51 protein-coding genes, 6 tRNA genes and 1 pseudogene (1 of these 58 running past the window's edge) are annotated in these 57,671 nt (G+C 40.5%); 45 read left to right on the forward strand and 13 right to left on the reverse strand.

Translation table 11 applies throughout. The annotated features are described in order from the left end of the window. The first annotated feature begins 5 nt into the window (after positions 1-5). The 12 genes from tuf to AC5YD2_RS07500 all read left to right on the forward strand — a co-directional run bounded on the left by tuf (position 6) and on the right by AC5YD2_RS07500 (position 14,823). Positions 6-1,196, forward strand: a complete 1,191-nt coding sequence (gene tuf, locus AC5YD2_RS07445) for an elongation factor Tu (RefSeq protein ID WP_496125792.1) — start codon at positions 6-8, stop codon at positions 1,194-1,196. A gap of 46 nt (positions 1,197-1,242) precedes the next feature. Beyond that, positions 1,243-1,318: transfer RNA gene (locus tag AC5YD2_RS07450), tRNA-Trp, on the forward strand. 76 nt (positions 1,319-1,394) lie between these two features. Next, positions 1,395-1,835: a preprotein translocase subunit SecE gene (gene secE / locus AC5YD2_RS07455; RefSeq protein ID WP_496125725.1), complete on the forward strand. Its 441-nt coding sequence runs from the start codon at positions 1,395-1,397 to the stop codon at positions 1,833-1,835. Between the two features lie 7 nt (positions 1,836-1,842). Then, positions 1,843-2,376 carry a transcription termination/antitermination protein NusG gene (nusG, locus tag AC5YD2_RS07460; RefSeq protein ID WP_496125726.1) on the forward strand — a complete coding sequence of 178 codons (534 nt, stop codon included), beginning with the start codon at positions 1,843-1,845 and terminating at the stop codon, positions 2,374-2,376. A 118-nt stretch (positions 2,377-2,494) separates the two neighbouring features. After that, positions 2,495-2,923, forward strand: a complete 429-nt coding sequence (gene rplK, locus AC5YD2_RS07465) for a 50S ribosomal protein L11 (RefSeq protein WP_004868049.1) — start codon at positions 2,495-2,497, stop codon at positions 2,921-2,923. A 3-nt stretch (positions 2,924-2,926) separates the two neighbouring features. After that, positions 2,927-3,622 carry a 50S ribosomal protein L1 gene (gene rplA, locus AC5YD2_RS07470; RefSeq protein ID WP_496125727.1) on the forward strand — a complete coding sequence of 232 codons (696 nt, stop codon included), beginning with the start codon at positions 2,927-2,929 and terminating at the stop codon, positions 3,620-3,622. Between the two features lie 305 nt (positions 3,623-3,927). Further along, positions 3,928-4,434, forward strand: coding sequence for a 50S ribosomal protein L10 (gene rplJ, locus AC5YD2_RS07475; protein ID WP_496125728.1), 507 nt, complete (start codon positions 3,928-3,930; stop codon positions 4,432-4,434). A 48-nt stretch (positions 4,435-4,482) separates the two neighbouring features. Continuing rightward, positions 4,483-4,848, forward strand: a complete 366-nt coding sequence (gene rplL, locus AC5YD2_RS07480) for a 50S ribosomal protein L7/L12 (protein WP_496125729.1) — start codon at positions 4,483-4,485, stop codon at positions 4,846-4,848. A 305-nt stretch (positions 4,849-5,153) separates the two neighbouring features. Then, on the forward strand, positions 5,154-9,242 hold the full coding sequence (gene rpoB, locus AC5YD2_RS07485; protein ID WP_496125730.1) for a DNA-directed RNA polymerase subunit beta: 4,089 nt from the start codon (positions 5,154-5,156) through the stop codon (positions 9,240-9,242). Positions 9,243-9,395: 153 nt separating this feature from the next. Further along, positions 9,396-13,589 (forward strand): DNA-directed RNA polymerase subunit beta', encoded by a 4,194-nt coding sequence (rpoC, locus tag AC5YD2_RS07490; RefSeq protein WP_496125731.1) that lies wholly within the window; start codon positions 9,396-9,398, stop codon positions 13,587-13,589. Positions 13,590-13,777: 188 nt separating this feature from the next. Then, complete coding sequence (locus tag AC5YD2_RS07495; RefSeq protein WP_496125732.1) at positions 13,778-14,344, forward strand: hypothetical protein; 567 nt, start codon at positions 13,778-13,780, stop codon at positions 14,342-14,344. Positions 14,345-14,466: 122 nt separating this feature from the next. Then, positions 14,467-14,823 carry a YMGG-like glycine zipper-containing protein gene (locus AC5YD2_RS07500; protein ID WP_496125733.1) on the forward strand — a complete coding sequence of 119 codons (357 nt, stop codon included), beginning with the start codon at positions 14,467-14,469 and terminating at the stop codon, positions 14,821-14,823. Between the two features lie 59 nt (positions 14,824-14,882). Here the strand turns inward: AC5YD2_RS07500 and AC5YD2_RS07505 are convergent, their stop codons facing one another. Next, positions 14,883-15,371 carry a PaaI family thioesterase gene (locus AC5YD2_RS07505; protein WP_496125734.1) on the reverse strand — a complete coding sequence of 163 codons (489 nt, stop codon included), beginning with the start codon at positions 15,369-15,371 and terminating at the stop codon, positions 14,883-14,885. Positions 15,372-15,495: 124 nt separating this feature from the next. On the opposite strand from AC5YD2_RS07505, the gene AC5YD2_RS07510 reads away from it, so the two are divergent. The 6 genes from AC5YD2_RS07510 to AC5YD2_RS07535 all read left to right on the forward strand — a co-directional run bounded on the left by AC5YD2_RS07510 (position 15,496) and on the right by AC5YD2_RS07535 (position 21,588). After that, positions 15,496-16,368, forward strand: a complete 873-nt coding sequence (locus tag AC5YD2_RS07510) for an alpha/beta fold hydrolase (RefSeq protein WP_496125735.1) — start codon at positions 15,496-15,498, stop codon at positions 16,366-16,368. Between the two features lie 99 nt (positions 16,369-16,467). Then, a complete protein-coding gene (locus AC5YD2_RS07515; protein ID WP_496125736.1) occupies positions 16,468-17,838 on the forward strand; it encodes a Na+/H+ antiporter family protein in 1,371 nt (456 codons plus the stop codon). Positions 17,839-18,137: 299 nt separating this feature from the next. Then, positions 18,138-18,755: an OmpW/AlkL family protein gene (locus tag AC5YD2_RS07520; RefSeq protein ID WP_496125737.1), complete on the forward strand. Its 618-nt coding sequence runs from the start codon at positions 18,138-18,140 to the stop codon at positions 18,753-18,755. 172 nt (positions 18,756-18,927) lie between these two features. Further along, on the forward strand, positions 18,928-19,275 hold the full coding sequence (locus tag AC5YD2_RS07525; protein ID WP_496125738.1) for a lysozyme inhibitor LprI family protein: 348 nt from the start codon (positions 18,928-18,930) through the stop codon (positions 19,273-19,275). Positions 19,276-19,402: 127 nt separating this feature from the next. Then, positions 19,403-21,322 (forward strand): molecular chaperone HtpG, encoded by a 1,920-nt coding sequence (gene htpG, locus AC5YD2_RS07530; protein WP_496125739.1) that lies wholly within the window; start codon positions 19,403-19,405, stop codon positions 21,320-21,322. Positions 21,323-21,417: 95 nt separating this feature from the next. Beyond that, positions 21,418-21,588, forward strand: coding sequence for a hypothetical protein (locus tag AC5YD2_RS07535; RefSeq protein ID WP_496125740.1), 171 nt, complete (start codon positions 21,418-21,420; stop codon positions 21,586-21,588). A 104-nt stretch (positions 21,589-21,692) separates the two neighbouring features. Here AC5YD2_RS07535 and AC5YD2_RS07540 read toward each other — a convergent pair whose 3' ends face one another. After that, on the reverse strand, positions 21,693-22,913 hold the full coding sequence (locus AC5YD2_RS07540) for a hypothetical protein (protein ID WP_496125741.1): 1,221 nt from the start codon (positions 22,911-22,913) through the stop codon (positions 21,693-21,695). Between the two features lie 553 nt (positions 22,914-23,466). Here AC5YD2_RS07540 and AC5YD2_RS07545 point away from each other — a divergent pair. Continuing rightward, positions 23,467-23,667, forward strand: a complete 201-nt coding sequence (locus AC5YD2_RS07545; protein ID WP_496125742.1) for a dodecin family protein — start codon at positions 23,467-23,469, stop codon at positions 23,665-23,667. 284 nt (positions 23,668-23,951) lie between these two features. On the opposite strand, the gene AC5YD2_RS07550 is transcribed toward AC5YD2_RS07545, so the two are convergent. Continuing rightward, a complete protein-coding gene (locus AC5YD2_RS07550; protein ID WP_496125743.1) occupies positions 23,952-24,683 on the reverse strand; it encodes a DsbA family oxidoreductase in 732 nt (243 codons plus the stop codon). 420 nt (positions 24,684-25,103) lie between these two features. Here AC5YD2_RS07550 and AC5YD2_RS07555 point away from each other — a divergent pair, with 420 nt between their 5' ends. The 5 genes from AC5YD2_RS07555 (at position 25,104) to AC5YD2_RS07575 (ending at position 29,959) form a co-directional block, all read left to right on the forward strand. Continuing rightward, a complete protein-coding gene (locus AC5YD2_RS07555) occupies positions 25,104-25,892 on the forward strand; it encodes a hypothetical protein (protein WP_496125744.1) in 789 nt (262 codons plus the stop codon). Between the two features lie 395 nt (positions 25,893-26,287). Then, entirely contained in the window at positions 26,288-27,619 is a 1,332-nt protein-coding gene (locus AC5YD2_RS07560) for a GGDEF domain-containing protein (protein WP_496125745.1), read from the forward strand. 310 nt (positions 27,620-27,929) lie between these two features. Then, positions 27,930-28,439: a hypothetical protein gene (locus tag AC5YD2_RS07565; RefSeq protein WP_496125746.1), complete on the forward strand. Its 510-nt coding sequence runs from the start codon at positions 27,930-27,932 to the stop codon at positions 28,437-28,439. A gap of 115 nt (positions 28,440-28,554) precedes the next feature. Beyond that, positions 28,555-29,610: an N-acetyltransferase gene (locus AC5YD2_RS07570; RefSeq protein WP_496125747.1), complete on the forward strand. Its 1,056-nt coding sequence runs from the start codon at positions 28,555-28,557 to the stop codon at positions 29,608-29,610. Next, a complete protein-coding gene (locus AC5YD2_RS07575; protein ID WP_496125748.1) occupies positions 29,588-29,959 on the forward strand; it encodes an ASCH domain-containing protein in 372 nt (123 codons plus the stop codon). Before AC5YD2_RS07570 ends, AC5YD2_RS07575 begins: the two co-directional genes overlap by 23 nt. Positions 29,960-30,007: 48 nt before the next feature. Here AC5YD2_RS07575 and fadA read toward each other — a convergent pair whose 3' ends face one another. Continuing rightward, a complete protein-coding gene (fadA, locus tag AC5YD2_RS07580; RefSeq protein WP_496125749.1) occupies positions 30,008-31,180 on the reverse strand; it encodes an acetyl-CoA C-acyltransferase FadA in 1,173 nt (390 codons plus the stop codon). 12 nt (positions 31,181-31,192) lie between these two features. Further along, positions 31,193-33,346 carry a fatty acid oxidation complex subunit alpha FadB gene (fadB, locus tag AC5YD2_RS07585; RefSeq protein WP_496125750.1) on the reverse strand — a complete coding sequence of 718 codons (2,154 nt, stop codon included), beginning with the start codon at positions 33,344-33,346 and terminating at the stop codon, positions 31,193-31,195. 615 nt (positions 33,347-33,961) lie between these two features. Between fadB and AC5YD2_RS07590 the strand changes: the two genes are divergently transcribed. The 6 genes and pseudogenes from AC5YD2_RS07590 (at position 33,962) to AC5YD2_RS07615 (ending at position 38,917) form a co-directional block, all read left to right on the forward strand. Continuing rightward, positions 33,962-34,378 (forward strand): PH domain-containing protein, encoded by a 417-nt coding sequence (locus AC5YD2_RS07590; RefSeq protein WP_496125751.1) that lies wholly within the window; start codon positions 33,962-33,964, stop codon positions 34,376-34,378. Between the two features lie 229 nt (positions 34,379-34,607). Further along, positions 34,608-36,407, forward strand: a complete 1,800-nt coding sequence (gene uvrC, locus AC5YD2_RS07595) for an excinuclease ABC subunit UvrC (RefSeq protein ID WP_496125752.1) — start codon at positions 34,608-34,610, stop codon at positions 36,405-36,407. A 70-nt stretch (positions 36,408-36,477) separates the two neighbouring features. Beyond that, a pseudogene (locus AC5YD2_RS07600) lies at positions 36,478-36,800 on the forward strand (DOPA 4,5-dioxygenase family protein). 177 nt (positions 36,801-36,977) lie between these two features. Beyond that, positions 36,978-37,772, forward strand: a complete 795-nt coding sequence (locus AC5YD2_RS07605; RefSeq protein WP_496125753.1) for a thioesterase family protein — start codon at positions 36,978-36,980, stop codon at positions 37,770-37,772. A 100-nt stretch (positions 37,773-37,872) separates the two neighbouring features. Next, positions 37,873-38,457, forward strand: coding sequence for a CDP-diacylglycerol--glycerol-3-phosphate 3-phosphatidyltransferase (gene pgsA / locus AC5YD2_RS07610; protein WP_496125793.1), 585 nt, complete (start codon positions 37,873-37,875; stop codon positions 38,455-38,457). Positions 38,458-38,506: 49 nt separating this feature from the next. Beyond that, a complete protein-coding gene (locus tag AC5YD2_RS07615; RefSeq protein ID WP_496125754.1) occupies positions 38,507-38,917 on the forward strand; it encodes a T6SS amidase immunity protein Tai4 family protein in 411 nt (136 codons plus the stop codon). A gap of 23 nt (positions 38,918-38,940) precedes the next feature. Here AC5YD2_RS07615 and AC5YD2_RS07620 read toward each other — a convergent pair whose 3' ends face one another. Continuing rightward, positions 38,941-40,743 (reverse strand): ABC transporter ATP-binding protein, encoded by a 1,803-nt coding sequence (locus AC5YD2_RS07620; protein ID WP_496125755.1) that lies wholly within the window; start codon positions 40,741-40,743, stop codon positions 38,941-38,943. A gap of 132 nt (positions 40,744-40,875) precedes the next feature. On the opposite strand from AC5YD2_RS07620, the gene AC5YD2_RS07625 reads away from it, so the two are divergent. Continuing rightward, positions 40,876-41,499: an alpha-ketoglutarate-dependent dioxygenase AlkB family protein gene (locus AC5YD2_RS07625; protein WP_496125756.1), complete on the forward strand. Its 624-nt coding sequence runs from the start codon at positions 40,876-40,878 to the stop codon at positions 41,497-41,499. Positions 41,500-41,628: 129 nt separating this feature from the next. Here the strand turns inward: AC5YD2_RS07625 and ruvX are convergent, their stop codons facing one another. The 3 genes from ruvX to recN all read right to left on the reverse strand — a co-directional run bounded on the left by ruvX (position 41,629) and on the right by recN (position 44,526). Beyond that, the gene (ruvX, locus tag AC5YD2_RS07630) at positions 41,629-42,072 is read right to left on the reverse strand and encodes a Holliday junction resolvase RuvX (RefSeq protein WP_496125757.1); all 444 of its coding nucleotides are present in this window, start codon (positions 42,070-42,072) and stop codon (positions 41,629-41,631) included. Next, on the reverse strand, positions 42,065-42,619 hold the full coding sequence (locus AC5YD2_RS07635) for a YqgE/AlgH family protein (protein ID WP_496125758.1): 555 nt from the start codon (positions 42,617-42,619) through the stop codon (positions 42,065-42,067). Before AC5YD2_RS07635 ends, ruvX begins: the two co-directional genes overlap by 8 nt. 245 nt (positions 42,620-42,864) lie before the next feature. Further along, a complete protein-coding gene (gene recN, locus AC5YD2_RS07640; protein WP_496125759.1) occupies positions 42,865-44,526 on the reverse strand; it encodes a DNA repair protein RecN in 1,662 nt (553 codons plus the stop codon). A gap of 115 nt (positions 44,527-44,641) precedes the next feature. On the opposite strand from recN, the gene AC5YD2_RS07645 reads away from it, so the two are divergent. The 4 genes from AC5YD2_RS07645 to AC5YD2_RS07660 all read left to right on the forward strand — a co-directional run bounded on the left by AC5YD2_RS07645 (position 44,642) and on the right by AC5YD2_RS07660 (position 48,329). Beyond that, positions 44,642-45,955, forward strand: coding sequence for a tetratricopeptide repeat protein (locus AC5YD2_RS07645; RefSeq protein WP_496125760.1), 1,314 nt, complete (start codon positions 44,642-44,644; stop codon positions 45,953-45,955). 70 nt (positions 45,956-46,025) lie between these two features. Further along, positions 46,026-46,349, forward strand: a complete 324-nt coding sequence (gene ppnP, locus AC5YD2_RS07650) for a pyrimidine/purine nucleoside phosphorylase (protein ID WP_496125761.1) — start codon at positions 46,026-46,028, stop codon at positions 46,347-46,349. 169 nt (positions 46,350-46,518) lie between these two features. Next, entirely contained in the window at positions 46,519-47,268 is a 750-nt protein-coding gene (gene rlmB, locus AC5YD2_RS07655; protein ID WP_496125762.1) for a 23S rRNA (guanosine(2251)-2'-O)-methyltransferase RlmB, read from the forward strand. Positions 47,269-47,408: 140 nt separating this feature from the next. Further along, on the forward strand, positions 47,409-48,329 hold the full coding sequence (locus tag AC5YD2_RS07660; RefSeq protein WP_496125794.1) for a DMT family transporter: 921 nt from the start codon (positions 47,409-47,411) through the stop codon (positions 48,327-48,329). 33 nt (positions 48,330-48,362) lie between these two features. Here AC5YD2_RS07660 and coaE read toward each other — a convergent pair whose 3' ends face one another. The 4 genes from coaE to pilB are packed head-to-tail and all read right to left on the reverse strand — an operon-like array spanning position 48,363 to position 52,827. Further along, positions 48,363-48,968, reverse strand: coding sequence for a dephospho-CoA kinase (coaE, locus tag AC5YD2_RS07665; RefSeq protein ID WP_496125763.1), 606 nt, complete (start codon positions 48,966-48,968; stop codon positions 48,363-48,365). A 31-nt stretch (positions 48,969-48,999) separates the two neighbouring features. Further along, positions 49,000-49,860, reverse strand: a complete 861-nt coding sequence (locus tag AC5YD2_RS07670; protein WP_496125764.1) for a prepilin peptidase — start codon at positions 49,858-49,860, stop codon at positions 49,000-49,002. Next, positions 49,860-51,086: a type II secretion system F family protein gene (locus tag AC5YD2_RS07675; RefSeq protein WP_496125765.1), complete on the reverse strand. Its 1,227-nt coding sequence runs from the start codon at positions 51,084-51,086 to the stop codon at positions 49,860-49,862. The genes AC5YD2_RS07670 and AC5YD2_RS07675 overlap by 1 nt, the downstream gene beginning before the upstream one ends. Positions 51,087-51,114: 28 nt before the next feature. Next, positions 51,115-52,827 (reverse strand): type IV-A pilus assembly ATPase PilB, encoded by a 1,713-nt coding sequence (gene pilB, locus AC5YD2_RS07680; RefSeq protein ID WP_496125766.1) that lies wholly within the window; start codon positions 52,825-52,827, stop codon positions 51,115-51,117. A 266-nt stretch (positions 52,828-53,093) separates the two neighbouring features. Here pilB and tpiA point away from each other — a divergent pair, with 266 nt between their 5' ends. The 10 genes from tpiA to infB all read left to right on the forward strand — a co-directional run. Continuing rightward, positions 53,094-53,885 (forward strand): triose-phosphate isomerase, encoded by a 792-nt coding sequence (gene tpiA, locus AC5YD2_RS07685; protein ID WP_496125767.1) that lies wholly within the window; start codon positions 53,094-53,096, stop codon positions 53,883-53,885. 13 nt (positions 53,886-53,898) lie between these two features. Further along, a complete protein-coding gene (secG, locus tag AC5YD2_RS07690; RefSeq protein WP_496125768.1) occupies positions 53,899-54,228 on the forward strand; it encodes a preprotein translocase subunit SecG in 330 nt (109 codons plus the stop codon). Between the two features lie 53 nt (positions 54,229-54,281). Next, positions 54,282-54,366 (forward strand) — tRNA-Leu (locus AC5YD2_RS07695). A 50-nt stretch (positions 54,367-54,416) separates the two neighbouring features. After that, positions 54,417-54,493, forward strand: a tRNA-Met gene (locus tag AC5YD2_RS07700). Between the two features lie 70 nt (positions 54,494-54,563). After that, positions 54,564-54,640, forward strand: a tRNA-Met gene (locus tag AC5YD2_RS07705). A gap of 164 nt (positions 54,641-54,804) precedes the next feature. After that, a tRNA-Met gene (locus tag AC5YD2_RS07710) sits at positions 54,805-54,881 on the forward strand. A 303-nt stretch (positions 54,882-55,184) separates the two neighbouring features. Further along, positions 55,185-55,261, forward strand: a tRNA-Met gene (locus AC5YD2_RS07715). A 204-nt stretch (positions 55,262-55,465) separates the two neighbouring features. After that, positions 55,466-55,999, forward strand: coding sequence for a ribosome maturation factor RimP (gene rimP / locus AC5YD2_RS07720; RefSeq protein ID WP_496125769.1), 534 nt, complete (start codon positions 55,466-55,468; stop codon positions 55,997-55,999). A 41-nt stretch (positions 56,000-56,040) separates the two neighbouring features. Continuing rightward, the gene (gene nusA / locus AC5YD2_RS07725) at positions 56,041-57,525 is read left to right on the forward strand and encodes a transcription termination factor NusA (RefSeq protein WP_496125770.1); all 1,485 of its coding nucleotides are present in this window, start codon (positions 56,041-56,043) and stop codon (positions 57,523-57,525) included. 10 nt (positions 57,526-57,535) lie between these two features. Beyond that, positions 57,536-57,671: the beginning of a translation initiation factor IF-2 gene (gene infB, locus AC5YD2_RS07730; RefSeq protein WP_496125771.1), read on the forward strand. The gene runs 2,567 nt beyond the window's last position; the window shows 136 of its 2,703 coding nt (coding positions 1-136); the start codon lies at positions 57,536-57,538; the stop codon falls past the right edge of the window.

Raw genomic sequence — 57,671 nt, forward strand, 5'->3', positions numbered from 1 at the left:
ATCTCATGGCTAAGGCTAAGTTTGAACGTAATAAGCCACACGTTAACGTGGGCACAATTGGTCACGTCGACCATGGTAAAACAACTTTAACAGCTGCAATTGCAACTGTTTGTGCAAAAACTTTTGGTGGTGAAGCGAAAGACTACGCTGCAATTGACTCTGCACCTGAAGAAAAAGCACGTGGTATTACGATTAATACTTCACACGTTGAGTATGACTCAGTTATTCGTCACTACGCACACGTAGACTGCCCAGGTCACGCCGATTATGTTAAGAACATGATTACTGGTGCTGCTCAGATGGATGGTGCGATCCTTGTGTGTGCTGCGACTGATGGTCCAATGCCACAAACTCGTGAACACATCCTTCTTTCTCGTCAGGTAGGTGTACCTTACATCGTTGTATTCTTAAACAAATGCGACCTTGTTGATGACGAAGAGCTTCTTGAACTCGTTGAAATGGAAGTTCGTGAACTTCTTTCTACTTATGACTTCCCTGGTGATGATACTCCAATCATCCGTGGTTCTGCTCTTCTTGCACTTAACGGTGACCAAGGTCAATACGGCGAGCCAGCTGTTGTTGCTCTTGTTGAAGCGCTTGACTCTTACATTCCAGAGCCAGAACGTGCAATCGATAAAGCATTCCTTATGCCAATCGAAGACGTATTCTCAATCTCAGGTCGTGGTACAGTAGTGACTGGCCGTGTTGAGTCTGGTATCGTTAAAGTAGGCGAGTCTGTTGAAATCGTTGGTATCCGTGATACACAAGTAACGACAGTTACTGGTGTTGAAATGTTCCGTAAATTGCTTGACGAAGGTCGTGCTGGCGAGAACTGTGGTGTACTTCTACGTGGTACTAAACGTGAAGACGTTCAACGTGGTCAAGTATTGACTAAACCAGGTGCGATCAAACCGCACACTAAATTCGATGCAGAAGTATACGTACTTTCTAAAGAAGAAGGTGGTCGTCATACTCCATTCCTTAACGGTTACCGTCCACAGTTCTACTTCCGTACAACTGACGTAACTGGCGCGATCTCTCTTCAAGAAGGCGTTGAAATGGTTATGCCTGGTGACAACGTAGAAATGTCAGTAGAATTAATCCACCCAATCGCAATGGACCCAGGTCTACGTTTTGCGATCCGTGAAGGTGGTCGTACTGTTGGTGCTGGTGTTGTTGCTAAAGTAACTGCATAATCGTTATGATATTAAAACCGAGGGTTTCGATTCTCGGTTTTGTTATAGGTCAGTAGTTCAATTGGTAGAGCGTCGGTCTCCAAAACCGAATGTTGGGGGTTCGAGTCCCTCCTGGCCTGCCAGATATTTTTAAAAAAAAGCTTGATGCTGGCTCAACTGGTCATATAATAAGTCGCGAATCCTACGACGAGTACAAAAATGTCGAATGATAAATCGCGTGACGCATTAAGCGAAGCGCCAATACCTCAAAGAAACAATTCCGCTGAAGTCGTTCAATCTGGTTCGCCAATTGACGTGGTTTTATGGATTATTGCATTAGTATTATTTGCTGCTGCACTCATGGTAAATCAACAACTTCCAGCATATTGGGCACCGGCGAATAATGTCTGGGTGCGCGTTGGGGTAATTTTGGCTTGTATCGTTGGGGCTTTAGGTTTATTATACGCCACCCATCAAGGCAAAGGCTTTGTTCGTTTGTTGAAAGATGCGCGTATCGAATTACGTCGTGTTATTTGGCCAACAAAGCAAGAAACAGTGACCGCCTCTTGGCAAGTTTTACTTGTTGTAGTTATAACAGCCGTAGGTTTATGGTGTTTTGATTACATTATAGGCTGGTTGATGAAGTTAATTATCGGGTAAATAAGCTATGAAACGTTGGTACATTATTCATGCCTATTCAGGCTATGAAAAACAAGTGATGCGTTCGCTTAATGATCGAATCCAGCGTAGCGCTGTTGCTGATAGCTTTGGTGAAGTCCTTGTCCCTACTGAAGAAGTAGTGGAAATGAAGGATGGTAAGAAACGTAAGTCAGAGCGTAAATTCTTTCCAGGCTATGTGTTAGTCGAAATGGAAATGAATGATGATACTTGGCACATCGTTAAAGAGTGTCCAAAAGTCCTCGGTTTTATTGGTGGTACTGCTGAAAAGCCTGCTCCAATTACGCAAAAAGAAGCTGATGCGATTCTTGCGCGTGTACGCAATACGGGTGAAGCACCACGTCCTAAGACGATGTTTGAACCAGGCGAAGAATTATTGGTTACAGATGGTCCTTTCACAGACTTTAAGGGTGTTGTGGAAGAAGTTCTGTACGAAAAGTCACGTTTAACGTTGACGATTAATGTATTTAATCGTCCAACGCAAGTTGAATTGGAATTTCGTCAAGTCGAAAAATCAATCTAATTTGCATTGGATCGAGAACGCCCGATTTGTGATGAGTCGGGCATTGTTGTTGTAACGGTATCGTTACTTAATATATTGGGGAGCCTTCATCGGCGTTTGCACCCAGAGGTAATTTGAAATGGCTAAGAAGATTGACGGCTATATCAAGCTGCAAGTTCCAGCTGGTAAAGCGAATCCATCTCCACCGATTGGTCCTGCACTAGGTCAACGTGGTGTTAACATCATGGCGTTCTGTAAAGAATTCAATGCTGCTACACAAAAAGTTGAAGCTGGTCTTCCAATTCCAGTCGTGATCACTGTGTACAACGACAAGTCGTTCACATTCATCATGAAAACGCCTCCTGCTGCTATTCTTCTTAAGAAAGCTGCTGGTATCCAAAAGGGTTCAGCTGTACCTAACAAAACTAAAGTTGGTAAGTTAACTCGTGCTCAACTAGAAGAAATTGCGACTACTAAAGAACCAGATTTAACTGGTGCTGATTTAGACGCACGTGTACGTACCATTGCTGGTTCTGCGCGTTCTATGGGCTTGGAAGTGGAGCTTTAAGACATGGCTAAATTAACTAAACGTCAAAAAGCGATTGTTGCTGCTGTAGAAGCGCACAAAGTTTACACGCTAGAAGAAGCAGTTGCAGTTTTAGAGAGCCTTCCAGCTCCTAAATTCAAAGAATCTTTGGATATCGCTGTAAACCTTGGTGTTGATCCACGTAAATCTGATCAGGTTGTTCGTGGCGCGACTACACTTCCTGCAGGTACTGGTAAAACTGTACGTGTAGCTGTATTTGCTCAAGGTGCTGCTGCTGAAGCTGCTAAAGCTGAAGGCGCAGATGTTGTTGGTTTTGATGATCTTGCTGAGAGCATCCAAGCTGGTAACCTTGACTTCGACGTTGTGATTGCTGCTCCAGATGCAATGCGCGTTGTTGGTAAATTAGGTACAATCCTTGGTCCACGTGGCTTAATGCCAAACCCGAAAGTGGGTACTGTAACTCCTGACGTTGCGACTGCAGTTAAAAATGCAAAAGCTGGTCAAGCTCGTTACCGCGTAGACAAAGCTGGTATCATCCATGCTGCGATTGGTCAAGTAGGTTTCACTGCTGAAGCTGTTCGTTCAAACGTTGAAGCGTTGGTTGCTGATTTGAAAAGATTAAAACCTGCTACTTCTAAAGGCGTATACATCCAAAAGATCACTTTGAGCTCAACTATGGGTCCTGGTCTTACTGTTGATGTAGCTAACGTTTCTAAATAAGTCTCGACTTACTTACAGAATTTTAAAGCCCTGAGTAAGTTTTAAAGCACTGCTTTGAAACTTACGCAAGAAACGCTCCGTCGTATTTTGCAGACTTAGGCAAACTTTGAATTGATAAATTTAGTTTATCAGCGTCAAAGACCTCGGGCGAGGCGGGTTCTTAGGAGCTCGCTTCTTAAAAGTCCAGTCCGAGTAGACGCGGTGGTGTGATTTTGTTCCTCCTCCGCGTGTAAATCTAGCGATAGATTTACGAATTGGGAGTGTGCTTCGCGTAAGCACATAAATCACCGTTAGGAGGTTTTACAATGGCTCTTCTTATCGAAGGCAAAAAACAGATCGTAGCGGAAGTAACTGAAGTTGCTTCTACTGCATTTGCTGCTGTTGTTGCTGACTACCAAGGTTTAACTGTTGAGCAATTAACTGCTCTACGTGTTGAAGCTCGTAAACTAGGTGTTGCTACTCGTGTAGTTCGTAACACTTTGGCTAAACGTGCTCTTCAAGATACTCAATTTAATATCTTGAATGACAACCTTGTTGGCCCAACAATTTTAGCTTTCTCGACTTCTGCTGATGACATGGGTGCTGCTGCACGCTTGTTCGAAGAATTCGCTAAAACTAATAAAGCATTTGAACTTAAAGCTGCTGCATTTGATGGCAAGGTTTATCAAGGTGCTGAAGTTAGCGTTATCGCTAATCTTCCAAACCAAGAGAAAGCGCTTACTATGCTTGCAAACGTTCTTCAAGCTCCTATTTCGAAATTGGGTCGCTTACTTACAGCGCTCAACGAGAAAAACGAGTCAGAAGCTGCTTAAGCTCAACACTCATTTCACACCATTCAATACCCATTTGGAGTTACTCTCATGGCTTTAACAAACGAAGAAATCCTAAACGCAGTTGCTGAAAAAACTGTTCTTGAACTTGTTGAACTTATTTCTGCTTTCGAAGAAAAATTCAATGTATCTGCTGCTGCTGTAGCTGTAGCTGCAGGTCCTGCTGCTGCTGCTGCTGAAGAGCAATCAGAATTCAACGTTGAGTTGACTTCTTTCGGCGCGAACAAAGTTGCTGTAATTAAAGCAGTTCGTGAAGTTACTGGTCTTGGCTTGAAAGAAGCTAAAGACATGGTTGAAGGCGCTCCTGCTATTCTTAAAGAAGGTATTTCTAAAGAAGAAGCTGAAGAACTTAAGAAAAAACTTGAAGAAACTGGTGCTACAATTACTGTTAAGTAATTTCACCAGGGGTCAGATTTTAAATTGACCCCGAAAAATGGCTGATGGCTCTTGGGTCATCAGCCTTTTTGCGTTACAATAATCGGCTCGATTTTTGTTAACTTAATGTAAAATTCATCAAAAATTAACATTATTAAATAAAATCAAATGCTTACCAATATTTTTCCATGTTTAAAAATATTGTTAAGCGTTTTAATACCACTGAAAATTGCAGCATTTGAACAAGGTGGTGGTCATATCGACCTACGTAATTCCTTCTAAACCCGTTCTGCAGGCGGGTTTAGTTTACTTTCCGAGGACTCCAGATGGCATACTCATATACCGAAAAGAAACGGATCCGTAAGAATTTTGGTAAATTGCCGAGTGTGATGGATGCTCCGTACTTGCTTTCGATTCAGGTCGACTCGTATAGAACATTCCTTCAAGACGGCAAAACACCAAAAAACCGCGAAGATATCGGTCTCCAAGCCGCATTTCGTTCAGTTTTTCCAATCGAAAGCTATTCTGGAAATGCTGCTTTAGAATTCGTTGAGTATAGCCTTGGTAAACCAGAGTTTGATGTTCGCGAATGTATTCTTCGTGGCTCGACTTATGCGGCACCAATGCGCGTAAAAATTCGTCTGATCATTAAAGATCGCGAAACGAAATCTATCAAAGACGTACGCGAACAAGAAGTGTACATGGGTGAAATGCCACTCATGACACAGAACGGTACCTTTGTTATTAACGGTACTGAGCGTGTAATCGTATCTCAATTACACCGTTCACCTGGTGTGTTCTTTGATCATGATAAAGGCAAAACGCATTCAAGCGGTAAAGTGCTTTATTCAGCTCGTATCATTCCTTACCGTGGTTCATGGTTAGACTTTGAGTTCGATGCCAAAGATCTAGTTTACGTTCGTATTGACCGTCGTCGTAAATTGCTTGCGACCGTTGTTCTACGTGCGTTGAATTATACAAATGAACAAATCCTAGACATGTTCTATGAAAAAGTTCCTGTATATCTAGACATGGGTAGTTACCAAATTGACCTTGTGCCTGAACGTCTGCGTGGCGAAATGGCTCAATTTGACATTCTTGATGCTGACGGCAAAGCGATTGTTGAGCAAGGTAAACGTATCAATGCGCGTCACGTACGTCAAATGGAAGCTGCTGGCTTAACGAAGCTTGCTGTTCCTGATGAGTACTTGTACGAACGCATTATTGCTGAAGACGTTAAGCTTCATAATGGCGACGTGATTGCAGCAAACACAGTATTAAGCCATGAAATCATGGTGAAATTGGCTGAAGGTGGCGTTAAACAATTCAACGTACTTTATACCAATGACATCGATCATGGTTCATTCATTGCAGATTCACTTCGTGCTGATACGACTTCGGGTCGTGAAGAAGCGTTGGTAGAAATCTACAAAGTCATGCGTCCAGGTGAGCCACCAACCAAAGAAGCTGCAGAAAACTTGTTTAATAACTTGTTCTTCTCTTCTGAGCGTTATGACTTGTCTCCAGTCGGTCGTATGAAGTTTAACCGTCGTTTGGGTCGTCCTTACGAAGTGGGTACGGATCAGAAGTCTCGTGAAGTTGAAGGTATTCTTTCTAACGAAGATATCATTGATGTATTGAAAACTTTGGTTGAAATCCGTAACGGTAAAGGCGAAGTCGACGATATCGATCACTTGGGTAACCGTCGTGTTCGTTCTGTTGGTGAAATGACAGAAAACCAATTCCGTGTGGGTCTAGTTCGTGTTGAACGTGCGGTTAAAGAGCGTTTAAGCCAAGCTGAAACAGATAACTTGTCTCCACAAGATTTGATCAACGCGAAGCCGGTGGCTGCTGCAATCAAAGAATTCTTTGGTTCAAGCCAATTGTCTCAGTTCATGGACCAAAACAACCCATTGTCTGAAATCACGCATAAACGTCGTGTATCAGCACTTGGACCTGGTGGTTTGACACGTGAGCGTGCGGGCTTTGAAGTACGTGACGTACATCAAACGCATTATGGTCGTGTATGTCCAATTGAGACACCTGAGGGACCAAACATTGGTTTGATCAACTCATTGTCTGTTTATGCGAAAGCAAACAATTTCGGTTTCTTGGAAACACCGTACCGTAAAGTGGTTGACGGTCGTGTAACCATGGACATCGAATATTTATCTGCAATTGAAGAAGTGGGTACTGTCATTGCACAGGCCGATTCTGCAATGGATAAAGATGGCAATTTGACAGAAGAGGTTGTATCTGTACGTCATCAAGGTGACTTCGTACGTATGCCGCCTGAAAAAGTAACGCATATGGATGTATCTGCTCAGCAGGTTGTTTCTGTCGCTGCGTCACTGATTCCGTTCCTTGAACACGATGATGCAAACCGTGCATTGATGGGTTCAAACATGCAACGTCAGGCTGTGCCTACGTTAATCGCTGACAAACCACTCGTAGGTACGGGTATGGAAGCGAACGTAGCGCATGACTCTGGTGTATGTGTGATCGCGGGTCGTGGTGGTCGTATTGAATACGTAGATGCTTCTCGTGTTGTTATCCGTGTCAACGAAGATGAAATGATCGCTGGTGAAGCTGGTGTAGATATATACAACTTGATCAAATACACCCGCTCGAACCAAAACACCTGTATTAACCAAAAAGTTCTTGTGAACATTGGTGATAAAGTAGGTCGTGGCGATGTATTGGCTGATGGTCCATCGACAGATGGCGGTGAGCTTGCATTGGGTCAGAACATGCGTGTCGCGTTCATGACTTGGAACGGTTACAACTATGAAGACTCGATTTTATTATCTGAACGTGTTCTTCAAGAAGATCGCTTAACTTCGATTCATATTCAAGAATTGTCATGTGTCGCACGTGATACTAAGTTGGGCGCAGAAGAAATTACTGCCGATATTCCTAACGTAGGTGAAGCTGCATTATCGAAACTTGATGAATCAGGTATCGTTTATATCGGTGCTGAAGTTTCTGCCGGTGACATTCTTGTTGGTAAAGTAACGCCTAAGGGTGAAACGCAATTGACACCAGAAGAAAAATTGCTTCGTGCAATCTTCGGTGAAAAAGCGGCTGACGTAAAAGATTCATCTTTACGTGTATCTTCATCTGTGAAAGGTACAGTGATTGATGTTCAAGTCTTTACACGCGATGGCATTGAGAAAGATGAACGTGCTCAAGCTATTGAGAAAGCTCAACTAGATGCATACCGTAAAGATTTGAAAGAAGAATACAAAATCTTTGAAGAAGCTGCGCGTGAACGTATTATCCGTTTACTAAACGGTCAAGAATCTAACGGTGGCGGTACAACGAGACGTGGTGACAAGCTCAATGATGCATTGTTGTCAGGTTTAGAGCTTGTTGACTTGTTGGAAATCCAACCTGTGGATGAAGCGATTGCTGAACGTTTAAGTCAAATTCAAGTGTTCTTGAAAGAGAAGAGCCTTGAAATTGATGAGAAATTTGCTGAGAAAAAACGCAAACTTTCGACAGGTGATGAACTGACAACTGGCGTATTGAAAGTTGTTAAAGTTTACTTGGCTGTAAAACGTCGCATCCAACCGGGTGATAAAATGGCGGGTCGTCATGGGAACAAGGGTGTTGTATCAAACATCTTACCCGTAGAAGACATGCCACATGACGCGAATGGTGTTCCTGTTGATATCGTGTTAAACCCACTGGGTGTACCATCACGTATGAACGTGGGTCAGATTCTCGAAACTCACTTGGGTATGGCGGCTAAAGGTCTTGGCGATAAAATCGACAAGATGATGCAAGAGCAACGTACAGTCCTTGAACTTCGTGAATTCTTAGACAAGATTTACAACAAAGTTGGTGGCGAGCAAGAAGATCTTGATAGCTTAACTGATGATGAAATCTTAAAACTTTCTGGCAACTTACGTGCTGGTGTTCCTTTAGCGACACCTGTATTTGATGGTGCTGAAGAGTCACAAATTAAAGACTTATTAGAACTTGGTGGTCTGTCACGTACTGGTCAAACAGTATTGTATGATGGTCGCACAGGTGAGCGTTTTGACCGTCCTGTAACTGTGGGTTACATGTACATGTTGAAACTGAACCACTTGGTAGACGACAAAATGCATGCGCGTTCTACTGGTTCTTACTCTCTAGTGACGCAACAGCCATTGGGTGGTAAAGCTCAATTCGGTGGTCAGCGTTTCGGTGAGATGGAAGTCTGGGCACTAGAAGCATATGGCGCAGCGTATACGCTCCAAGAAATGCTGACTGTGAAGTCGGATGACGTTGAAGGTCGTACTCGTATCTACAAAAACATCGTAGATGGTAACCATTTCATGGATCCAGGTATGCCTGAATCGTTCAACGTATTGACCAAAGAGATCCGTTCTTTAGGTATCAACATTGAACTGAAAAATGGTGACTAAGACTCTCCATTAAATCTCCCTAAATGCCTCTTTGAAAAAGAGGGACTTCCCCCTTAACAAAGGGGGGACTGAGGGGGATTTAAATTCAGTTAAAAAACAATATTTGTGACCCAGTTGTTGAGTGAAAATCTCCACAACACACGGAGAAAAAAATTGAAAGACTTGCTCGATATCATGCGCAAAAAGACGGATTCAGACGGTCATGCTCCTGTAGAGTTTGACCGCATCCGTATTGGTCTTGCATCACCAGAAATGATTAAGTCATGGTCTCATGGTGAAGTTAAAAAGCCTGAAACCATTAACTATCGTACGTTCAAGCCAGAACGCGATGGTCTATTCTGTGCCAAAATCTTTGGTCCAGTCAAAGATTACGAATGCTTGTGCGGTAAATACAAGCGTATGAAATACAAAGGCGTCATTTGTGAAAAATGTGGCGTTGAAGTAACAACTGCGAAAGTTCGTCGTGAGCGTATGGGTCATATTGACCTTGCATCACCTGTTGCGCACATTTGGTTCTTGAAATCATTACCATCTCGTATCGGTCTATTATTAGACATGACCTTACGTGATATTGAACGTGTATTGTATTTCGAATCTTATGTGGTTACTGACCCTGGTATGACTCCATTTGAGAAATACCAACTTCTGAACGATGAAGAATATTTCAATGCTTTAGAAGAGCACGGTGATGAATTCACTGCGAAAATGGGTGCTGAAGCGATTCAAGATTTGTTGAAAGACATCGATCTTGAAAATGAGATTTCTCGTTTACGTGAAGAAATTCCAAACACAACTTCAGAAACGAAGCTTAAAAAAGCATCGAAACGTTTGAAGTTGATGGAAGCGTTCAAAGAATCGAACAACAAACCAGAATGGATGGTGTTGACTGTACTTCCAGTTCTTCCACCAGATCTTCGTCCGTTGGTTCCTCTTGAAGGTGGTCGTTTCGCAACGTCTGACTTGAACGATCTTTACCGTCGTGTAATTAACCGTAACAACCGTTTAAAACGTCTTCTTGACCTTGCGGCTCCAGACATTATCGTACGTAACGAAAAACGTATGTTGCAAGAGTCTGTAGATGCATTGCTTGATAACGGTCGTCGTGGTCGCGCAATCACAGGTTCGAACAAACGTCCTCTTAAATCTTTGGCAGATATGATCAAAGGTAAACAAGGTCGTTTCCGTCAAAACTTGTTGGGTAAACGTGTCGATTATTCAGGTCGTTCGGTGATTACTGTAGGTCCTACTTTACGTCTTCACCAATGTGGTCTTCCGAAGAAAATGGCACTTGAATTATTCAAGCCATTCATTTTCGCTAAACTACAAGCATCTGGCCAAGCAACCACCATTAAAGCTGCAAAGAAAATGGTTGAGCGCGAAACCCCAGAAGTTTGGGATGTTCTTGCATCTGTCATTCGTCAACATCCAGTGATGTTGAACCGTGCGCCAACACTTCACCGTTTAGGTCTTCAAGCATTTGAACCGACCTTGATTGAAGGTAAAGCGATCCGTCTTCATCCGTTAGTTTGTGCGGCATTTAACGCCGACTTCGACGGTGACCAAATGGCGGTACACGTTCCATTAACACTCGAAGCTCAATTAGAAGCTCGTGCGTTAATGATGTCGACCAACAACATCTTGTCTCCAGCGAACGGTGAGCCAATCATCGTACCTTCTCAGGACGTTGTCTTGGGCTTGTATTACATCTCTCGTGATGCGATCAATGTCAAAGGTGAAGGCATGGTGTTCGCGGATACGCACGAAGTAAACCGTGCACTTGCGACGGGTCAAGTGGATCTACATGCTCGCGTAAAAGCGCGTGTTCATCAAACTGTGATCGATGACAACGGCAATAGAGAGCAACAAACAATTATCGTGGATACAACTCCAGGTCGTTGTTTGCTCTGGGAAGTTGTGCCTGAAGGCTTAAGCTTCGATATGATCAACCTTGAGATGACCAAAAAGAACATCTCTAAGTTAATCAACTCTTGCTACCGTAAATTAGGTCTTAAAGATACGGTTATCTTCGCTGACCAATTGATGTACTTAGGTTTCCGTCAAGCGACACGTTCAGGCGTATCGGTGGGTATGGAAGACATGGTGATTCCACCTGCTAAATACGCCATTATTGAAAAAGCTGAAGTTGAAGTACGTGAAATTGAACAACAGTTCGAACAAGGTTTCGTAACTGCGGGTGAGCGTTATAACAAAGTTGTCGATATTTGGGCGCGTACAAATGACCAAGTCGCGAAAGCGATGATGGATAACTTGTCTTTCACTACTGTTAAAAATAAACAGGGTGAAGATGAGAAGCAAAAATCATTCAACTCGATCTACATGATGTCTGACTCAGGTGCCCGTGGTTCGGCAGCTCAGATTCGTCAGTTAGCGGGTATGCGTGGTTTGATGGCGAAACCAGATGGCTCGATCATTGAAACACCAATTAAAGCAAACTTCCGTGAAGGTTTGACAGTACTTCAGTACTTCATTTCAACACACGGTGCGCGTAAAGGTTTGGCCGATACAGCATTGAAAACTGCGAACTCGGGTTACTTGACGCGTCGTCTTGTAGACGTAGCACAAGATTTGGTGATTACTGAACCAGATTGCGGTACTTTAGACGGTCTTGTTATGACTCCGTTTATTCAAGGCGGCGATGTAATCGAAAACCTTGGTGCTCGAGTATTGGGTCGTGTACTTGCTGAAGATGCGAAGAAACCAGGTTCTGATGAAGTTGTTCTTCCACGTAACACGTTGATTGACGAAAAACTTGCTAACTTCCTAGAAGATAGCGGTGTCGATGAAGTGAAAGTACGTTCAGTTGTCAACTGTGCATCTACTTTCGGCGTATGTGCGAAATGTTATGGTCGTGACCTTGCTCGCGGTCACTTGGTGAACCCAGGTGAATCAGTGGGTGTAATGGCTGCTCAATCCATTGGTGAGCCAGGTACACAGTTAACCATGCGTACGTTCCACGTGGGTGGTGCTGCGAGCCGAACGTCTGCTGCAAACAGCGTACAAGTTCGTAACGGTGGTGCGGTACGTTTCCATAACGTGAAAACTGTACAACACGCGAAAGGGCACTTGGTTTCTGTTTCTCGTTCTGGTGAAATCGGTATTACCGATGATATCGGTCGTGAGCGTGAACGCTATAAACTTCCTTATGGTGCGTCTATCTTGCTTAAAGATGGCGAATCAATTGAAGCAGGTGGTATCGTCGCGACTTGGGATCCGCATACACATCCATTGGTTACAGAAGTTGCAGGTAAAGTACGTTTCAGCCAAATCGCTGACGGCGTAACTGCAACCTCTAAAACTGATGATGCAACAGGTATGACGACTGTTGAAATCCTTCCTGTAACGGCTCGTCCTGCTTCAGGTAAAGATTTACGTCCAGCGGTTGTGTTAGACACAACTGATGGCGGTGAACAGTTCTACTTCTTACCACAAAATACGATTGTGACTGTCCGTGATGGCGAAACAATTGGTGTGGGTGATGTTATTGGTCGTGTTCCACAAGAAACTTCACGTACTCGTGATATTACCGGTGGTCTTCCACGCGTAGCGGATTTATTTGAAGCACGTAAACCGAAAGAGCATGCAATTCTTGCTGAAATTTCAGGTGTCGTGAGCTTCGGTAAAGAGACTAAAGGTAAAAACCGTCTTGTGATTACGCCGACAGATGGCTCTGAAATTTATGAAGAGCTTATTCCTAAGTGGCGTACGATTAACGTGTTCGAAGGCGAGCATGTGAACCGTGGTGAGACGATTTCTGATGGTCCACAGAACCCGCACGATATTTTACGTTTGAAAGGCGAAGTTGCGCTTACAAACTACATCGTGAATGAAGTGCAAGACGTATACCGTCTGCAAGGTGTAAAAATCAACGACAAGCATATTGAAGTCATCGTACGTCAAATGCTTCGTAAAGTTGATATCACTGATGGCGGTGATACAAGCTTCATCAAAGGCGAACAAGTGGATTACATCCGTGTTGTTGGCGAAAACCAAGCTGTACTTGCTCAGAACAAGTTCCCAGCGAAGTTTGAACGTCAATTGATGGGTATCACCAAAGCATCACTTTCTACTGACTCGTTCATTTCTGCCGCATCGTTCCAGGAAACAACACGTGTGTTAACTGAAGCGGCTGTAACAGGTAAAGAAGATGAATTACGTGGCTTGAAAGAGAACGTGGTTGTAGGTCGTTTGATCCCAGCGGGTACAGGTTTGGCTTACCATCTTGAGCGTCGTCGTCAAGAAGCAGAAGCTGCAGAATACGAATTGGTCAATGACTTCTCTGAAGTAGACCAAGCATTCTCTCAAGCATTAAACGAAGATCAATTCTAAGTTTAACTTGAAATAAAAAAGCCACCTTCGGGTGGCTTTTTTATACGAAAATTTAGGGCTAAAAATACTGAATTGAAATGTGAAAGATAAAGCTTTATTTATGACGGATTATTTCCTATATTAAAAAAAGGTTTTTAAAAATAAACATTTTTGCTTATCAATCTTTAAAATTATATGGGGTTATATCGATGAATCATTCAACTCGTGTGTTGTCTCTGGGTTTACTAACACTGGTTTCAAGCTTTGTCACAGCCAAACCCATGCCAAACTCGATTATTGTAGATGATAAAGCCGTTGTACCTGTCGTTAAAACACAGATCATTCGTAGAGTTGAAGGGCAAGAGCCTGTTCGTACAGTGACTGCAACGATTTTTGAATTGACTAATCAAGGCAAAGATATCGTTGCTCGTGATATTGAGCTGCAAGATAAAGAAGGAACCTTCTCTGAAAAACAAATGTCAAATCCTGTCATTAAGCAGGGCAGTGTTATCGTACCGACATCTAAAATTGAATTGACTAGAAAAATTACCCAAGATGGTGAATTGATTGGTGAGAAGAAAACAGTTGATGCTGCTGGTGTGGAAATTAAAAAAGATGGTGAACTGATTCGTCGAGAGTTACAACTTGAGCAAATCAGCAATAAACAAGCTCAAGAAAAAGTAACGCATGCTGTTGCTAAAGAAAGTGGTGTTACTACGAGAGATATTGTGATTTTTGGTGAAACCCAAGATGCTACTGATAAAAATAATGATTAAGTGAATGCTATTCAATTTTACAAAAATAGCTCAAATGTATTGGATTGGATAACATGATGCTTTAATTGCATACACAGAAAGTAGGTATGATCAAATCAAACTGCTAGGACAAGGATTTAATCATGAAAAAATTAGCAAGTATCGTTGCTGTTGCAACCATTTCAAGCTTTTTGTTAGCGGGCTGTGAAAGTATGTCACCATCGCAACAACGCGTTGGTGCTGCTGCACTAGGTGGTGCAATTGGTGGTGGTGTCGGTAACAATGTCGGAGGTGGCGTTGGTGCTACACTGGGCGGTGGTGCAGGTGCTGCTGTCGGAAGTAAAACGCAGAGTGGATCAGATCGTAATGCAACGTATAGTGGTGTAGGTGGTGCTGTAGGTTCAGCGATTGGCAAAAGCATTTTTGGTGGTAACTCTGGTGCAGCGATCGGTGGTGCAATTGGTGGTGGCGCAGGCGCTGCAATTGAGCAAAAACGTTAAGCATTTCAGGCTAAGCTTAAATGTGATTTTGAAAAAAGCGCTTGATATAAGCGCTTTTTTTATTTGAAACGACTGCCATGCGCTTTCTTTCTACGGATGTAAAGGGTTTTACTGACCTTGGCCACACGCGAACCTGATTCATCTAAAATATTGATTTCATAGTTGCGATATACCGGTGCAAAATTATCTGCTAATGCCTTAATGGTATTGATCTCTTCAGCATTTAATCGAAAATCAGCATAGACGGTACTCCGACCCGGTGTTAAAAATTCGATATTAGCGGCTTTATCCCAAACTATATATTTAGACCCTAAATGATGCATCAACAATGACATATAAAATGGATCAACCATGGCATATAAACTGCCACCAAAATGAACACCTACAATATTTTTGTTGTGTCGGGTGAGTGGCATTTTGACGCGAATGTGATAATTTTTAAGATCAAGTTTATCAATCACAATACCCGCACCTTGAAAAGGTGCAAAATGATTAAACATATATTTAGAAATAAACGGGATTGTCGCCAACTTTTTTAAAATACTCATTACGGTCAATTTTTTTTATGGCATGAAATTGCATACTAAATTAGAAAAAATATCCTGACATTGATCAAAGTGCCCTAGAGCCGTATTTTATTGGTCAATAATAATACAATAAGGAAGCCGCATTATGCAATTTGAATCGCACTGGATTAGTACCCAAGATCAACAAAAACTTTATGCTAAAACATGGGGTCATCCATCTAAACCCGCTTTGGTTTTAGTTCACGGATACCCTGATAATCAGGAGGTTTGGGAGCTGATCATCGCTCATTTAATTCAAGACTTCTATGTGGTGACTTATGATGTAAGAGGGGCGGGTCAATCTAGTGTTCCCAAACGCATAAAAGCGTACACATTAGCGCAATTATCGCTTGATTTTGAAAGTGTTGTGAATTCGTTACTTCCTAAGCGTTCGTTTCATGTAGCAGCCCATGACTGGGGTTCTATTCAAACTTGGGAGTCGGTGACAGAAGCTAAATTTAAAAATCGAATTTTGTCCTATACCACGATTTCAGGGCCTTGTTTGGATCATGCGGCTTTTTGGATGAGAGAACAGTTTAAGCACCAAAAGCCAAAATTCTTTAAACAATTGATCAAGTCTTGGTATATCGTTTTATTCCAATTGCCTATTGTGGCTCCAACCCTGTGGAATTTTTTAAATCCAGATCGTTGGGAGAAAATTTTTGAAATCTTAGAAGATGCCAAAGGTTTACCTGTTAACCAAAATATTTCTCAAGATGGTGAGCATGGTGTCGCATTGTATAGAGCGAACTTTATTCCTCGTTTAACAATGCCTCGACAGCGCAATGCAATTTGTCCAGTGCAAGCAGTTGTGTTAAAACGTGATAAATACGTCAGTCCAGAATTAATTGATGAAATTCCAAAATGGGTGGAGTCTTTTGAACGTGTAGAAGTGGATGCAAATCATTGGGCAGTGCTAAGCCATTCGGAAGAAATCGCCAGTTATATTCAGAAATTTGCGCAAAAAAATCATAGCTAATTCCAATATATTTTAGCGATTAATGACGTTTAGATAACTGGAGTAATTTTATCTTTAAACTCTGATAAAATGCTCCTTTTTCTTATAATCAAAATTCCTATGTTCGCAATTCTTGCTGCCATTGGGGTCATGTTTGGCCTATCTTTGGCTCGTGTACCTGTGGTTTTTGCCCTGATCATCGGTGCGGTTACAGGCGGTCTTTTAGCTGGGTTAGGTCTTCAAGGAACAATGGAAGCTTTCAATGGTGGTTTGGGTAAAGGTGCTCAAATTGCATTGGCTTATGGTGTTCTTGGTGCCTTTGCACTGACTTTAGCGCGTTCAGGTTTGCCTGACTTATTGGCTTATAAATTGGTCACGATGTTGAAAGGCAAAGGTGATCTTAAAGCGCAAAATCGTGTCAAATATCTGATTTTTGTGACCGTCGCTGTTGCTGCGATTTGTTCACAGAACGTGATTCCGGTGCATATTGCTTTTATTCCAGTCTTGATTCCACCATTACTTAGCGTATTTAACCATCTTAAATTGGACCGTCGTCTGATTGCGTGTGTGCTCACGTTTGGTTTGGTTGCAACCTATATGTTGGTTCCATTTGGGTTCGGTGCGATTTTCCTGAATGATATTTTAGGTCAAAACATCAATACTTTTGGTGCGCCATTGGGTTTTAACATTACTTATGACCAAATTCCATCGGCAATGGCTCTCCCTGTGTTTGGCATGTTTATTGGTTTACTCATTGCGATTTTCTTTACTTATCGTAAACCTCGTGAATATGAAGAGCTAAAAGTTGAGAGTACTCAAAAAACCATTTCTGGGGAATTGAATGACGAGTCTGGGCCTGCACAACCCAAAGTGGCTCAATTTACGATTCTCATGGCGATCATTGCTGTAGTTGTGACCTTATGGGTTCAGGTTGAATCTGAGTCAATGATTCTTGCAGGCTTAGTCGGGGTTGCAATTTTAAGCTGCGCAGGCATTTTCAAGTGGAAAGAAGCCGATGATGTGATTATCACGGGTATGCGCATGATGGCGTTGGTTGGGTTTATCATGATTGCTGCGCAAGGTTTTGCTGCTGTGATTTCAGCCACAGGTCAAGTACCTACTCTGGTTGAAGCATCTGTACAGTGGATTGGTGATAGCCAAGGCTTAGCTGCATTTTGGATGTTATTGATTGGTCTATTGATCACTTTAGGGATTGGATCTTCTTTCTCAACTGTTCCTATTTTGGCGATTATTTACGTGCCTTTGTGCCTTCAATTTGGTTTTAGTCCAGCTGCAACCATTGCGATTATCGGGACTGCTGCTGCGCTAGGTGATGCGGGTTCTCCAGCTTCAGACTCCACTTTAGGTCCAACTTCTGGATTAAATATGGATGGTCAACATGATCATATGAAAGACAGCGTGATTCCGACCTTTATTCATTACAACATTCCTTTAATGATTTTTGGTTGGATTGCTGCGATGATCCTTTAATCAACATTTGATCAATATAAAAAGGCGATATATATCGCCTTTTTCTTATTTTAATTCGTATTAAAAAGGTTGGGTTTAGATTTATTTAATAATAAGATCTCCTTAATTTCAATAATATTATAAGTTAATAATAAAACCAACTAAATTAGTATAATTAATTAAATATTTATAAATATCAATTGTATATAAATATTGATAGATTGTTTTATTTAATGCTATTGCATATTAAGTCGATCAATGTTTATTATTGTTTTAAATATTTATTTAAATAGTAATATTCTTCCAGAGGTTAATTTAAAATGTTAAAGCAAGTTGCTCTCGTTGCGTTAATGGGTCTTTCTGCATCTGCAATGGCAGGTCAATGGCAAGTTAAGTTAGGTGGATCAGCAGTTGCGCCTACTCAAGAATCAAATGTAAATTCATTGGTTGGCCCAATTACTGTTGAGGCTGATAGTGAGTTGGCATTTACCCCATCGGTAGAATATTTCTTTAATGATAATTTTTCTGCAGAATTACTTTTAGCTACGCCGATTAATCATGATGTAGATGTAACAGCGGCAGGAGCAAATATCGCTGGTGTTAAATTAAAGCATTTGCCACCAACATTGACTGCAAAATACAACTTTAAAAACTCTACAGGGTTCACACCTTATATTGGTGTAGGTGCTACAGCATTTATTCCTTGGGATGAAGAAACTTCAGGTGCTTTAGCTGGCACAACAGTAAAAGTTAAAGAAGATTTTGGATACGCAGGTCAAATCGGTTTTAATTTCCAACCTGCTGATGCTAAAAATTGGGGCGTATTTGCAGATGTACGTTATGCAGATTTAAATCCAAAAGTTGAAACAGCTGTTGGTAATTTCAAGTTAGATATCGATCCAGTGATTTATACTTTGGGTTATAGCTACAAATTCTAAGTTCTATTTAGAGCTTGAAAAACCTTATCGAAAGATAAGGTTTTTTTTTGACAGTCCATTTTTAAGAATTTGGGGGGCATTAAAAGAGCTTCGAATATTAATGTGAACAATTTTACCATTTCTTTGATTTTATAAAGGCAGTAAGCTGTTTATAAGTCATGGGTAAAATAGAATGAAAAAAAATCTAAGCATTGGCATCGTTTTGACAGCTTTAATATTTATGGTGGAGTCCCATGCAGCAAGTTTTAACTGTTCCAAAGCACAAACAGGCACAGAACAACGCATTTGTAACACTCTGAGTTTGAATGATGCAGATGTGAAAATGGTGACTACTTATAATATTGTACGTCGTTTAGTCCCGATGGGAACACGTTCTGAGATTCGTTCAGAACAAGTACGTTGGTTGGAATTGAGAGATCAATGCCAAGATAATACTGAATGTTTGAAGCATGTGTATGAGATGCGCCAGCAGAAATTAGAAATGTATATGGATAGAGTCTATAAGCAGGGTCCATTTTAAGATCGATCAAATTTTATCGATCTCATGCTTTATGCTAATTTTTTTATCTATAGCTATTGAAAAATCAAGAAGTCACTCCATTCATTATGCATAAGTAAAATTGATGCTTAATTTTAAGGAGTGATTCATGAGCGAGAGCAGTACACAAAAGCATAGTTTCCAAGCAGAAGTAGCCCAACTATTACATTTAGTGACGCATTCTCTCTATTCAAACCCTGAAATTTTCCTACGTGAATTGATCTCAAATGCTTCGGATGCATGTGACAAATTACGTTTTGAAGGGATCAACCATCCTGAATATTATGAAAATGACTCTGAACTTCATGTTCGTGTCACTTTAGATAAAGAAAACAAGACCATCACCATTTCTGATAATGGAATTGGTTTAAGCCAACAAGAAGCGATTAATAATCTTGGTACGATTGCGAAATCGGGGACCAAAGACTTTATGTCTAAATTGAGCGGAGATCAAAAATCTGATGCTCAGTTGATTGGTCAGTTTGGTGTAGGCTTCTACTCGGGCTTCATCGTTGCGGATAAAATTACCGTTGAATCTCGACGTGCTGGAACAGATGCATCTGAAGGTGTGCGCTGGATCAGTGGGGGTACAGGGGATTTCGAAGTTGCTCAAATTGAAAAAGCTTCACGTGGAACAGATATCATTCTGCATTTACGTGATGATGCTTTAGATTATTTAGAGTCTTATAAAGTTAAGCAAATCATCAATAAATACTCTGACCACATCAGCTTGCCCATTGAAATGCAAAAAGAAGTTTGGCAGCAAGAAGAAGCTGCTGAAGGTGAGGAAGCAAAACCTGGTCAGTATGTGAAGACCGATGAATGGGAAGCCATCAACTCTGCGAGCGCACTTTGGACACGTAACAAAAGTGAAGTGACTGAAGAGCAGTACGTTGAGTTTTATAAGAACCTGAGTCATGACTATGAAGCCCCATTGGCTTGGGCACATAACCGTGTTGAAGGTAGCACTGAATATACGCAATTACTCTACATTCCAAGTAAAGCACCGCACAATATTTTCACACGTGAAGCAAAAGCAGGCATCAAACTGTATGTCAAACGCGTGTTCATTATGGATGATGCAGATAACTTGATTCCGAACTATTTGCGTTTTGTGCAAGGTGTTGTAGATAGTGCAGACCTGCCACTCAACGTCAGTCGTGAATTACTGCAAGAAAGCCGTGATGTAAAAACCATTCGTGAGGGGAATGCGCGTCGTATCTTGACGACTTTAGATGCTTTAGCAAAATCAGAAGATGAAGCAGATCAAGAAAAGTTCAAAAAATTCTATGCTGAGTTTGGTTCTGTGATCAAAGAAGGTTTAGGCGAAGACATGGGTAACCGTGATCGTATCTTAAAACTTTTACGCTTCTCAACTTCAACCAATGATGATGTGACGACGTCTTTAACTGCTTATAAAGAAGCAATGAAAGAAGGTCAGAAAGCCATTTACTATGTGACTGCTGATAGTCTAGTTGCAGCGAAGAACTCACCACAACTTGAATTATTCAAGAAAAAAGGCATCGAAGTTTTATTGATGGCTGATCGCGTTGATGAGTGGGCGATGGAATTCGTCCATGAGTTTGATGGCGTACCAATGCAGAACGTGTCTAAAGGTGCTGTTGATCTAGGGGATCTACAAGATGCTGAAGAGAAGAAGGCACTTGAAGCTGCGGCAGAACAGTTTAAGCCTGTGGTTGAGAAGCTGTCTGAGTCACTTAAGGATAAAACCAAAGAAGTACGTGTGACAACACGTTTGGTTGATTCACCAGCGTGCTTGGTCACTAGTGATGGCGAATTGTCTCCGCAGTTGATTCGTATGCTGAAACAAGCAGGTCAGGCTGTTCCTGAAAGTAAGCCCATTCTTGAAATTAACCCTGAACATCCGTTGGTGAAAAAACTTGAAGGTTCAGCTCAGTTTGATGATCTAGCCAATGTGATCTTTGATCAAGCAGTGATTGCAGAGGGTGGTCTACCTGAAGATCCTGCGAGTTATTTAAAACGAATCAATAGTTTGTTATTAAAATAATCTGAATCAATAAGAAACCTCCTTCGGGAGGTTTTTTTATTGGATATGATCGAATCGCATTTTTTGTTTTTAAATTTGCATCATCATTTCATGAAGTGGAACGTTCAATTAAGCCTATAGCGCAATATGATATTAATCCGTTCTCTGAACAACATCGCGTGTCATGGAATGATCGATTAAGTGAGACATTTTCGGATGCTGGAAAACTATTAATTGCAAAGGAAGACCGTATCAGAGCGAATGATGGAGTTTCAGTGATTCGATAATTGAATATGCGATTTGATCGAGATTTATTCGTAGTGTGATAAAAGCCCATAATGAGATGGGCTTTTTTTATAGTGTGCTATAACGTACGAGATATTTGCAAAAATTAAAAGATCGCTTCGAGTCGTACCAGCGCACGTGCATAGTGACTACGATCCTCACGACTATTGTTGTAATAGTTCAAGTCGCCTTGTACAAAGAACCATTCACGCCAAACAGGTTGACGCCATGATACAAACGGCCCCCAACTGTTAAGTCGCAAATCGTCGTTATTGTAATAACCACCTGTATAAATCCCATAGTTAAAAGTATTACCATGGAAAAATTGATGTTGGCGATAGGTGCGGTTATCCCAAGTCAAGTCATCCTCTAGTTCATCTGCATAAGTAAGATAAAACTGATTCGATAAAAAGGCTTCACCTGGTCGAGCATGGGTTAACTCTAGGTTAGTTCTCAGATAATTTTCGCTGTCGATTCCATAACGATAGAGTTGCTCTGCATGGAAGCTAAAATCATTGCTGAGTTCCCAATCTTTAGTGGCTTTAAGACGTGCGTAGATATCATCACCTGAACGGATACCAAGATCGGCATCCATATCAAATGGTAAAGATTTTGACAGTTGTGACCAACGGAGGGCAATAGAGCTATTGGCATCTCGTGTACGCTCTGAATCAAACTTTTTATCGGCAGCATTCGATGGGTTTTCATCTGTAATCGCCACATTATTTTCGATTTCATTGTCGAGAGAGTCATCACCAAAAACGATACTGACCTTTTTCTCTAAGGTGGGTAAATCAATTTTTCCTCGAATTCTTGGCTTAATTTCATAGCCATCGTGTTTATCCCAACGATTGTCAAAAATCACTCTTAAGGTCGCTTTAGCAGGATCGTTTGGATCGGTTTCACCAAACCAATGATCCATTTTTTGTGCAGTGCGATCGGCCCAATTGCGGATCGATTTTTGTTTACGATCTGCCCATGTTAAGTCTTCAGTCACAACAGTGTCTTGTAATATTCGATGATCGGATTGTTGAGGTAAAAAAGTAGGCGTCAAATCGATTACATGTGGAATCGATTGAAGTAAACCCCAACTTTGCTTGGCACGTTGATCGATGGTCTCAACATTGGAAAATGTCGATAATCCGTCTTCATTCACCTTTTTTTCTTTAAAAGAAAGGGGCGCTGTTTGTTGAGTCTCAACTATAGGTAGGGCTATATGCTGTGGTGAATCCTGATTATTCGCTAAAGCGTGTTGCATGGAAATCAAAGTAACTGCAAGCGTCAATATTGTTGGTTTAAAGGTTATTTTTTTGATCTTAATCATCATAATAAGTTCATGCTGAATGGTTGAATGAGGGGAATAATCCACATCAGATGAAGGATTTGTATTCTGTATAAAATTTAGGTTGCTTTATGGTTTTAACAAATTTTATGAAATGAATAAAGTTATTTTGAATCGTGTGAAAGATTCAAACTGTGATTCATTGATATCAATCAAGACAAGGCTGAATCCCAAGTTTTTTAAAAAATAGATTAATAACAACAGGATATTATTATTTATAAGGATTCTGTGTGAAAAATAGGCATAAAAAAGCCTCCAAATATGGAGGCTTTTTTATCTTATAGAATAAGAAAAATAAATCAAAGAAATTACAGCGCGAGTAATTTGATAAACCAATTCTAAATCAAAATAACCGTTTGAAAGACATCATTTATGCAACGCTGTATTCTATTTCTGTAGTCTTGTATACAGGCGATCTACATGGATGAGAGGATTGTATTTTATCTGTAATTTTACTTTGTATAATTTTTAATCATGCGTTCTTTTTCAGGGATGAGGCATAAGATAAAAATTCACATTTTTAAAAGAGTACAGGGAAATGGCAATTGCAAAAGTCGTTGAAGTAAATTCAAGTAGTACCAAAAGTTTTGAAGATGCAATTCAGTCTGGAATTGCAAAAGTAACAGAAACGGTGAAAAACGTCCAAGGGGCTTGGATCAATGAGCAAAAAGTCATTATTAAAGAAGATAAAATTGTAGAGTATCGCGTTAATCTTAAAATTAGTTTTTTGGTCGACTAGGGTAAGGACCAATCTTGTTCATCCACGCCTGATTCATTCTTAGACGTTTTTTCTTCGACATTGTGTTTGGCGATTAATCAGGGTCAGAGTTTATCCATTTGACAATCATCACGTTGAAACCTTTTTACAACGATTGTTTGACCCTTTAATTCAACATCTAAGATAAAAAATTTAGATAAGATAAAAACTTTAGACAAAAATAAAGCCCTCCATAGAGGGCTTTATGGCTGTTGATGGAGACCACACTGATTTATTTGTTGCTTAGTCATCAGCCAATGAGAAAATTAACTTTTTGGTACTTCACATGAATCATCAGAACAGATCAATGCATTATTTGGAGATGTGTTTTGAACGTTCTCTTCTTCTTCACGTTCTTCATCCGTTTTCATGCTTGCAACGGCTTTGGTTAAAACCTCTTTCATGACTTCAACAGGTTGAGCACCTGCCAAGGCAACACGTTGATCGAACACAAAGAAAGGAACACCTGTCACCTTTAACTGATCACGTGCAACTTCTTCATCGTATTTCACGAATTCAGAAAACTCATCTGAATTCAGTACGTCTTCAACTTGATTTGGATTCAGTCCAATTCGAGCAGCAACATCTTCAAGTGTTTCACGTTCACCGATTGCTAAACCTTGAGTCATATAGCTATAGAAGAATGCTTCTTTCGCTTCATTTCCTAAATTCAAGCTTTGAGCCAAGTGAATAATCCGGTGAGCATTAAAGGTATTGCCTGAATTGGCATTTTCCCAATTAAACTCAATCCCTTCTTCTTTTGCCATCGCTGCGATATTGCGTTGCATTTCTTCAACTTCAGCAATGCTACGATTATATTTTTCAGCAAGACGTTCAGAGTTGGATTTTTCTTGACGTATAGGTGCATCTGGATCAAGTTGATAGCTATGCCAAAATACTTCAAGCTCAACACCCGCTTGCTCAGCTGCTTTTTCTAGACGTTTTTTACCAATAAAACAAAAAGGGCATACTACATCTGACCAAATATCAACACGCATATTCTTTCTCTAAACCATAATCATTACGCATATAGTGTGGGCAATGAGATAAAAATTAAAGGGCTAAATCGGCAACACATCGTTTTATCTGTTTGATTGAATACATGATGACTCGATTTATTTGGATTTTTAGGGAGGCGTCTTGTTGATAGATTCGAAATAAATAATGTATTAAAGATAATAAGTTGTTTTTGTATGGTAAATAAGCGATAAATTATCAATAATTCAATGATATTATGAAGAATATATTCAACCTAGAACAAGTAAAAGTTAATAAGTGTGATGCATAACTAAATATTTCATAAAAGTGTTAAAATTATCATAACTTTATGATATAAAAGCCTAATTTTTAAAAGAGAAAGTCTATTGGCTGGATCTGCCTCAAGACATTAAAAAAACTGCTGAGTATTGGAGGTGCGTATGCGCCGCATCTTGATATTGATTACGCTCTTGATTCTGTCTCTGTGTGGGTATTTTTTCTATCAGGATCATTTAAACAATAAAGTATCAGACCAAAAAGTGTTTGATAAAGTCATGACTGAAAAAATGGAAACTTTGTATGTCCAAGCCAAAAATTGGAAAAAGCCGATTACATTGGATGTTGAAGATGATCGCTTAGATGGTGATTATAAAATCATGTCTGAATTTATCCTGAGCTATTGGGTGGATAATATTGAGGCGCGCAATAGCTATTTACGTCAGTTGGATGGAGCAGAATGGGATCAATTTCTCAATATTGCACGTTTAGATCAAGACCGGCAGCAAGCATACCAACAAACCAAGTCGATGCTGAATACTGTACGTAAGTCCACAGATGAGTTTCAAGCGAAGAATAAAGCCATTACTGAAAAAGCCATTGCTGACGTTGAAACGCTTCAGGTCAATACAAAGCTGAAACAAGCCATGTTGGATAAACTCAAGTTGACTCGTGATGCAAGCAATGAGGTGGCGTTATTGCATATCGAGCTTGAAGTTCTTAATCGCGCAGAAGAAATGTTTGAAATGTTAAAATCTAAAAAATGGGTTAAACAAGATAATCTGATTTTGTTTGAGCAAGATGAAGATGTGCGCAAGTTCAATGTGTTGTATGCAGAAGTGATTGAGTTCCAAGCTCAGATTGAGGAACTGAAAAAGCAAAACGCTTCAGTTTTTGAATCTGATGAGGAGACTTCATCACAAGCCGTTTTGAATTCACAGGTGGCTTCCTAATCGAACTCAATGATCAAATGAATTTCACTATCTTTAGTTCAATATCCCTAGTTCAATGCATATGGCTAAAAATAGATCGAAAGGTGATGGTCAACTTTATAGAGTTAAATATTGTGATTAAATTAATCACACGATTGTTTTGACTAAATTGTTTAATATAAACGCCAGTCAAATGAGGCTAATTTTTGAAGATTTAAATTTTTTTTCAATCAAGTATGAGTTAAATATCAAATTCCTAGTAAAACGTGAGTGTCTTAAATTTCATATTCTTAAAGCTTATAGACTAAACAGCAAATGTTTCATTGAGTTATTATGCTTATAGTTTCTGCGACACATCTATCGCCTGTCTTTTTAGATCGGCTTTTCAGTGATGCCTACAAAAGATCATTATCCGCATGAAAAATATTGCTGTGCTTTGGCTGGTTGTTTTTATTCTTTCATCGTTGTCGATTGCCTATACGCATGAATGGATGATTAGCCCAGTTTGGATCATCAACATCATCACCGCATACTCTTTGATTCAAAGTCGAAAAGTAATCAATAGCACACTGTTCACTTTGTTATTTTCATTCAGTTCTATTTTTATCGCGTCTTTTCTCTTTGATCGAACAAAACCCATTGATTTTAAAGTACTACTGAGCTTGATTAGTACGGTTCAAGTGATGACTTTTATGTGGGTGTATTACTGGATTGCTGAGCGTGCATCACAGTTTAAGTATTACCTCACTTTTGTGATTACTTTTTCAAACATTATCAGTGCTGCGGTCGGTGCCGTACTGTTCATGATGATCTTTGAATTCGGCTTAAATTATTACGAATTTTTGGATTATTTTCTGGAACAGTTTGCGACAGGCATGAGTGTGATGTGCATTTTGTATGGCATGAGTCACTGGAAAAATATTGCTTGGACTGATTATGCGTTGATTGGATTGGCATGGGTGATTCAGTACCTTATTTCGACTGATCCGATTTTTTATGCGTGTTTTATTTTTCCATTTTTGATGTGTTATTTCATTTTTAAATACAAGCTTCGAGAGTTTAGTTTTCTGATCGGGCTGATGTGTTTTGTGTGTAGTGTCTATGTCTCTTTACCGCTGGCAGGCGAATATTGGACAGCATTTGAAACGCATATGTTGTCACGTCTCAGTTCGTATCGACTGGCATTAGGATGTTGTCTCATTATTTTCCTCTTTGTTTGCGAAATTTCTTTGAACAATAAGCGCTTAAGTTCAAGCTACGAACGCCTGATGTTTAGAGATGAACTTACAGCGCTGAAAAATAGACGTTATGTGCATGAAAAAGTCCTCACAGATGAACATTTCAAAGCAGGCTATCTGTTACTTATAGATATCGATAACTTTAAAAAAGTGAATGATCAATATGGTCACTATGTCGGTGATTTGGTGATTAATCACATCACATCAATTCTTCGTCAGTTGCAGATTAAGCGGAGCATGATTGCACGTTGGGGTGGGGAAGAGTTTTTGTTCATGGTGCCTGATGCGACAGCTCAACAATGTCGTGACACTTGTGATGCGATTCTCATTGCCTGTCAAAATCAGCCCTTTCGCTATAAAGGCGAGCAGATTGAGATTACCGTCAGTATTGGTGCAACGGTGTTTAATCAGTTTAATACCGATACACATATTGGGTTATTGCAACGTGCAGATCAGGGGTTATATAGCGCGAAAGCCAATGGTAAAAAGCAGTACGTTTTTAATCATTGATCATTCTTAAGCATTAAAGTTTGAATGATATAGAGGGTGCGAGAGAGCTCCCTTTTTCAATCGTGCTATCTGTACTATTCCAATCGTGATTACATCATAATCAGGTTTATCTCAATATTCTAAGCAGGAAGAGTTGAGCAGAGCTTGAGTCATTACCGCTTTTATAGATTTGTGAGCTGTCCCACCGTTTATCTGAGCTTACGTGAATCATGGTTATGATTGTTGTAGCCTATTTAATAGATTATTTTCTATTCGGCATTCTCCCGATGGCTCGATGTGTTTTGAGTTATTCTGATCAAGAGGTCAGCTTATGAATTTTTCTAAATTTTGTTTGATTCTCAGCGTTGTCGCTTCTATCCCTTTTAGCTTTGCGCAAGCTGAGGAAGTTGCGAGCCTGCCGTCGATTCAACTGATGGCAGATGATGACTTACGTGATGAAGTCGTGACGACGGTGACGCCTTTTCAAGAAGACAAGAAAGTACGTCAAGCTTTACAACATCAGGTAATCAAAAAAGAACAGGATATTCAAAATGCTGCTTTAGAGCAAAGTTCACCTGCCATGAATATTCAACCGAAAACACCGATGCCTGATATGAGTCAGTTGACGCCTTTACAACAAGAGTATGTGTTGAGTGTGGCGGCAGGTTTTAAATCGGCTGACCCAAGTTCTGGAATATTTAAGATACTTGAGCCATTGGGCATTGATCGCGAAAAAGCTTTGGATCATATACAGCATGGTGGAGGCGCGATTCAAATTATGTTTGATGAGCAACGGTTGAATCAGTTGTTTGGTGATCAATGGCGTGGTGGGGTGAAATGAAATAGAGGTGCCTGTTTATCCTCTAAGTTATTTAAATTTAAAAATAAATTAGTGATTTTTATAGTTGAAAGTACTATATTTGTTCTAAATTTAACCGTAATTTGGTTGGGATAAAATGCTTGTACAGCAGTTATTTAGAGATATTAATTTAGCAGACCCTTTTTTTGATAGTCTAAAACAAGATTATAAAGAATTTACAGATTGGTTTAATAAAAAAGCTAATCAAAATGAAAGTGCCTTTGTATTTTATTTGGATAAAAAAGTTGATGGTTTTATGTATTTGAAGGTTGAAGAGGAAGAGTTAAATGAAGTTATTCCTAATAAGCCTTGTAAACGTAGATTAAAGGTAGGAACTTTAAAAATAAATGCACATGGCACTAAACTAGGTGAAAGATTTATAAAAAAAGCTTTAGATTACTTAGTCTATTGTAATTTAGACGAAATATATTTAACTGTTTTTGATCATCACGAAGGTTTAATAAGACTAATTGAAAAATATGGTTTTGTGAAAGAAGCAACTAAAAATACTATTAATGGTTGTGAAGGTGTTTACTTTAGAAGATTAAATAATAAAGGGAATTATAATATTTATAATTCTTACCCTATAATAAATACGATCAATAATAGAAAGCACCTATTAGCTATTTATCCTCAATACCACTCAAGACTGTTACCTGATTCAATATTGAAAACTGAAGATGACAAGGAAATAATAAAGGATATTTCGCATACTAATAGTATTCATAAAATTTATTTATGTAATATGAAGCATATTGCATCTGTAAGTATAGGGGATATTCTATGTATTTATCGAACTACTCCAGAAAAGGGTAGGGCGAATTATTTATCTGTAATAACAAGCTTATGCGTGATTGAAGAATATAAACATATCAGCGAGTTTACTGTAGTAGAAGATTTATTGAAGTATGCTTTACCTTTTTCAATATTTACTGAAAAGGAGTTACGAGATTTATATCGTACTCAACAATATCCATATATAATTCGTTTTACCTATAATGTAGCTTTACCTAAGCGAATTATTCGTAAAGATTTAATTGAAAAGATAGGGCTTAATGCTTCGTCCTATTGGGGGAGTTTTGAAATTACAAATGACGAATTCCTAAAAATTTGTAAATTAGGTGAAATAAATGAGAATCTTATTATCAATTAAACCTGAATATGCAAATAAAATTCTATCAGGTGAAAAGTGTTTTGAATTTAGAAAAACACTACCTAAAAATCCTAACGTTAAAACAGTTGTCATTTATGCAACAAAACCAATTGGGAAAGTCGTTGGGGAATTCGAGATAGATGATATTGTCAGTCATGCACCTAATGAGCTCTGGGAAAAGACGAAAGATCAAGCAGGTATTAGTAAAAAATTCTTCTTGGAATATTTTGTAGATAAGAAAGTAGCTCATGCTTTTAAAGTGGGATTAGTTAAATCTTACGATAAGCACCTGAATATAGAGGAATTTTGTAATAAAAAACTTCCTCCACAATCATTTTTCTATATTTAAAAAAACCCCGCAATAAGCGGGGTTTCTTTTTATCAAACTATTTAAAAATTAAACACGTTCGATCACTGTCGCAATACCTTGACCTAGACCGATACACATGGTCGCAAGACCGAATTGAGTATCTTGCTGTTCCATTACGTTTAACAACGTCGTTGTAATACGCGCACCAGAACAACCCAATGGATGACCCAAAGCAATCGCACCACCATTTAAGTTAATGATGTCTTGCTTGTCATAAATCCCCAAACCTTTCATTACAGAAAGACCTTGAGCAGCAAACGCTTCGTTCAATTCAATCGTTTGAATATCACCGATGCTTAAGCCAGCACGTTTCAGCGCTTTCTGAGTCGCAGGCACAGGACCATAACCCATAATTGCAGCATCACAACCTGCAACCGCCATAGAGCGAATCACAGCACGAGGCTTAAGACCTAAAGCTTGAGCACGCTCGTATGACATAAGAAGCATTGCAGACGCACCATCAGACAATGCTGAAGATGTTGCAGCAGTGACTGTACCGCCTTTCGGATCGAATACAGGACGTAACGCTTTAAACGCTTCAAGGTTTGCATCAGGACGAATCACTTCATCGATATCGCAAAGTTGAAGTTTACCTTCAGCATCATGACCTTCAATGCCAACGATTTCATTTTTGAAACGACCCGCTTCAGTTGCAGCCCAAGCACGACGGTGAGATTCAACACCGAACGCATCTTGTTCTTCACGCGTAATGCCGTTCATACGACCTAACATTTCAGCGGTTAAGCCCATCATGTTAGACGCTTTTGCATAATGCTTAGAGGCTTGAGGGTTTAAGTCAATACCGTGCATCATGCCAACGTGACCCATATGCTCCACACCACCGATGATGAACACATCACCTTGGTTGGTTGCAATTTGAGCCGCAGCAGTATGAATCGCTTGCATAGAAGAACCGCATAGACGGTTCACCGTTTGACCTGCAACAGTCTTTGGTAAATCAGCCAATAACACGATGTTACGACCAATGTTCATGCCTTGTTCTAGGGTCTGGTTGACACAGCCCCAAATCACATCTTCAACTTCATTCGTGTCAAACTGGTTACGAGCAACCAAAGCACGTACGAGTTCAGCAGATAAATTGTCGGCACGGACGTTACGGAACATACCATTTTTGGTTTTACCCATTGCTGAACGCACGCCATCAACGATGACAACGTCACGTGGATTTAAAGTAGCCATTCACGTTGCTCCTTAACCGTAGAATTTTTTGTTGTTAGCAGCCATGTCACGCAACAATTGTGGCGCTTCATAAGCCTTACCTAAGTGTGCATATTTGTCGCAAAGCGCAACGTATTCAGCCACACCTGTTTGGTCGATATAACGAGCAGGACCACCGCGGAAAGGCGGGAAACCAATACCCATAATCATCGCCATGTCTGCTTCCGCAGGTGTAGCCACAATGTTGTCTTCTAAGCAACGAACGGTTTCGTTACACAGCGCAATCATCATACGGTCAATGATTTCCTGAGCATCAAACTCACGTTTTTCACCCGTCACCACTGGCGCAATCACGTCATAGGCAGTCGCATCGACGGCTTTGGCTTTTTTGCCTTTACGGTCAAGTTCATACTTGTAGAAACCAACGTCGTTCTTTTGACCCAAACGTTTTGCTTCATACATGGTTTGAATTGAACCTTTGAAACTTGGTTTCATACGGTCTGGGAAGCCTTCAGCCATCACTTCTGCACCATGAACACCGGTATCAATACCGACCACGTCCATCAAGTAAGCAGGGCCCATCGGCCAGCCGAATTTTTCCATCACTTTATCAATTTGCTGGAAATCAGCACCATCTTTAAGCAATAGATCAAACGCACCGAAGTAAGGGAACAACACGCGGTTCACAAGGAAGCCCGGGCAGTCGTTGACTACGATTGGGGTTTTACCCATTTTTTGAGCCAGTACCACAGTCGTTGCAATCGCTTCAGCAGATGTTTTCTCACCACGGATCACTTCCACCAACGGCATCATGTGAACAGGGTTAAAGAAATGCATACCGACGAAGTTTTCAGGACGTTGTAAGGCTTTGGCTAAACGTGTGATTGAAATAGTCGAGGTATTCGATGCGATAATCGTGTTTTCACGCACTGATTTTTCAGTATCTGCAAGCACGGCTTCTTTGATTTTCGGGTTTTCTGTGACCGCTTCAATCACAATATCCACTTCTTTAAACTCATCTAAGCTTAAAGTCGGACGGATACGCGCTAGGGTTTCCCCCATTTTTGCCGTAGTCATTTTTTTGCGTTCAACTTGTTTGGTCAACAGTTTGTTCGCTTCAGCCATACCCAGTGCAAGCTGAGGGTTACCAATATCTTTCATGATGATAGGTGTGCCTTTGCTCGCCGCTTGGTAAGCAATACCACCGCCCATGATCCCCGCGCCAAGTACTGCCGCTTGGTTGACAGGATGTGCACCTTTTTCATGTTTTTTCGAGGTTTTCTTCACCACTTGGTCGTTTAAGAAAAGACCAATTAAGGCACCTGCTTGTGGCGTTACTGCCGCCTTTGCAAAATGTTCAGCTTCTAGGCGAAGTGCGTCATCACGACCCAAACTTGCACCCGCTTGAAGAGCATCGAGCAGGAGTTTTGGCGCAGGGTACTGAGCTGGATTGGCTTTCGCCAGCACCACACCACGAGATGAGTTAAATGCCATCATCTGTTCAAGTGGACCCAGTTTGATTGGATCTAATTTTTCTTGGCGTTTTGCTTTCCAGTCTAAACGGCCCGCAATCGCTTGTTTGACCAAGTCAACAGCAGCGTCTTGCAGTTTGTCCGCAGCAACCACAGCATCTACCGCACCGTCTTTCAGCGCAGCATCAGGGCGTTTAGGATTGGCCATTGCCATCCATTCAACTGCATTGTCAATACCAATCACACGGCTTAAACGAACGGTACCACCAAAGCCCGGCATGATACCGAGTTTAATCTCAGGTAAGCCGACTTGAGCCACTTGTGACATGACACGGTAGTCACACACCAAGCACATTTCAAAACCACCGCCCAATGCCATACCATTGATGGCAGCGACTTTCGGAATGTTTAAATCTTCAAAGCTGTTGAAAATCTCATGAACCGGCATTGCCCATTCCACGATTTTGTCAGCGCCTTGCGCGAAGTTTTCACCAAATTCTGTGATATCGGCACCAACGATGAACGTTGATTTGCCTGAAGTAACGATAAGACCTTTAATCTCAGCGTTTGATTTGACAGCAACAATTGCCGCTTTGAGATCTTCAATTGTTGCGCGGTCGAATTTGTTAACCGACTCACCTTGTAAGTCAAAGCGGAATTCTGCGATTCCGTCCGAAAGCATTTGGACGGTAATGGCATTGCCAGCGTGGATCATGCCCTGATCTCCTTTTTTTGGAGGACTTCTAAGTTGATGTTTTGAAGCGTGTGCGTATGTCCTGCGCACATGTATGCTTCGCTAATCTTACGATAACTATATCCAAAAAGAACATAACAAGTTGTATCAAGCCGTGACGCAAGGGTCATCTATTTTTATCTAGCTTTCCTTTGGTATTGTCATGCCTAGAGCAGCTTTAAAATGGGTATACGATATGAAGTTTTTGTTTCAATTAAAATTTTTATCATATCCCTTGTTTAATATAGGGGGTATAAACCGAAAATCAAGCTCAAACTAAATAAAATATAATTGTCAAAAAGGTCAATTGAGTTCAATACAGGCTGAGATTGTGTTTTAAACCGATTTCACAATGATCTTATGGCGATAAAAGCGGTGTCCAATCATTCATTCCATCAAAAGGTTTGAGCCAAAGTCTATGTACCAAGTTTTTGACCAAAGGAGTCAGCCACTCATAATCAGGATGAACTACAAAATGATACGCATAATGATGTGCTGAGATTGATGAGAGAGCTGATCAATAATTCAGTACATTTTTTATCATTTATGACTGTGGTTCAGGTATGATTTGTTCATTAAGGCTTTTGGGGAAGGGCATTGCAGGTATTTTATTCTAAGAAAGATTGGTGGGTATTGGCATTTCTAATTTGCATGACAGGCTTATTGCTTCAACTGTTGATTACCATGTTCACCAAAGGGACAGCCTACCAGTTTCCAGTGCATACCGCGGTTTATGTGATCACCATCTTGATGTTGTGGTGGCCCATGTTCAATACCAAATATACAGTGAACGCGGGTCAACTTCAGATTCGTTGCTTATTTTTGACGTGGCATATTCCATTAGCAGATATTCAACGTGTCTCTGAGACCAATAACTCAGTGGCTTCACCTGCATTGTCTTTGGATCGACTCAAAATTGAATATTTGAAAGAAGGAAAGCCTAAATTTATTTTGGTTGCACCACGGAATAAAGCAAAGTTTTGTGAGGCGATTGGACAGAGTCTTTCCACCTAAAAGTGTATTCAAAGGACTGATCCCTACTGTTAGGCTAAGTTCATATGGATAAAGTATTTGTACTCTCTAGGCTTAAGTTAAGCTGATCTAGTGGCTGATTCAGTTTATCGCCCTAAAAAATAACATTTCAACTCTGCGTCATGATTTGTCCTATATATAAATGTAGGGCTTGGAAATGTGGCTAAATTGCCCCATCATCTAAACATCTCCAATATTTTAAAAGCCGACAGTGAACGAAAACGCACGAGATAATATTGAAAAGATTTTAGCCAATATGACCACTTTGCCAGGTGTGTATCGCATGCTGGGAAAAGAGGGTGAATTGCTCTATGTGGGTAAGGCCAAAAATCTCAAAAATCGTGTATCGAGCTACTTTGTTAAAAATATCGAGCATCCGAAAACCTTAGCATTGGTTTCACGTATTTATGATATTGAAACCTTAGTCGTGCGTTCTGAAACCGAAGCCTTATTGCTCGAACAGAACCTGATTAAACTGCATCGTCCGCCGTATAACATCATGCTGCGCGATGATAAGTCCTACGTTTATATCTTCGTGTCCAGTGACAAACCTTATCCACGTATTGCCAGTGGGCGAGGCAAAGGCAAACATCAAGTCGGTAAATTCTTTGGACCCTATCCAAGTGCATATAATGCTAGAGATACCTTGGTCGTGTTACAAAAATTATTCAATGTACGCCAGTGTGAAAATAGCTATTTCTCACAACGTAAACGACCGTGTTTGCAGTATCAAATTAAACGCTGTTCGGCTCCTTGTGTTGGGCTGATCTCACCTGAAGACTATAAAGAAGATGTCAATAACTCGATTCGTTTTTTACGAGGCGATACCAAAGAGTTGAATCAAGAACTGATTTCAAAGATGGAAGCCGCTGCGGAAGCCTTAGAGTTTGAAAAAGCCGTGTTTTATCGTGATCGAATGGCGTTACTTCGGGATGTGCAGACGCAGCAAGCGATTTACACAGTTAAAGGTGAGGCTGATATTCTCGCGATTGCGTATCAGGCAGGGGTGACCTGTGTGCAAATTATGCATGTGCGGAATGGCAAAATGTTGGGCGGGAAAAGTTATTTCCCGGATATGTTGGGCGATGATTTGGGGCAAATGCTGGCAGACTTCATTGCTAACTTTTATTTCCAAGTGGCAGATGAAATACCGAATGAATTGATCGTGAATGTAGAGCTGCCGGATACCCAAGAGTTAGAACAAGCTTTACAGCAAAATTTTGAAAAGAAAATTCAAGTTAAACACAAGGTCAGAGAAACACGCGCCGAATGGCTTGAACTTGCTACCATGAATGTTCAGCATGCGATTAAAGGTCAATTGGCAAATCACTTTGAGTTGAATGAACGGTTTCATCAGCTTGAACAGGTGGTGGGACGCCCGATTGATCGGATTGAGTGTTTTGATATTTCACACACCATGGGTGAAGCCACGATCGCCTCATGTGTGGTGTTTGATAGTGGCGGTATTCGTAAACGTGATTATCGTCAATTTTCGATTGAAGATATTACAGGTGGCGATGACTATGCAGCTATGCGCCAAGCGCTTACGCGACGTTATAAAAAAGCCATGCTTCCCGATTTGTTGTTGATTGATGGTGGGAAAGGTCAGCTTCATATGGCCATGGATGTCATGAAAGATCTGGGACTAGATGCATTTATGATTGGGGTATCTAAAGGTGAAGGGCGTAAACCCGGCTTAGAAACGCTCCACTTTACCGATGGCACTAAGATTCAACTGCCAGAAGATCATAAAGCCTTACATTTGATTCAACAGGTTCGAGATGAAGCCCATCGTTTTGCGATTACCAAACACCGTGCGAAACGTGATAAACGCCGTGGACAGTCTGTTTTAGAAGCGATTCCGGGGCTAGGAGCCAAACGCCGTCGTGATTTGTTGACTCATTTTGGTGGCATACAAGGGGTGTTAAAAGCCTCTGAGAATGATTTGAAATTGGTCCCCGGCTTTGGGGATCTGTTGGCAAGAACCGTTTATAAGGTATTGCATGAGTGAGTCAGCATCGTTTGAATGGCTTGAAACAGCTTTAAAACTGACTTTGAATACTTTGGAATCTTAGAAATTTATGAAATATCACGCCCATGTCTATTTTGATTTAAATCAAATTCAGAGCATCGAATTATTGTATTCCCAGCTCCAGCAAGCGTTTGGTGAAAACGTCAGATATGGTCGAATACATCAAAAAATGGTGGGTCCACATACCAAGCGATGTTTCAACTGGAGTTTGATCAATTGATCTTATCGCAAATAAAAGCCTCACTCAGTTCCAATGATCTAAATTTATCAGTATTGATTCATTCTTTATATGAGGATGCATATTTGGCACATACTCAAGGTGCTGAGTGGTTAGGAGAGCCTTTGGCATTAAACTTGGCTATCTTTTCATAAATTTTTAAGCTTATAAATATTCAGATTTACACATGTTCAAGCTCTATATAAATGTTTTGCATTGAATAAAAGTGCTGAGATTTGCATAAATGTTCATTGACGCTTGAGTCATTGATCATTTACCTCGCTATGCTTTTAAACCATGCTCGAAAAAATGAATTCGATTGAGCATGTGAGATGCCTTTAAGTCAATTATTCAATGACCTAGAACACAAGGAATGGGTGGATATTCCGCAGGGTTGGTTGCAAGGTAGAACCATTTATGGTGGTTTAGCCACTGCGATGATGTTGCACAAATCTATATTTGTGGTGGACGATCCGCTGAAACGCTTATTGACGGTGAGTGTCACCTTTGTCGCACCCGTTCAGCAAAAACCGGTCAAGGTGACGGTTGAAATTCTAAGACAGGGCAAATCTGTTACCTCTATCGAAGCACGCCTCTGGCAAGACGATCAAGTGATGAGCATTATGCTAGCAACGTTTGGTTCTGGACGCGAATCAACGCTGAATGTGCATCAACAGCGACCTGCACCACAATATCCTCAGCCAGAGCAATTAAAAATTTTGCCGTATCATTCACTCATGCCCGAGTGTTATCAAAATTTTGATTTAGTTTGGGCAGAAGGTGGCTATCCATGTACAGGAAATGAGCAAGCTGATTTTGGTGGATTGTTTAGGTTTACTGAAAAGTTGTTTAGGCAGGGGAAAATGAGTTCAGCTGAATTTTTAGCACTTTTGGATATCTGGCCTGCTGGTGCATTCACGGTATTAAAGACCCCTGCGCCGGGGAGTTCTTTGTCTTGGTATGTAACATTGTTAAACCAAATCGATTTTCAGCGTTTAGATTGGTTTAAATATAAAGTATTTACGGATTATGCTGAAAATGGCTACGCGACTGAATATGCACATATTTGGGATGTGAATGACCGCTTAATCGCCATTTCTAGACAAACGGTGACTATCTTTGCCTAGTCGACAGCGGATAATGAATCGTTTAAAGTAGGCGAATTAAATATCTATGCTCAAGTATATTGCTGAATTTAAAGCAGTAGGGGACAAACTGGCGGTGTCTATGTCTACAGGTCGTATCCTGAATATTCCAAATATCTTGACGCTAGCACGTATTGCGTTGATTCCTGTTTTTTTAGTGATTGCATACTGGCCACCTGCGATTGGCGCTGATCAGGAAGGCAGTATGACGCGTCATATTGTTTTAACTACGATTTTTGTGATTGCAGCAGTCACGGATTGGTTCGATGGTTATTTGGCTCGCACGCTGAATCAGACTTCAGCCTTTGGTCGTTTCCTTGACCCTGTTGCGGACAAGCTCATGGTGGCTGCGGCCTTAATTGTCTTGGTGCAATGGGTTCCCACCATTTCGATGGCATTTGCTGCGATTGTGATTATTTCACGTGAAATCACGGTGTCTGCTTTGCGTGAGTGGATGGCGGAGTTGGGCGCACGGACCAATGTGGCAGTTTCTACAGTCGGTAAATATAAAACCGCCTTTCAAATGATTGCGATTTCAGTGTTCTTGTTGAACTGGCCACCTTTAGAAATGGTCGCATATGGTTTGCTTTATACCGCTGTGATCTTAACGCTTTGGTCGATGTTTATTTATCTAAAAGCGGCATGGCCATATTTGAAACAGCCTTGATCTTAAAACAACTCCATATTGAAAAGCGCCATAAGGCGCTTTTTTATTCATGAATTCATTCAAAACAACACTTAAAAAAAATATGATTAAACTCAAAACATCCAAAATAATCGCTTATGCTGGACTATTAATTTCATTTAGTGGTTTAGCGCAGGCCAATGAAAATGAAAGAACGGCTGAATATTTGCATAATTATGGCATCGCATACTGTTTATCAAACTCAAAAATCTATACATATGAGGCAGGTATTGCACAAGGTGGCTATTTTCAAGTCGGTCATCATAGTATTGAGGCACAGAGCCATATTCAACACTACATTGATCAGCAATTAGAAATCGAATTGCAGGGATATCAAGATTCAAATATCAAAGCATACTTAATGCGCTGTTTAGAAATTTCCTATTCGAAAGACTATCAAGAGCAAGTCAAACTTGCTCTTGAATTACGGATCTTAGAGTAAACGTTGACTCATCTTGGCTGGGATTAACTATGCGTTTCTTCATCGCCATCATCTTCAAAGGTTTTGGCAATTTTTTCGATATTTAAGCTCTTTGCCATCGCATCAAAGATTTGTTTATACACGCCTTCTTGGCGGTAAAGTTCATTATGCTCACCATGTTCTGCAATTGCTCCCTCTTTCATCACATAGGTGTAATCGGCATCAATAATCTGCGATAAGCTATGCGAAATAATAATCACGGTTCGACCTTGTTTGATTTGATCTAAGCTTTGTTTAATTTGTTCGGAGGCAATGGCATCAAGACTTGCTGTAGGTTCATCGAGGAAAATAATCGGTGGATCTTTTAAGAACATGCGTGCAATCGCGATACGTTGCTGTTGACCACCTGAAAGCTGTAAGGCATCAGATTCATAGCCTTCAGGCAATTGTAAAATTTGCTCATGAATCGAGGCTTTCTCTGCCGCCTGAATCACTTGTTCTTTGGTTGCATCCATTTTTCCATAGCGAATATTGTCTAAAATCGTGCCTTGAAAAATATGATTTTTCTGTAAAACCAGTCCAATATGATCACGCAAATATTGGGTATCAATCTGATTGAGATCTACACCATCTAGTTCAATACAGCCTTGTTTTGGCTCATAAAATTTGTCTAAAAGACTAATCAAAGTTGATTTCCCCGCACCTGATAATCCAACGAGTGCAGTGATTTTATTGGGACGTATTTCCATGCTGATGTCTTTTAAAGCATGATGACCATTCGGATAAAAGAACTCGACATTCTTTAAGGTAAATTTACCTTCAATCTTAGGTTTCAGCGCACCACTGGGTTCGATTTGATCATCAGCTTCCAAAATTTTAAAGAAGCTCTCTGAGTAAATCATGGCATCATTGACTTCATCATAAATGCGGTGCAAAGAGCGAATCGGTGCAGAGACATTGTTAAACAGCAACACATGAAACATGATCATGCCGATGCTCATTTGCCCATCCAAAACAAAATAAGCGGTCAAAATGATGATCAAGACAATGCCGATCTGTTCAATAAAGGTCTTTACGCCGTCAAATAAAAAACTAATTTGACGCGTTTGCATTTGGTTGTCGGTCAGTTCTTTTTGCAGTTTGAGTTGTTTTGTGGATTCAATCGTTTCGCGATTAAAGGATTTAATCACGGTAATCGAGTTGATAATGCCTAAAATTCCTTGGCTTTTTTTCTCCCGGCCATCGCGCAGATTCCGTCGCCATCCACCGAGTTTTTGTGCTTGTTTGTAGGTGAGCCAAAAGTAAAGCGGGACAATCGTGGTTGCCACCAAACCAACATAGACATTGGCATAGTACATGAGCCCCAATGCAACAAATGCACTGGTAAATAAAGGTAAAATATCAATAAAAAAGATTTGAACCAAGCGCGTTAATGAGCCGATGCCACGGTCAATACGGGTTTGTAATTTTCCTGCTTGGTTGTTGTCTTCATTAAAAAAAGCCAAACGATAGGTGAGGAATTTTTCAATAATGCCTTGAGCCAAATCTTGAGAAACCAAGATCCGAAGCTTTTCACCGTAAAATTTTTGTCCAAACTGCACAAAGGCATTCAGAATCTCTTTACCGAGTAAAATGGCAGAAATGGTGATCAGAATATTCCAACCTTCAGCCAGCCCAAAACCATTTTCAACCAATTCATTGATACTATCGACCGCATACTGAAGCGTGAGCGCATTCACCTGAGCAGTAAAAGAACCGATTAAGGTCAAAATGAGGGTTGCGATGACCAGTAGGCGATAGGGGCGTACAAAAGGTCTGAGTTTTTGAAAGAGTTGCCAAAGATTCATAAGCGATTGTTTTTATTGTCTCAATGCGCTAAGTCTAAGCTTGAATGTTCGATGTCACAAGCACATACAATGTTTCAATTTGTCAGCTTGAAAATTGAATTAAAATCATGTGATGTCGATGAGAGTGAAGCTATGAATTTTGAATTATTTGCACCCGAGACTTCAGATAATCTTTTACCTCAAGATGGAATTGTTCAAGATTTTGGATTGATCTTAAATGCAGATGAAGCTCAGCAATATTTTGATTATTTTCACCAATATTTGGCTTGGCAAAATGATGAAGTCATTCTACATGGACAGTATTATCAAACTGCTCGTAAGGTAGTTTGGTATGGCGATGAGCATTACCAATATCATTACTCAGGTATGGCAAAACAGGCACATCAGTGGAATCCATTGCTTGTTAATTTAAAACAGCATATTGAAGAGTTAACGGGTAATTCATTTAATTCGTGCTTGGCTAACCTTTATGAAAATGGCTCACAAGGTGTAGGCTGGCATAGTGATGATGAGCCATCCTTATTGTCCGAGGCGGGGGGAGATACAGTTATTGCTTCGCTGAGTTTAGGGGCGACTCGAAAGTTTCGCTTTAAACATAAATTCCAAGAGAAACATGTCGATATGATGTTGGTCAGTGGTCAATTGATCGTGATGAAAGGGCAGACTCAAAAATATTGGAAACATATGATAGCCAAATCGACAAAAATCATCGAACCACGTATTAATCTGACATTTCGATATTTTTATCCCCGCTAAAACGGCTGATGTACATAAAAGCGGATTTAAAAAAGCATTCTGATGAATGCTTTGGTCATCTTAAATTACTCAAAAATGCGTTTAGACAACTAGGTTTTATAGGATTAGATTTCTTTAGAATAAAATCCTTTAAGGTTGAATCCCTTCAGGATTGCGATACCAACTTTCAATAAATAAAGCTGCCGCAATACTGTCCGCAGAGATGTTTTTGCCACGGCCTTGTGCTTGATAATGATCAAGTTCATCTCGGGCTTCACGTGTGGTTAAGCGTTCATCCACCATTTGCGTCGTGATGTTGGTTTGATGACGTAAACGACGTGCAAATTTACGAGCGCGTGCTGAAAGTTCAGATTCAGAATCATCCATGTTTAAAGGTAATCCGACCAAAAACAAATTGGGTTGATGCTGTTTTACGATTTTTAAAAGCGCATCCCAGTTTGGAATACCATCTTTCATTGGAAATAGCGCCAATGGAGTCGCACTTTCAATCAGTGATGACCCAACCGCCATTCCCATTTTTTGTGTACCAAAATCAAAAGCCATAATGAGTTGTGGCTGTGACGTTTCAGGCATGTCCAATCTCTGAAGATAACCAAGTCCGATCTATGCCAATTTTCTTAAAGGCAGCATCCCAGCGATCGTCATAAGGTAAGTTAAAAATTAAATCCATGTCAGAGTCGCAAATGAGCCAATCACCACGAGACATCTCTTCTTCCAATTGGTTTTTATCCCAACTGGCATAGCCTAAAGCAATTTGATAGCGACCAACACCTTCATTGTGTGCAATTGCATCTAAAATGTCTTTGGAAGTGGTAATACAGATGTTTTCACCAACAGCGATAGACGAGTGCCATGTCGGTTGACCGGTATGGAGCACAAAACCCGCTTCGGGACGTAGAGGACCACCTTGCAGCACTTCGTGTGGATGCACATGGTCTGCTTCGATGTCTAAGTCATTTAATAATTCTTTGACTTGAATCCCTGAAGGTCTATTGACGATGATTCCTTGAGCACCATCTTCATCATGGCGTGCAATATAGACGACAGTATTGGCAAAAAAGTCGTCGGCCAAATCTGGTGGGGCAATAAGACAACGGTGGGTCAGATACTGTTTGCTCACCTAGTGGCTTCTCCTGTTTTTATATTTGAGTGGGTTAATTTTTAGCTATCTGATTTTTAGCGTGTTTTCATTCAAAATACGCCAGAATTGAACTGAGGACAATGTATTTTATTTGATGGATCAGTCATTTATTCAATCATTGAATGAAATGCATTTGCTTATGTTTAAATTGAGCACTTTTCTTTCACATGTTGTTCATAAGGTCAGTGGCATATTTAAAACGAAGACGTCATTTGAGATGTAAATCAGCCCACTTGAAATTTAAGCTGTCTGAGCTGTCTTGCATGTTGTAATGTTGTTTCACTAATTTCAACGCCGCCGGTCATACGTGCAAGTTCTTGAATACGATCTTCTTCTTCAAGCGTTAGGATCGTACTGCTTGCAGGATCAGTTTGTAGTTTTTTAACTAATAGATGTTGATCAGATTGCGCTGCAACTTGAGCTTGATGGGTGATACATAGAATTTGAACATGTTCACCTAAACCACCGAGTAAACGACCGACAATCTCAGCCGTGCCACCACTGATACCGACATCAATCTCATCAAATACCAAAACTTCAGCTTCTGTCTTTTCTGCATTCATGACTTGCATGACCAAGGCAATACGGGACAATTCGCCACCTGAAGCGACGCGACCGAGCGGTTGTGCAGGGATGCCTTTGTTTGCAGTAAATAACAGTTGAATAAAGCTAAAACCTTCAGCCGATGGCTGCTCCAAAGGTTCAAATTTGAACTCAAAATAGGCTTCAGGGAGCGCAAGTTGTTTGACTTGCTCTGTGAGTTGTTTTGCCAGTGGTTCTGCCGCTTCACGACGAATATCATCCAGATATTGTGCTTTTTCCAAGAACATTTGATGCGACAGTTCAACCTGCTCAGCTAAAGTTTCAGGGTCTTCGAGTTGATTTAACTGTTCCAGTTCAGTATGCCAAGTTTCATATTCTTGCTTCAATGCTTCGGGTTGAGTGCGATATTTCCGTGCTAAACGATGGAAAACTTCTAATTGTGTATTCAGTTCCTCCATTCGCTCAGGGTCAAAACTTTGCCGATCAATGAATTGCTTCAGATTGGCACTGGCATCATTTAACTCACTTTGAGCATTCACTAAAGACGTATAAATTTCGGAAAGTTGCTCACTACGACCCGCATGGGTTTCCAAGCGACGGATGATAGAAGACAGTTCTTGGGTCAGGTTTTGCTCTGCTTCGTCTAAAGAATTGATGGCATAACTACAATCCAACATGATGTGCTCATGATGGCTTAAACGATCAAACTCTTGCTCCGTCTCTTTGTAATCAATACGAATGACATCTTCAAGTTCTTCAATTTGAAGATTTAAACTCTCTATTCGCTGTAAACGTGTGGTTTGTGCATCAATCGCAGCTTGATGCTGACGAATATTTTTTTGCCATGCGTTATAGCTGTCTTTGACCGCTTGAGTGTGCGAAGTAAAATTACTATAACGGTCTAACCAATGCTTTGGGTAAGGCGGTTCTAAGAGTTGTTGCTGACTGTGCTGACTATACAGTTGCACCAATAAGCGCCCAATTTTTTTAAGTTCCGACAAGCTACTTGGGCGACCATTAATCCACGCTTTACTGCGTCCTGTGGCAAAAATGACCCGGCGTAAATGAATTTCACCAGACTCATCATCCAGTTCATGGGTTTTGAGCCATTCCGCTTCGGGGCTGTGTTCTTGATAGCTGAAAACGGCGGTAACATCCGCTTTCTCAGAGCCATAGCGGACATAATTGGTATCGGTGCGTTCACCTAAACATGCCGATAATGCATCAAGCAATAACGATTTTCCCGCTCCAGTTTCACCAGTCAGGACGTTGAAACCTTGTTCGATATCGATTGCAAGGTTATCTGCTAGAGCAAAATTGATCAGGTTTAAGTGTGTCAGCATAAACGCATCCAAAGTGCGAGAGTGTTATTGCAAAGATAGTGAACTTTTGTTTTGGTAACAAGTCACTAAATATTCTAATATTCAATTAACTTGATAATTCTAACTTAAAAATAGCATGAAAATGAAACTACCTTTGCCGATTGCACCGGTAAAAAAGCAGAATAAACCACAAGGAGCCAGTGGTCTGAATAAAAAATTGGATGATGCTTCAAAAGCATTTCGTGCTGCACTGGCAAAAAATGATTTTGAAGAAGCCTATCAACAAATTTTGCCCGCGTATAAATTGGTGCCTCAGCATCCAACTATTTTGATGGATATGGCTTATACCGAATTGCGTCTGGGGCAATATGAAAAATCCTATAAACGTTATTTAAGCGCAATAGAACATAGTAAAAATGCTGTTGATACTAATATTTATGATGGTTTGACAGAGGTGTGCCATTTTTTAAAGAATCAAGAAGCACTTAAAAAATATGGTGGCTTAGCAATTGAATCAAAAAAGAAACAAGTTGCCAATCAGCCTAGGGTTGCTGAAATAACAGAACATCCGCCTGCTTTCAATCCGAGCCACCCACAAGAAAATATTATTGCTTATTCGTTGTTTGGCGCCTTGCCTCGTTATTGTGAAACATCCATCATCAACGTTGATCTCGCCAAAGAAATTTATCCCGAATGGACATGCCGTTTTTATGTCGATGAATCTGTACCAGAGAATGTCCTAAAGCGTCTTCAAGAAAAAGGAGCTCAAGTCATGCTGGTCAATGAACAGCAGAAAAAATTGTCAGGGCTATTTTGGCGTTTCTTGGTGATGGATGATCCAACCGTCAACTGTTTCTTGATTCGTGATGCTGATTCTTTAGTGTCTTATCGGGAGCGAGCAGCAGTGGATGAATGGCTCAATAGTAAAAAATGGTTTCATACCATGCATGACTATTATTCACATACTGAATTAATTCTGGCAGGGATGTGGGGTGGTTTTAATGGGGTGTTCAGCAATATTGAACAACATATTTGTGACTATATTGCGACCGGTAATTTTCTCGCAGCACGTGTGATGGATCAGCATTATTTACGCCATTGTATTTGGCCAACGCTTCAACACAGTGTATTGAATCACGACAGTCAGGGGTTTGATCAGGAGGCAGCACCATTTCCAAGCTATAGCAAACAGACTGATTTTGAAGATTTAGAACACTTTCATGTGGGCATGAATGAAGGTTCTTCACAAGTCTATGCGCAAGTGACTTTGCCGAATGCACGCTATGTAGAATGGGTGTTGAACGACGAACAGCAAAATGAGGTTTGTCGCTATGCTGCAGAGGTGCTTAGTACCCAACAAATTTTAGTGGAATTGCCAAGAAGCTATGCACGAAAACTGAATGCTAAGCAATGGAGTTTACACATGTATTTAGCCCAAAAGGATGATTGATTAGTTGTGAACTCGCATTTAAACTAGCTCAATTAAAATTCATACAATGCGCATTATTTGGAGAATACGCATGTCTACACAGTTTGATCATGTTTCTGTCTTAAAAAAATCAAATGTATATTTCGGCGGAACATGTATTAGCCATACTGTTCAGTTTGAAGATGGTACAAAGAAAACGCTTGGGGTGATTCTTCCAACTGAACAAGCACTCGTGTTTGAAACGCATGTACCTGAACGTATGGAAATTATTTCGGGTGAATGTCGTGTGACGATTGCTGATAATGAAGAGCATGAACTGTTCCGCGCAGGTCAGTCTTTCTATGTACCTGGGAGTAGCCGTTTTAAAATCGAAACGGATGATGTTTTAGATTACGTCTGCCATTTTGAAGGTTAAACCTTTTAAATCTGCTTTTAAGAAAATCGTTTCTCTGAATTTAGGCAAAGAAATTTCGACCTAAATCAGTTAAACTAGAATCCATATTAAATCCTGTAAAGTTGGCTTTGCGGGATTTTTCTTTTTTGTCGCTGTTCTCCTTTTTAAATTAAGTCACTTGAGGTTGTTCATGGCTAAGCCCGAATATTTTTATGGCGTGCATTCAGTTGAGTCATTATTGGAGTTAGAACCTGAACGTGTTTTAACTTTATTTGCTTTGAAGGGGCGTGATGATCAGCGTCTAAAACGTATTTTTGAATTGGCTGAGCCGTTTGGCGTCAGTATTCAAAAAGCAAGTCGCGATAGTTTAGAAAAATTGGCAGGTCAGCCTTTTCACCAAGGCGTAGTTGCTGCGGTTCGCCCACATCCAACATTGAATGAAGCGGATTTAGAAAAGCTGATTCAAGACAATAGCAACGCATTTTTATTGGCATTGGATCAAGTGACTGATCCACATAACTTGGGCGCATGTATTCGTACGGCTGCTGCAATGGGCATCCACGCTGTAATTGTAGCACGTGATCGTTCAGCAAGTTTAACGCCGACTGCACGTAAAGTTGCTGCGGGTGGTGCTGAAAAAGTGAAATTTATTCAAGTGACTAACTTGGCACGTACTTTGGATAAGATTAAGAAAGAGTTCAATGTTCGTGTTGTCGGTACAATGTTGGATGAAGAAGCATTACCGATTCATGAATGTGATTTGACGGGTCCAATCGCCATTATTATGGGTGCAGAAGACACAGGCTTACGCCCGATTACGCAAGCGCAATGTGATTATAAAGTTTATATTCCAATGCAAGGCAACTTACAGAGTTTGAACGTGAGTGTGGCAACAGGTATGGCACTGTATGAAGCATGTCGTCAACGTCAAGGTCAATAATTTAAGTTAAAGGTCAGTAATTTAAGTTAATTGAAAGACAATGACGTTGACTGAGTTAAAGGGTTTGATGTCATTGTCTCGATTGATTCTTTTGAGCAATACATTTTCATAATTAAGATTTATTTTAAGAGAACAGAATGATGATCCCGACACGTTACCAAGGTTATGCATTTGTAGCGATTACAATGTGTATTTGGGGAGGGTTCACCATCAGTTCTCGCTTAGGTGCGCTTTGGCATATCAGCCCTTGGGATATCACCGCATTACGCTTTATTCTGGCATTTTTGATTTTGATGCCCATTTTAATTTATAAAAAAGATACTGCCTTTTTACTTAAAAAAGAGCCATTTATTCTGGCTATGCTGGGTGGTGTCGCCTATTGCATCACTTGCTATAGCGCTTTTCATTATGTGCCAGCTGCACATGCTGCTATTTTTCTGAATGGCTTTATTCCACTGTGTACCGCCGTTGCGGGTTTGCTCTTATTTAAACAACCTTTCGATAAGCATATCTGGTTGAGCTTAAGCATTATGCTGTGTTCAATTATCGTGATGAGCTTTCTAATGTATCGCGCGACAGGCGTCGCATTTAGTTTTGGTGATGTGCTTTTTGTGGTCAGTGCAATGTGGTGGGGTGCTTTCACTGTTTTATTAAGACAATGGAGACTCTCCGCATGGCATGCCATGTCTGGGGTTGCGATTTGGTCTGCGGTTGTTTATGTGCCGATTTATCTGCTGTTTATTCCAAAACATTTAACAGCAGTTGAACCCCTACATTTGATCGGGCAAACTATTTTTCATGGCATATTTGTGGTGATTGTCGCCACATTGACCTATGTAGAAGCGATTAAACGTTTAGGTGCATTCAAGACCGGTAGTATCGTGACTTTGGCACCGTTTATTGCGGCGATTATTGCTGTACCGCTATTGGATGAGCCTTTAAGTGTTGCGATGATTTTTGGCTTAATCGGGATGGGGATTGGTGCTTTGCAGCCTTGGCGTTGGTTTCGTAAAGACAGTTTGACACAGCAAATCAGTCAACAAAAAAAACAGTCTGATTAGACTGCTTTTTTGATTCATGATTGCTATGTTAATCTATTGGGTACTTTGACTGAGCTGTAAATAATTCAGATGCAATTTTTGAAGTTCACTATACAGGTGCTCAAGATGACCATCATTGACAACGATATCATCAGCTAGGTCAAGCTTTCGATCCCTAGGCATTTGCGCTCGAATAATGTTTTCAATTTGCTCAATGCTTTGACCATCTCTTTGACTTGCTCTCTGGATTTGTAGTTCAATCGAGGCATCAATTAAAAGCGTTCGCTGAGTCAGTAGATGCTGATTGGTTTCAAATAATAGTGGTGAAACTAAAATCATATAAGGGCTGGTCGCTTGGTTTAATTGCTCAATAATAGATTGTCGAATTGCAGGATGTGTAATGTCTTCGAGCTGTTGGCGTGCAGAAGGGTGTTTAAAAATATACTCTCTTAAGGCTGGTCGATTGAGCTCACCATTTTCAAGCAAAACCCAATCACCAAATATGGATTGGATTTGAGTCAATGCAGGTTGACCTTTCTCAACAACTTCCCGTGCAACAACATCGGCATCAACGACATTGATTCCTTGACTTTCAAACCATTGGCTGGCAGCTGATTTTCCGCTACCAATACCACCTGTTAATCCTACAATCAATGTCATCGTATTCCCTATGCTTTGAGTAAGTTCTCGTTTAACCGCCCAAATAGACCTTCATAATTTGCTCACCCCAAAGAAATGCAATCCAACCTGCAATGGCAATATAAGGACCGAACGCGAAGGGTTGATTCTCTTTTTTAATTTTTAACAGAATGATTCCAATAATCGCACCTACTAATGAGGATAGTAGAACAATCAGTGGAAGCATTAATGGCCCCATCCATGCACCTAAGGCTGCAAGGAGTTTAAAGTCTCCATAGCCCATCCCTTCTTTACCTGTAATGATTTTGAATGCGTAATACACCACCCACAGACATAAGAAACCAATCACATAGCCCCAAATCGAAGAGGTCGGAGACGTGTAAATTGCATAGCTGTTAATGGCTAAGCCTAATGCTGCTAGGGGGAGGGTATAACGATCTGGTAAAAGTTGTGTATCAAAATCGATAAAGGTCAGCGCGATGAGCACCCAAGTAAGAATCAAACCAAACAGCATTTGGATCGTTGGACCTAATACAGCAACAACAACCAAGGAGCATACAGCGGTCAGCAATTCAATCAATGGATAACGAATGCTGATCGGGTTTTGACAAGATCCACATTGACCGCGCAGCATCAACCAACTGATCACTGGAATATTTTGAAACCAACGAATTTCAGTTTTACATTTTGGGCAAGTCGATGCAGGCTTGCTCAGTGTCAGTTTGGATCGGTCGATAATGGGTTGTTCTGGATGAAGTAGCATCTGACATTCTTGATGCCATTCTTGCTCCATCATTTTCGGTGTGCGGTAAATCACCACATTTAAAAAGCTACCGATACACAGACTGAGTAAACCTACTGCAAGATAAAGAGCAATAGGATTTTGAATAAAATAATCGATGATCTCGTACATTAAACCACAGAACCCATTTGGAAAATTGGAAGGTACATTGCAATCACCAAACCACCGACAAGGACACCAAGCACTGCCATAATTAAAGGTTCCATCATTGAGGTGAGACCATCGACAGCGTTATCCACTTCGTTTTCAAAGTGAGTTGCAACCTTATCGAGCATGGCATCTAGTGCACCAGATTCTTCACCAATCGCAACCATTTGGATGGCCATAGAGGGGAATAGATTCGTTGCACGCATGGCAAATTGAAGTTGCTGACCTGTAGAAACATCATCACGAATACGCATCACCGCTTCTTCATAAACAACATTATTGGTTGCACCCGCTGTAGATTGAAGCGCATCAATTAGAGGAACACCCGCAGCGAAAGTGGTGGATAAGGTACGGCTATATCGCGCAATGATGGCTTTATAGACCAAATCACCAAAGATAGGCGCTTTCAGTGCCATCTTGTCCAAAGTATCACGGAACTTTTTACTGCGCTTTTTAGTTTCCATGAACGCTGTGATGGTCAGGGCAATGACGATCAACAGTATAAACCAATATTTCTGAGTCCAATTTGACATACCAACGACCATTTGGGTGAAAGCAGGAAGCTCGGCACCAAATGAAGCAAACATTTCAGAGAATACAGGAACCACTTTAACCATCAAAATAACGGTTACGATTAAAGCAACCACAATCACGGCAATTGGGTATTTCATGGCTTTTTTAATTTTTTGCTTGAGTAACTCACTTTTTTCTTTATAGATCGCAACACGATCCAGCATAGTTTCAAGCGCACCCGATTGTTCCCCTGATTCCACCAATGAACAGAATAACTGATCGAAGTATTGTGGGTATTTTTTCAGTGCCCCAGCGAAGGTATTACCGCCTTCGACCTCACCTTTAATACCTAGTACCACTTCACGCATGGTGGGATTATCTAGACCCTCAGCCACAATCTCAAAGCTTTGTACTAAAGGCACACCTGCTTTCATCATGGTCGCCAATTGACGAGTGAAAATGGTGATGTCTAAAGTGGTGACTTTCTTTTTCATCAAACCTTCGAGAAGGTTTTTACGCTTTTCCCGAATATTTTTAATGGTAATGCCTTGCTTACGTAAGGTAACTTTTGCAAGTTGCATATTACGTGCAGGCAACTCCCCTTTAACTTTTGCCCCTTTACGATCAACCCCATCATAAGAAAAAGTTGGCATCATTTGCGCTTTCTTGACCGCCATAATATTGTCCTTTTTTAATCTTTTTTAATTATTCACTGGTCACTCGGTTAATCTCTTGTAAAGAGGTCAAACCACTGATCACCTTTTTAAGCCCTGAGCGACGAAGATTATTAAACCCCATTTTTTCAGATGCAGCTGCGATTTCTAGCGCATTTCCATCTTCCATAATAATCTTTGAAATCTCAGGAGTGACTTTCATGACTTCGTAAATACCTACACGCCCTTTATAACCTTCACGGCATTCTTCACATCCTACCGGTTGGTAAATTGTTAATTCAGGATCAGCCAAATCTTGTTCTGTGAAGCCCATTTCTAAGAGACTATTTTTAGGAACATCGACAGGTTTTTTACAGTGACTACACAATCTACGTGCAAGACGCTGTGCAATCACGAGATTGACTGAGGTTGCAATATTAAAAGAGGGAACCCCCATATTACGTAATCGAGTCAGTGTTTCAGGCGCACTGTTGGTATGCAGTGTAGACATGACCATATGACCTGTTTGCGCAGCTTTAATCGCAATTTCAGCTGTTTCTAGATCTCGAATCTCACCGACCATGATAATGTCTGGATCTTGACGTAAAAATGATTTAAGTGCAGCCGAGAAGGTGAGTCCAACTTTGGTATTGACGTTGACCTGATTGATGCCTTCTAAGTTAATTTCGACTGGATCTTCGGCGGTTGAAATATTCGCACTTTCTGTGTTGAGAATATTTAAGCCGGTATATAACGATACCGTTTTACCAGAACCTGTAGGACCTGTGATAAGCAACATACCTTGAGGTTTTTCTAGCGCATCCATAAACAATTGCTTTTGGTCTTCTTCATAACCCAAAGCATCAATACCCAGCATGGCACTCGATGGATCCAAAATACGCAGTACCATTTTCTCACCAAATAATGTGGGTAGAGCATTGACACGAAAGTCAATCGCTTTAGTTTTGGAGAGTTTTAATTTGATACGACCATCTTGCGGAACACGTTTCTCAGAAATGTCCATTTGCGACATGACTTTTAAACGCGATGCAAGACGGTTGGCCAGTTGAAGCGGTGGGTTGGCAATGTGTCGCAAAACCCCATCGACACGATAACGCACGCGGTAAGATTTTTCATAAGGTTCAAAGTGTAAGTCCGAAGCCCCCATACGAATCGCATCAACTAATAATTTATTGATGTATTTGACAATCGGTGAGTCTTCCTCCGATGGTTCGTCTTCTTGCTGAGTCGCGTTATTACCATCGCCACCGACCAAATCAACATCAAGATCTTCACTGCCAAAATCAAAGGTTGAGGTATCAGCAAAGCTTTTTTCAATGAGCTTCTCAAGTTTATTTGCTTCAACAATGACAGGCGTAACATTGAGTTTGGTATTAAATTTAATCGCATCAAGTGCCTCAATATCTGTCGGGTCACTGGTTGCCACGTATAACATTTGACCGCGTTGGTAGAGCGGGAGCACTTGATATTTGGTAATGAGATTAGAGTCTGTAATTTCTTTAGGCAATAAATCAGGGTTGAATGCATCTAAATTTAGATAAGGCTCACCAAATTCTTGCGCAACTAAAGCTGCAATGACACCTGGATTAATCTTAAGATGCTCAATCAGATAAGGAATGAGTTTCTTTTTATTTTTTCTTGCACCCTCAATGGCCGCTTGCATTTGTTGCGCGGTCAGATTTCCCTCATCCACTAAACGACGATTGAGCCCCGAAAATTTTGGTACATTTGGTTCTAATGTCATCACCAACACGCCTTAAATTCATTTTATAATTTGAATACGAAAATTATACGTTTCTTCTTCAATAATTCTATACTTAAAACAATTAATGTATACAGAAATTAAAGTAAAAGAATGACTCATGAATTATTTTTGAGATTATCTTTGCTCAAATACTGCTTTATTTTTAAAGATCAAATTTTTAATTAAGAATTGAGTGATATTAAAAATTACTTTAATTGGGGAAATTCCGTGTAGAATGTGCGCATTTTAGAAAGAAGGTTAGATGTATGTCGGGTTCGACAATTACTCCTTGGGTTGTAGGCAATTGGAAAATGAACCCAATGCAGGCTAATGCTCAACAATGGGTTGAAGATTTTATTCAGCTTTTACAAGAACAGGCGATTGACTCTCAAAATTGCCGTATCGGTGTAGCACCGACGACTTTGGCATTGCTGAATATTAAAAATCAACTCAAAAATAGCCCGGTTGATATCATGACAGTGGCTCAAGATTTATCTCGTATGGCAGGTACTGGTGCATATACAGGTGATGTCAGTGCAGAGCTATTAAAAGACAGTGAAATTGACTATGTCTTAGTTGGTCATTCTGAACGTAGAGAAATTTTTGGGGATCACCCACAAATTTTAAATGCAAAAATTAAAAATGCATTAAATGCAGGGTTAACTGTGATTTATTGTGTTGGCGAAAGCTTAGAGCAACGTGAGTCAGGTCAAGCAGAAGCTGTGGTTTTACAGCAAATTTGTGATATTGCTGCAGTAGTTGAAGCAGAACAGTGGAAAAACATTGTGATTGCATATGAGCCGATTTGGGCGATAGGGACAGGTAAAACTGCTTCACCTGATGATGCACAAAACATGCATGCGAAAATTCGTGAGGGTTTAACTCAAATTACATCCGAAGGTAAAAATACTGCGATTTTATACGGTGGTAGTGTAAAGCCTGAGAATGCAGTAGAGTTGGCAGCTTGCCCAGATATTAATGGTGCGCTTGTTGGTGGTGCGTCATTAGATGCAAAATCTTTTTATCAAATTGCTCACGCATTTGCTCAATCAAAATAATTAGGAGTGCAGCATGCAAACATTTGTGCTGGTGGTACATATTATTTTAGCTGTTTTAATGATCGTGTTGATTTTGGTTCAACATGGTAAAGGTGCAGATGCAGGAGCTTCCTTCGGTGGCGGTGGTGCAGCGACTGTTTTTGGTGCTTCGGGTTCAGGTAATTTCTTAACTCGACTGACTGCGATTTTGACAGCATTGTTTTTTATTACCAGTATTACGCTGGCAGTATTTGCAAAAAAACAAACCACAGATGCTTATGGCTTAAAAACTATTAATACCACTGAACAGGTTGAGCAAAAAACGCCTGAAACTTCGACAACTGCACCAAAAACTGCTGAGTAATTGAATATTTCCCTTTCATTTTGATGCTGATGCTACTAGAATGCGACACAGCTGCGGTGGTGGTGGAATTGGTAGACACGCTACCTTGAGGTGGTAGTGCTTTCGGGCGTGGGGGTTCAAGTCCCCCCTTCCGCACCAACTTATAATCCAGAACATAAGTTGGTGTATGTGGCTAAGTTTTCTGTTGTTGCGGGATGGAGCAGTCTGGTAGCTCGTCGGGCTCATAACCCGAAGGTCGTTGGTTCAAATCCAGCTCCCGCTACCAATCCTTTTTAAAGAAACAAACTTTTTAAAGGCAGTTTATTTTAAGCTGAGAAACATAATTTGTTATTTGTTGCGGGATGGAGCAGTCTGGTAGCTCGTCGGGCTCATAACCCGAAGGTCGTTGGTTCAAATCCAGCTCCCGCTACCAATCTTTTGGTGGATTTATTTTATAAAAATTTCAGCTCATCGGGCTCAACACTTTATAAAATCTCGAAGGTTGTTGGTGAAAATCCAGCTTCCGCTACCAACTTATTTAAGATACAAACTTAAATAAGCAACTTATTTCTAAGTTGAACGTAAATTTGTATTTGTTGCGGGATGGAGCAGTCTGGTAGCTCGTCGGGCTCATAACCCGAAGGTCGTTGGTTCAAATCCAGCTCCCGCTACCAATTTTTTAGAGTGATTGTGGTATCGTTATTTTATAAGAGTTTAGCTCGTCGGGCTCAACTCTTTATAACAGGGCGAAGGTCGTTGGTTCAAATCCAGCTCCCGCTACCAAGTTTTTTTAAAGAGTGGTTTGTTTTAATTTTAGGTATAATGTCTAAGCTAGGCTTTAAGCTTATTTGAATAAACAAAGGTTCTTGGTCTAAACCAGTTCCAGCTACTCATCTGATTAAGATGCAACTTAATCAGTCGAATATGAGTTATTTGTTGAAAAATGCTTCATATTTGGTTATAATTTTGCACGTTGATGCGGGATGGAGCAGTCTGGTAGCTCGTCGGGCTCATAACCCGAAGGTCGTTGGTTCAAATCCAGCTCCCGCTACCAAGTTTCTTAAAAGAGGCTCACAACTAGGTGGGCCTTTTTGCACAGTGGACTTTGGTTTTCTGTGCAATAATAGGGGCGATTTCGCCCTTTTTTGTTATCTATCGTGTAGTGTGGACATCAATTGGTCAAATTATCATGCTATCACTATAGTAAGTTTATTACGGTCGTAGGGCCGGTTGAATCCCACGGAAATGACGAGAGTAAATGAAGTTATCAAATAAAACCCAAACACTCCTAGACTTAATCACACCTGCAGTAGAAGCATGTAATGTTGAGCTCTGGGGTCTTGAATTTACAGCTCAAGGTAAACGTTCATTATTGCGTATTTTTATCGACAAGCCAGTAGGTGAGAATGAATCTGCTGAACAAGGGGTCATTACCGAAGAAGGTGATATTGAGCTTGGACGAGGTGTAGGTGTACAAGATTGTGTACGTGTTACACAGCAAGTTGGTGCAATTTTAGATGTGCATGATCCGATTTCAGGTGAATACGCTTTAGAAGTATCTTCACCAGGTTGGGATCGTCAATTTTTCCATTTGGCACAGATGGAAGCCTATGTTGGACAGCAAGTGGCTTTACGCTTGATTTCTGCTGTAGAAAATCGTCGTAAATTCCAAGCCAAGCTTGTAAGTGTTGATGTGGCAAATGAACTGATTCAAGTCGAAGTAGAAAATCAACATGTGATTGAAATCGATAGTCATAATATCGACAAAGCCAATTTGATCTTTCAAGACTAAATTTAATTTTAATGAAGAAGAATTTGAATAGTAGGTGACTTATGGGCCGTGAAATTCTTACCGTTGCTGAAACGGTTAGTAATGAAAAAGGTGTTAGTCGTGAAGCGATCTTCGAGGCACTTGAGCAAGCTTTAGTTGCTGCAACGAAGAAAAAATTCTACGAAGGCACAAATTCTGAAGAAGCACAGCTTCGTGTTGAAATTGATCGTAAAACAGGTGAATACCGCACTTTCCGTCAATGGACAGTGGTTGCTGATGAAGATCATGAAATGCCGGCTTGTCAAGATGCAATTTCTGATGTTGATCTAGCACAGTGGTCAATCGGTGATGTGCGTGAACTTGAAGTTCCTTCAATTGAGTTCGGTCGTATTGCTGCACAAATTGCAAAACAAGTGATCGTACAAAAGATTCGCGAAGCTGAGCGTGCACTGATTGCTGATGCGTATGAAGCGAAAGTTGGCGAGTTGATTTACGGTGAAGTGAAAAAGCAAACTAAAGACGGTTTTATTATCGATCTTGGTGAAAATGCTGAAGCTTATCTTGCACGTGAAGAAATGATTGCAAAAGAAATTTTGCGTCCTAAGCAACGTGTCAATGCAATTCTGTACAATGTAAACCGTGAAGGTCGTGGTGCACAACTGCAATTAACACGTGCTAAGCCTGAAATGCTAATCGCTTTGATGAAGAAAGAAATTCCTGAAATTTCTGAAGAAATTATTGAGATAAAAGCTGCTGCTCGTCAGCCAGGTGTTCGTGCTAAAATTGCAGTGAAAACCAATGATCATCGTATTGACCCAGTGGGTGCATGTATTGGTATGCGTGGTACGCGTATTCAAGCAGTACAATCTGAGTTAAATGGTGAGCGTATTGATGTTGTTGTATGGTCTGATGATCCAGCTCAATATATCGCAAGTGCTTTAGAGCCTGCTGATGTATCGGGTATTGTGATTGATGAAGAAGAACGTACCGCAGATATCATTTTTGCTACCAGCGATCAATTGGCTCGTGCGATTGGTTCTCAAGGTCAAAACGTACGTTTGGCATCAGAACTCACAGGTTACAAGCTGAATATGATGCTAGAAGATGAATACCGCGCGCGTCAGCAAAATGAAGCGCAAGTGTATTTGGATATGTTTGTAAGTCGTCTTGATATTGAAGAAGATCTTGCAATGGCATTGGTGGAAATGGGCTTCACTTCTTTAGAAGAGATCGCTTACGTTCCTGCAGACACATTTGATGAAATCGAATTGGATGCAGAAACAGTTGAATTATTGCAAAGTCGTGCGAAAGAAATTGCATTGGCAGATGCTTTAAAACAACAGGAAGATATTCAAGACCCAAGCGCAGAATTATTGGCAATGGAAGGAATGACTTCTGAAATTGCATTTGCACTTGCGGCACGCGGTGTAGTAACAGTGGATGATCTTGCAGATCAAGCAACTGATGATATCTCTGATATCGAAGGTTTGGGCGCTGAGAAAGCGGGTCAATTCATTATGAAAGCACGTGAATCATGGTTTAACTAGGAGATCGTATATGACGGATAAGTCAATTCAAGAGTTAGCAGTCAGTGTCGGTCTTCCAGTTGAAAAACTATTAGATCAGGTCCGAGAAGCAGGATTGCCTCAGGCGAAGGCAGAAGACACAATCTCGATTGAACAGCAAGACCGCC

This window comes from Acinetobacter sp. CY73 (assembly GCF_059515865.1).

Excerpts from the sequence above, each read along its gene's own strand:
- nusA (WP_496125770.1), top strand. The coding sequence starts at position 56,041 with ATGGGCCGTGAAATTCTTACCGTTGCTGAAACGGTTAGTAATGAAAAA.
- rpoB (WP_496125730.1), top strand. The coding sequence starts at position 5,154 with ATGGCATACTCATATACCGAAAAGAAACGGATCCGTAAGAATTTTGGT.
- AC5YD2_RS07540 (WP_496125741.1), bottom strand. The coding sequence starts at position 22,913 with ATGATGATTAAGATCAAAAAAATAACCTTTAAACCAACAATATTGACG.
- coaE (WP_496125763.1), bottom strand. The coding sequence starts at position 48,968 with ATGACATTGATTGTAGGATTAACAGGTGGTATTGGTAGCGGAAAATCA.
- rimP (WP_496125769.1), top strand. The coding sequence starts at position 55,466 with ATGAAGTTATCAAATAAAACCCAAACACTCCTAGACTTAATCACACCT.
- pgsA (WP_496125793.1), top strand. The coding sequence starts at position 37,873 with ATGTCTACAGGTCGTATCCTGAATATTCCAAATATCTTGACGCTAGCA.
- AC5YD2_RS07515 (WP_496125736.1), top strand. The coding sequence starts at position 16,468 with ATGTTCGCAATTCTTGCTGCCATTGGGGTCATGTTTGGCCTATCTTTG.
- AC5YD2_RS07560 (WP_496125745.1), top strand. The coding sequence starts at position 26,288 with ATGAAAAATATTGCTGTGCTTTGGCTGGTTGTTTTTATTCTTTCATCG.
- AC5YD2_RS07605 (WP_496125753.1), top strand. The coding sequence starts at position 36,978 with ATGCCTTTAAGTCAATTATTCAATGACCTAGAACACAAGGAATGGGTG.
- pilB (WP_496125766.1), bottom strand. The coding sequence starts at position 52,827 with ATGACATTAGAACCAAATGTACCAAAATTTTCGGGGCTCAATCGTCGT.
- AC5YD2_RS07505 (WP_496125734.1), bottom strand. The coding sequence starts at position 15,371 with ATGAGTATTTTAAAAAAGTTGGCGACAATCCCGTTTATTTCTAAATAT.
- AC5YD2_RS07575 (WP_496125748.1), top strand. The coding sequence starts at position 29,588 with ATGAGAATCTTATTATCAATTAAACCTGAATATGCAAATAAAATTCTA.
- AC5YD2_RS07520 (WP_496125737.1), top strand. The coding sequence starts at position 18,138 with ATGTTAAAGCAAGTTGCTCTCGTTGCGTTAATGGGTCTTTCTGCATCT.
- AC5YD2_RS07660 (WP_496125794.1), top strand. The coding sequence starts at position 47,409 with ATGATCCCGACACGTTACCAAGGTTATGCATTTGTAGCGATTACAATG.
- AC5YD2_RS07670 (WP_496125764.1), bottom strand. The coding sequence starts at position 49,860 with ATGTACGAGATCATCGATTATTTTATTCAAAATCCTATTGCTCTTTAT.
- secG (WP_496125768.1), top strand. The coding sequence starts at position 53,899 with ATGCAAACATTTGTGCTGGTGGTACATATTATTTTAGCTGTTTTAATG.
- AC5YD2_RS07625 (WP_496125756.1), top strand. The coding sequence starts at position 40,876 with ATGAATTTTGAATTATTTGCACCCGAGACTTCAGATAATCTTTTACCT.
- tuf (WP_496125792.1), top strand. The coding sequence starts at position 6 with ATGGCTAAGGCTAAGTTTGAACGTAATAAGCCACACGTTAACGTGGGC.
- AC5YD2_RS07570 (WP_496125747.1), top strand. The coding sequence starts at position 28,555 with ATGCTTGTACAGCAGTTATTTAGAGATATTAATTTAGCAGACCCTTTT.
- rplK (WP_004868049.1), top strand. The coding sequence starts at position 2,495 with ATGGCTAAGAAGATTGACGGCTATATCAAGCTGCAAGTTCCAGCTGGT.
- AC5YD2_RS07500 (WP_496125733.1), top strand. The coding sequence starts at position 14,467 with ATGAAAAAATTAGCAAGTATCGTTGCTGTTGCAACCATTTCAAGCTTT.
- secE (WP_496125725.1), top strand. The coding sequence starts at position 1,395 with ATGTCGAATGATAAATCGCGTGACGCATTAAGCGAAGCGCCAATACCT.
- AC5YD2_RS07495 (WP_496125732.1), top strand. The coding sequence starts at position 13,778 with ATGAATCATTCAACTCGTGTGTTGTCTCTGGGTTTACTAACACTGGTT.
- AC5YD2_RS07565 (WP_496125746.1), top strand. The coding sequence starts at position 27,930 with ATGAATTTTTCTAAATTTTGTTTGATTCTCAGCGTTGTCGCTTCTATC.
- AC5YD2_RS07620 (WP_496125755.1), bottom strand. The coding sequence starts at position 40,743 with ATGAATCTTTGGCAACTCTTTCAAAAACTCAGACCTTTTGTACGCCCC.
- fadA (WP_496125749.1), bottom strand. The coding sequence starts at position 31,180 with ATGGCTACTTTAAATCCACGTGACGTTGTCATCGTTGATGGCGTGCGT.
- recN (WP_496125759.1), bottom strand. The coding sequence starts at position 44,526 with ATGCTGACACACTTAAACCTGATCAATTTTGCTCTAGCAGATAACCTT.
- rplA (WP_496125727.1), top strand. The coding sequence starts at position 2,927 with ATGGCTAAATTAACTAAACGTCAAAAAGCGATTGTTGCTGCTGTAGAA.
- ruvX (WP_496125757.1), bottom strand. The coding sequence starts at position 42,072 with ATGCCTGAAACGTCACAGCCACAACTCATTATGGCTTTTGATTTTGGT.
- rplJ (WP_496125728.1), top strand. The coding sequence starts at position 3,928 with ATGGCTCTTCTTATCGAAGGCAAAAAACAGATCGTAGCGGAAGTAACT.
- fadB (WP_496125750.1), bottom strand. The coding sequence starts at position 33,346 with ATGATCCACGCTGGCAATGCCATTACCGTCCAAATGCTTTCGGACGGA.
- nusG (WP_496125726.1), top strand. The coding sequence starts at position 1,843 with ATGAAACGTTGGTACATTATTCATGCCTATTCAGGCTATGAAAAACAA.
- AC5YD2_RS07550 (WP_496125743.1), bottom strand. The coding sequence starts at position 24,683 with ATGCGTGTTGATATTTGGTCAGATGTAGTATGCCCTTTTTGTTTTATT.
- rlmB (WP_496125762.1), top strand. The coding sequence starts at position 46,519 with ATGGCTAAGCCCGAATATTTTTATGGCGTGCATTCAGTTGAGTCATTA.
- rplL (WP_496125729.1), top strand. The coding sequence starts at position 4,483 with ATGGCTTTAACAAACGAAGAAATCCTAAACGCAGTTGCTGAAAAAACT.
- AC5YD2_RS07510 (WP_496125735.1), top strand. The coding sequence starts at position 15,496 with ATGCAATTTGAATCGCACTGGATTAGTACCCAAGATCAACAAAAACTT.
- AC5YD2_RS07615 (WP_496125754.1), top strand. The coding sequence starts at position 38,507 with ATGAATTCATTCAAAACAACACTTAAAAAAAATATGATTAAACTCAAA.
- htpG (WP_496125739.1), top strand. The coding sequence starts at position 19,403 with ATGAGCGAGAGCAGTACACAAAAGCATAGTTTCCAAGCAGAAGTAGCC.
- AC5YD2_RS07545 (WP_496125742.1), top strand. The coding sequence starts at position 23,467 with ATGGCAATTGCAAAAGTCGTTGAAGTAAATTCAAGTAGTACCAAAAGT.
- AC5YD2_RS07675 (WP_496125765.1), bottom strand. The coding sequence starts at position 51,086 with ATGGCGGTCAAGAAAGCGCAAATGATGCCAACTTTTTCTTATGATGGG.
- ppnP (WP_496125761.1), top strand. The coding sequence starts at position 46,026 with ATGTCTACACAGTTTGATCATGTTTCTGTCTTAAAAAAATCAAATGTA.
- AC5YD2_RS07525 (WP_496125738.1), top strand. The coding sequence starts at position 18,928 with ATGAAAAAAAATCTAAGCATTGGCATCGTTTTGACAGCTTTAATATTT.
- AC5YD2_RS07555 (WP_496125744.1), top strand. The coding sequence starts at position 25,104 with ATGCGCCGCATCTTGATATTGATTACGCTCTTGATTCTGTCTCTGTGT.
- AC5YD2_RS07645 (WP_496125760.1), top strand. The coding sequence starts at position 44,642 with ATGAAAATGAAACTACCTTTGCCGATTGCACCGGTAAAAAAGCAGAAT.
- tpiA (WP_496125767.1), top strand. The coding sequence starts at position 53,094 with ATGTCGGGTTCGACAATTACTCCTTGGGTTGTAGGCAATTGGAAAATG.